This is a genomic window from Priestia sp. 3CA3 (assembly GCF_056836725.1).
In genome coordinates this window covers 340,708-396,273 of sequence record NZ_JBXENJ010000002.1, presented here as the reverse complement: position 1 = coordinate 396,273, position 55,566 = coordinate 340,708, and the positions used below count along the sequence as shown (strand labels likewise).

Here is a 55,566-nt window from a genome sequence, read left to right as displayed (position 1 = left end):
TTGACCGTTTTTTGTACAGCGCCATTCGTTTGTTTCTTCACAGGTTCTTGTTTCTTTTCTACTGCTGGTTTTTGCGCTTGAGCTGGTTTTGATACAGCTTCAGCAGATTTTTCTACTTCTTTTCCTGTGTCTGTGATGATATCAGAATTAAACATATCGCCTGTGATCACCATGTCTGCTAAAAATTTACCGTCTGTTGTATAAAGAGAAATTTTTAGACTTGCATTTTTTAATTCTTCTAAGTTGATTAAATCAGTAAGAGAAAGCGGTCTTTCATTTCCACCTTGTACAAGTGAAAATTTAGCGTCTAAATGGAAGATTGTTAGCATTTCTTTATAAATAGACATTAATTCAGCGATTTGATCAGCAGATAATTCTGTTGCTGTATCAAAATCTTCGAATGCCGCTAAGCGCTCGCCTAATTGATCTAAGCGGTTAAGCGTTGCTTCATTTGAAAGCTCATCTTCTAACGATGTAAAATGTGCTTCAATTCGATTTAACTCTTCTGAAGTTAAGCCTAATTCAGACTGCATAAATGATAGTAAGCCGCTTAAATCTTCTTCACTTAATTCATCATCGTAAGAAGTGTCTTCTTCGTCATATGACTCATCATCTTCATACCAGTCATCGCCTTCTAGATAGAAGCCGACATCATCGTATAAATCATCTAGGTACACATAGTCGTCTAAGCTTTGGCCGTTTTCTTTTAATAACGCATTTAAGCTTGTTTTGTCTAAGTCAAAATCTGCATACAAATCTTGCACGTTATGTAAGTCAGCTGCAATCGGTTCACCTAAAAAATCTTCTAAATCTGCGATTGTATCGTAGTTTTCAAGACTATCGTCATACAGTGAAAGTGAATATTCAACGTCGTCTTTGGTTACTTCAAAACCTCGCGTTTGGCTTACCGATTTTAAATATTTGTTGAAGTCTGCGTCAAATGTTGACGCGGCTGCGAATGAAGACGTTGGAAATACGCCAACAAACAGCAGAAATGATAATAAAATTGCCCCCAGTTTTTTCATCAATTTTCTCCTTTTTTTTACGTTTTCTACAAGATTATATAGTAAGAGTTATAAATTTACAATATATACTTATATTATATATACCTTGAATATAGTGGTAATTTAAGGTATTTATAGAACTATATATTTTGAGAATACCATATGGAAGGGAGCGGAAAGACCTAGGTAGAAAAAAGGGGAAAATAAAGAAAAAGGTTTATACTTTTTTTGACAAAGCAGAAATATAAAGAAACATCAAAAAAGAACAGCACTTAGAAGCTGTTCTTTTTGAAATGATATGTAAGCATTAGCATAGATAGTTGAAATTCGATACCGTTCCGCTTTAGAAAAAGGTGGCTACGAGTTATGATTTTAGTAAGGATAGTGAAGAAAAGTGAGAGCGCGGTTTTGTCAGCTCTATTTTAATTCCTTTTAGTCTTAAACGTTCTACAAACTGTTTGCGTTTTTTTCGCTTTTCATGCGGGGATTGATTCATATTCGCCTCATCCTCCATATTTAGTCAAGTAGCTAACATATCATTATCATAATCAAAAGATGACGGTTACACAATAAACATTCTCAAATATTCACAAAGATTTAAAATTTGTTACATTGATAGTGTACATGTACCCCATTCTCTTTTTTTATAACATCTCAATGTGCTGTTTTTAAATTGAAGTTTTATGAATTCCGTCGCAGAATAAAAAAACATGATCAAAATGAGCACGCAGACTTTTATATTTTGATTCATGGTGCTTAAAAGCTATACTAGTAGTGCGTATAGAAAAGACGAAAACGAGATTGGATATCTCATCTATTCGTATACAAAAAAGAAAGAGGGATCTTGATGAAAACAGAACAGCAGTATTTTGAAGAAGGAAAATCAATTCAAACATATATGAACGATATGAGTACATTAAAAGAGGAAAGTTTAGCTGTTTATGAACAATTTCAGCTTCCTAAAGATGGACTGGCTGACAAATTAAAAGCTCACAAGCTTCACTTCTTAGCGATTACGGAAGATTGGTGCGGAGATGCGATGATGATTAACCCAATCATTCGTAAAGTAGCTGAAGCTGCCGGTATCGATGTGCGTGTTGCACTGCGCGATGCGGACACCGAATTAATTGATCGTCACTTAACAAACGGCGGCCGTGCTATTCCGATTATTTTAATTTTTAATAATGAAGGAAATTTACTAGGTAAATGGGGTCCTCGTGCTCCTGAAGTTCAGCAAATCGTGGATGAGCTTCGCGCCGAACTTCCTTCAAAGGAAGATCCTTCGTTTGAAGAAAAGCAAAAAGAAGTCTTTTCTGCGTTACGAACAAGATATAAAGAAGAACCGGCTCTTTGGTCGTATGTTTATAATAGCTTCAAAGAAACAGTGTTAGCTGTTGTAAAATAATTTAAAAAAGCAGGGTAAAATGAACGCTTCATTTTACCCTGCTTTTTTTCTGGTTATTGCAGCAAAATCGTTTGTATATCACTTTAATGAAAAGACTGCTTTTATAAATGTTAGTGTTCGAAACGCGCACTTTTAATTGGTGAAACGCACAAAATTCTAAAAATAAAAATATTTTTTATTCAAAACGCGTACTTTTTTAACTTGATGATGATATAATAGCAAATAATAAATGAAGAAGGGGGACGGGTGAATGAATGTAAAAGCTTTTGGTTAGTACTTTTAAGCAGCATTTTTAGAGATCAAAATGAATTTTATTTTTTAAATTTAATGAAAGCGCTTAATAACTCACTTCTCAGAATATATAGAAGAAAGGTGTTAGATACATGAATAACTTACATAGAAAAATGGGAACGTTTTCTCTCATGATGGTCGGCCTTGGATCTATTATTGGATCAGGATGGCTGTTTGGGGCATGGAGAGCTGCTCAAATTGCAGGCCCTGCAGCAATTGCTTCTTGGATTATTGGAATGGTTGTTATTTTATTTATAGCTCTTTCTTACAGTGAACTAGGATCGATGTTTCCAGAAGCAGGAGGTATGGTTAAGTATACGCAGTACTCACACGGCTCATTTCTTGGCTTTATTGCGGCTTGGGCAAACTGGATTGCCATTGTATCCGTTATTCCTGTTGAAGCGGTTGCCTCTGTTCAGTACATGAGTTCATGGCCGTGGGAGTGGGCGAAATGGACAGGGAGTTTAGTAGAAAACGGGATTCTTACTGGAAAAGGCTTGGCTATTGCTACAGGGCTATTAATCATTTATTTTCTTTTAAATTATTGGACGGTAGGCTTATTTTCGAAAGCTAATTCACTTATTACCGTTTTTAAAATTGTGATTCCAGGGCTTACAATTGGTGCTCTTTTATTTGCAGGATTTCACGGCGGAAACTTTTCCTCTGCAGGAGGCGTTGCTCCAAATGGATGGGCAAGCGTGTTGACAGCTGTTGCTACGTCTGGGATTGTGTTTGCTTTTAACGGTTTTCAAAGCCCTATTAACATGGCGGGAGAAGCGAAAAATCCGGGACGTTCTATTCCAATTGCCGTGGTAGGATCCATTTTGATTGCAACCGTGATCTATGTATTGCTTCAAATTGCGTTTATTGGAGCGGTAAATCCTTCAGAAATCGTAAAAGGATGGAGTCATCTGAACTTTAATTCGCCGTTTGCCGATTTAGCGATTGCACTAAATATTAACTGGCTTGTTATTGTTTTATATGCCGATGCGTTTGTATCGCCATCAGGAACAGGTATTACGTATACAGCTACCACATCACGCATGATTTATGGTATGGAAAAAAATAAATACTTGCCGAATATACTAGGACGAGTTCATCCGCTTTACGGCGTTCCTCGTCAAGCCATGTTTTTTAATCTATTTGTCTCATTCATCTTTTTATTTTTATTTAGAGGCTGGGGAATTTTAGCCGAAATTATTTCTGTAGCTACGTTAATTTCATATCTTACTGGTCCTATCACAGCTATGACGTTAAGAAAAACGGGGATCGATCTTTATAGACCTTTACGTATAAAAGGGTTAAATGTAATAGCGCCTCTTGGCTTTATTTTTGCTTCACTTACTCTTTACTGGGCGAGATGGCCGTTAACTGGACAGGTATTATTTATTATTTTAATTGGTTTGCCAATTTATTTTTATTACCAAGCGAAATCAAAATGGAAAGGCTTTGGTCAAAACTTCCGAGCTGGCGTTTGGATGATTGTCTACTTATTATGTATGATGACAATCTCCTGGATAGGAAGTGAAAAATTCGGGGGACTCAATATTATTAAATACGGCTGGGATATGGGTCTTATTGCAATTGTTGCACTTTTCTTTTATGCTTGGGCACTTAAAAGCGGGTACAAAACAGAGTATTTAAAAGAAGCAATTCATGTTAATAATGAAATGAAAGAAGCGGAAGCACAGACTGCCTCGGCTAAAGAGCAAGTTATAGAAAAACAAATTAAATAAGTAGTAAAAATAAGGCTGGGACAAAAGTATTCCAGTTAAAGTCAAATGCGAACTATTAATTATTTTTTAATTGGTAGTTCGTGTTTTTTGTTGTTATGTTGAAGATAGATTTCATGTTTTCAATTGCTTCTAGCAGTTGATTGGAGGACAAGGAGAAGACTCCTGCGGGAAAAGCGGAACAGATGAGACCCCGCAGGAGCGTAAGCGACGAGGAGGCTCAGCGGCCGCCCGCGGAAAGCGAAGCCTTGCACGGAAATCAACAGCGGTGTAACAAGCAGCTCAGCTCATGTATACAATTTATTCGTCTTTAGATTAGATTGATTTAGTTATGTCCCATCCATTTTTTATGGATAAATTTTCTTTTTTTGAATACTAGATAGTAAAAAATGCTATAATGGTTGGCAAAATCATGCAGGGGGAGAACGGCTTATGAATATCGTATCAATCACTTCTTTTTTAGGTGTAGCCGCTTTGCTTACGGTTATGCCTGGTCCTGATAACTTATTTGTTTTAGCACAAAGCATATCAAACGGTAAATATGCAGGGATTTCGACTTCATTAGGTCTTTGCACGGGCTTGCTTGGTCATATAGCAGCGGCAACGTTGGGTCTGTCGGCTATTATTTATCAATCAGCTTTAGCATTTGCTATTGTCAAATACGCTGGGGCAGCTTATTTATTATATCTGGCTTATAAGACGTTTACAGCCAAAGATTCCGCTCTCGCTGTTGAAAATAAAGAAGCCATTGAGTACAAGGTGCTATATAAAAAAGGAGTGATTATGAACCTGCTAAATCCAAAAGTTTCGCTTTTTTTCTTGCTCTTTTACCTCAGTTTGTTAATCATTCAACCGGACACGCCACACAGCAAATGCTTGTTTATGGAGCTGTGTTTTTAGTTCAAGCGCTGATTATTTTTACGTTAATTAGTCTATTTGCAGGGAAAGTAGGGGAGTTTTTGCGAAAATCTCCGGCGCTGTCTAAGCGGCTTAATCTCGTGCAAGGCTCTATCTTTACGCTTATTGGCTTAAAAATTGCTTTTAGTGAGAAATAGCAAAAGATAAGATGGCGAACCTGCTTTTTATCTCTATTAAAAGGCGTGGACATAGGTTAGTTAAAGGGAGATCCGAACGATAAATCCAATTCGTTCGGATTTTTTATGTTTATGGTAAAATCCAGTTTTTTAAGTTATTGTTCTCTAACCTTTAAGAGGACGAACCCTTCTTGTCCACTTACATATATATATAGAATGAGAGATAAAACATCGGACAAAGCCGGTGTTAACCCCAAGTTCTTTCATATTATGGCTGAAAGGAAAGGTTCACATGAAAAAAGTATGGCTAGATGCAGGACACGGCGGTACAGATTCAGGCGCTTTAGGAAATAATTTGCGTGAAAAAGATATTACGCTGCAGCTTGTATTACACGCGCGGGCGTATTTAGAGCATAACTATTTAGTAGATGTTCAAGTAACTCGTTCAACCGATGTGTTCGTTTCATTATCAGATCGAGCGAACCGAGCTAATGCATGGGGAGCAGATATATTTGTTTCGATGCACATTAATGCCGGCGGAGGTACTGGATTTGAAACGTATCGCTATCCATCACAAGAGGGAAGTCAATCTTCTCTTTTACAAAAAGAGCTTCATGCAGAGATTTTACCAACCATGCGCAAATTTGGAACGATTGCAGATCGCGGTTTAAAAACAGCTAATTATGCTGTACTGCGTGAAACAAATATGCCTGCTGTTTTAACTGAAAACTTGTTTATCGATACAACAGCCGACGCTGAAAAATTAAAAAACGCGACGTTTCTTCGTGAAGTGGGAGAAGCACACGCGCGTGGAATTGCTGCGTATTTAAACTTACCTTCTACTAGCGTTACATTCTATACCATTCAATCTGGAGATACGTTTTATAGCATTGCAAAGAAGTATAATATCACCGTTCAGCAGCTGCAGGATGCAAATCCCGGCGTAGATCCTACCAAACTGCAAATTGGGCAGCAGATTGTTCTTCCTGTCACTACGTATACTGTACAAGCAGGAGATACGTTCTATAGCATTGCAAAGAAGTATAATATGACTGTTCAGCAGCTGCAGGACGCAAATCCCAGCGTAGATCCTACCAAACTGCAAATTGGGCAGCAAATTATCATTCCCGCTGTTTAATATCTGTAAATAAAAAAGATGACACGGCAGCGTGTCATCTTTTTTATTATTGAACTAATCTTACAAGCATATGGGCAAGGTGATGCTGCTGTTCTTTGTCTCCAACTTTCCACAGTTCGTGAAGCAGGTTTTCCTCTCGATTGCGAGGCTCTTCATGCTTAGCGAGGTAATCAGCTACTTTCTGAGCTGTTTTAGCCAGCTGTTCCTCATTCATCCCTAACTTTTCACCTTTTGAGACCTTGTCCCCTAGATAACTTTTAAATCCTTCGAAGCTAGAGAGAATATCCTCTTTTTTCTCCTCGCTCATAGAATTAATTGCTCCTTCAACTTTTGCTGAATGATTTGTTTCTACAGAATTACTCATAGCTTTTTTCTCCTCTCATGGTTATATTTGGGTGTTAGAAAGCATATTCCCTGAGGATTCAGTAAATAAACGTCCAAATGTGTTATTTTTACATGATGGCGTTTTACAAGGACTTAAAAAGGTGAGGTCAAACGAGATTTTATCAACCAATAATAAAATGACAAAAAAAGACTTTGAATAAAGAAATAAAAGTCTTTTCATGATTTTTATACTGAAGCATCATACTTCCGGCGTAGGAGTAGGCGTGGCATAGCCTTCCTTATATTTATGATCAATTTCTTGACGAATGTCTTCGATGCTTTTGCCTTTGCTGTAGTCTACTACAGCTTGAGCCGCTATTTCTAAGCAGACAGCGCATTTTGTTCCGTGATCATCCCACGTTACTGCGCCGTTTTCTTTGTTTTCAAAGATAAAACAGTCATAGTTGTTTTGATGATTAGCTTCTTCTCCACATCCGCAGTAGCAAGGAATGTTTTCTAGTAAGGTTTGATGCTTAGCAGCGGCTGCATAAATAAGTTGCATATCTTCGGGCTTGTCACTCAGAAAGGAAGGGAGAGTTTCACTATTTTTTGTTTCTTCTCGTTTATCCCCTAATGTGTGCGGCTGATGTTCTTCATGCTGTGTTGTTTCTGTATGTTTGTTAGCTGAACTTTCTTTACTTTCGTTTCCACAGCCGGACACCATGCCTGCTGCAAGGACAACTGGTATGACCTTTGATTTCATCATCAAAATGTTCATCCTTTCTTCAATTAAAGATAGAAAATAATATGTACATCCATCACGTTAAAAAGACATCATTCGTCTTTGAAGTCATTCATCAACTTTCTGCAAAATAATTTTCCGATACATACCTTTCAACATGACGCTTGAATTTTCCTTCAAGATAAGCTGATCCCGGCTTGCTTCAAGCATATGTTCAAAAGAGAGGCCAATATCTGTTCCTAGTAATTTTACGAAGAGGCGGAATATTTTTTTAGGAAAAGCCGCGGATTTCTTTTTGGTTTCAAATTTATCAAAAATCAGGATCGTTCCCTTGGGCTTTACTACTCTTGTCATTTCTTTTAAAGCTTGCTTTGCATCAGGTACTACGCTAAGAATCAAGCTTGCTACAACAACATCAAACGAAAAAGAGTCGAATGTTAGCTGCTGAGCGTCCATTTGGTGGAAAGTTATAGACGGGTTTTTGTATTTATCTTTTGCTTTTTGAAGCATTTCACTGGAATAGTCGATGGCTGTTACATTTACTTGATGAGGAATAAAAGCTAAATCGGCACCCGTTCCAACACCTACAAATAAAATGCGCTGCTCATACGAAAAGGGGACATCTTGAAAGACTTTTTTTCTGGCTCGATAAAACATCCCGTTATTAAAAAAGACATCATAAAAAGGGGCCCAGCACTTATAAATAAATTGGTTCCAGCGGTTATTCACGTAAACCCTCCTAAAAAATAAGCTTTCCAACGCATGCTGGAAAGCTTATAGATTCCATTTATTTTTTCATTTTGAGTAAGCGAAGGCTGTTTAAAATAACAAGTAGCGCTGCTCCTGTATCGCTTAAGACGGCAATCCACAGAGTAAGCCACCCTGGGAAGATAAAGGCTAAGGCAATGACTTTAACAATAATAGAAAACCAAATGTTTTGTTTGATAACAGCTAACGCTTTGCGACTTAGCTTCATTGTATGAGGAAGCTTTTCTAAATTGTCTGCCATCAGGACAATATCAGCTGTTTCCATGGCGGTATCAGTACCAGCACCGCCCATTGCAATGCCAAGATCAGCAGTAGCAAGGGCAGGGGCATCGTTAATTCCATCTCCAACCATAGCCGTTTGATACCCTTCATGTTGAAGCTGCTGTATGGCCTTTACTTTGTCTTCAGGCAGCAAATCAGCGAAATAGCGGTCTACCCGAGACTGAGAAGCAATCATTTTAGCTGTTCCTTGGTTATCACCGGTTAACATCACAATTTGCTGCATTCCGTTTTGCTTAAGGCTTTCTAAAGCAGATACGGTTGTATGTCTGATGGTATCAGCTACGCTAATAATGCCTAGAACACTTTTAGGTGTTCCGACAATAATAATCGTTTTACCTTCGTTTTGAAGCTTTTCAATCTGAGACCAGCAGTGTGTTAGAGGTGTTCCTAAATCTGAGAATAATTTTGCATTACCTGCGTAATAAACCGTGTCTTGAATTGTTGCTTGCACGCCTTTTCCCGTAAGGATTTTAAAATTTGATCCTTGTAAAGAAACGACTTTTTTCTCCGCAGTATAATCCACGATAGCGCGGGCAATAGGGTGATTCGAATAATCTTCAAGCGTTTTGGTTATCGCTAAAAGCTGATTTTCTTCAGCAGCAAGGGAAACAACTTCTGAAACGGCTGGTTTGCCTTCTGTTAGCGTTCCTGTTTTATCAAAAGCAATCGCATTGATTGCACCGGCTTTTTCTAAAAACGTCCCGCCTTTAATGAGCACACCATTTTTCGCCGCGTTTCCAATCGCAGATACAATGGCGACGGGAGTCGAAATGACTAGCGCGCATGGACAAGCGACAACTAATAATTCAAGCCCTTTGTAAAACCACTCGCTCCATGCACCATCAAACAGGGGAGGGATGACCATAATGAATAAAGCTAAAATAAAGACAATAGGTGTGTAAATGGTTGCAAATTTATCAACAAATGCTTGAGTCGGCGCTTTTTTCTCCTGTGCTTCTTCCACTAAATGAATGATTTTAGCAATGGTCGTATCTTCGACTAGCTTTGTTACTTTAATTTCTAACGATCCGCTTTCGTTAATCGTGCCGGCATAGACAGCATCGCCCATTACTTTATCAACGGGAATAGATTCACCTGTAATAGGAGCTTGGTTGATACTGGATTCCCCGTTTATAATTTCACCATCGAGCGGAATTCGGTCTCCTGGCTTTACGACAATCGTGCTGCCAATTGAAATATCTTCTGCAGCTTTTTTAATCAGCTGCCCGTTTTCCTTTACCCATGCTTCAGAAGGAGCTAAATCCATCAACCCTCGTATCGAGTTTCTTGTTTGTTCAATTGATCTTGTTTGCAGAGCTACACCTAAAGCAAATAGCCAGACGACCGTAGCGCCTTCAAGCCATTCACCAATAACAGCTGCTCCAAGTGCTGCAACGGTCATTAAAACATTCATGTCTAAAGAACGGCTTTTGATTCCGTAATAAGCACTTTTAGCTGGCTTATATCCGCTAACAATCATGGCAATAGCGTACAGTACAGTTGTCATATAAGAAGCAATTCCTGTATGAGAACCGATAAAACCTAATGCGATGAGAATACCTGAAAAAATAATCGGACCATTTTTGCCTTTATGGTGCCGAGATTCAGCGGGCTGCCTGCTGCTGGTCACTAAAGTAGCGGTATACCCAGCTTTAGATACTTCTTTAATAATGTCATCAGCTTCATTATCATGTTCAATTTGTGCTTTTCCCGTTGAAAAGTTAACGCGTACGTCTTTGACAGCAGGAACTGTTTTTAAATGATTCACAATCGTGTTTGCACAAGCTGCACAGTCCATTCCTTCAATCAAATACGTTTTCATTTTCTTATTTGATTGAATAGGCTCAATACTAAAGCCCAGTCTTTCTACTGAGTTTGGAATGAGTGACAGAGCTGATTCACTTGCCGCCGCCACTTGAAGCTTTCCTGTATTGTAGTTGATTGCTACGTGTTGAATATCGTTTAACGTTTTTAAACTTTTTTCAATCGTAGCAGCACAAGAAGGACAATCCATTCCATACACGCGGTATTCAGCCGTTTCTTCTATGTCACTGCCTGTTGCTATATCGTGATCGCTGCAGCACGAATGCTGGCTTTTATCGGTCGTTAACGCACTTGTATCTGAACAGCAGCTGTGACTGTGTGCGTGACTCTTTGTACTACAGGAAGAAGGTTCTTCAGTAGGTGCGGCTTCTGAAGAAGAGGCGCAGCAGGGGCTGTTCTCAATTTCTGATGAAGAAGGGCCGCTGCAGCAGCTTCCGGTATGGTGATGATGTTTTTTATCTTCGTGTTTCATTGTGTCCCACTCCCTATACGGTAAGAAAAACTTAAATGGTTACATCTTCTTTTTTAGCAAACATAATATCAATTACTTGTTTAATATGTGCATCCCTTAAAGAATAAAAAGCTAACTTTCCTTCTTTGCGATAATTGGCAATTCCTATATTTCGCAGCAGTCTTAAGTGATGAGAAGCAGTAGCAACCGTAGAGCCTACAATGTTGGCTACGTCACATACACATAATTCCTCACCTTTATAAAGGGCTAATACGATTTTCAGCCGCGTTTCATCTCCCAACGCTTTGAACATCGTAGAAATATCCTGAACAGCTTCAACATCGATAGAAGGCTTAATACGATTCACCTTTTCTTCGTTAAAACAATAAATATCACAGCGATCTTTTGGCATAGTTTCCTCCTTCATTCAAACATTCAAATGATTGTTTGTTTATAATATATGCCAATTTTAAAAAATGTTCAAACATTTATTGATTATTCGGACTTTTTTTCTGAGCAAAACATAAATATAGAAAGAATAAATATGAAAAGTATGCCTATTAGTGTATGTACTCTGGACTAAATGGTGCGGACAAAAAGAGAATGACTTTACGTGTAGAACAAAACAAAAAGCCACCCCTATAGGTAGCCTTTCGATGACTTTTAAAAATGAGAGAAATAACCGAATACAGCGCAAATTATGTTCATTTTGTTATCGTTTTAATCGATTAAATAATAAATCTGCTGCATTATTTAACACCTTGTCCGATTCTTTTAATCGCTTGTCTGAGTTTTCTAAATAGGATTGAGCAGATAATACAACATCTAATGGATCCTTGACATTTTTCTTTTCGGTGCATACTAAATGACCAACATTATTTTTCCAATGAATCGTGCATTTAAAATTCACAAATGTATCATCGCTCGTTCTCAAACGCAAATGCCTGATGATGGGGTTAGATGAAGAGTGCTGTGACAGCATCCACATTGCTTGTTTCCGGTCGTCTTTATGAATAATGCTCCACAGACTGGAGACTGAAGAAAAATAAGAATGTGCTTGACTAGAAAAATGCAGGATTTCACCTTCTTGATTTAATTGAAAGTAAGGAACGGGGATCCATTTAAGTATGTTACTTTCCATCATGCACCTCTCCCAACTTAAGTAATCTCTTTTACCATATCACAATTACCTAATATTTGTATGATTTTTATCATTTTTCCCACTCTTTTCTCCGTTTTAAGCTGTAAAAGCTACCGAATTATTCAGTTTAAAACACTTGAAAAAGGAACGTGTGTTCGGTAAACTAAAAATTAAAGGAGCGAATTCTATGGAACGGCTACTTCAAGAAAGCTACTCTTCAAAACGACCTGTTGAAATTATTTATATGGATGATAAAGGATGTTTGACACAGCGATTTATCATTGTGTATAAAATTGATCCTCAGAGCGTAAAAGCTTGGTGCTTACTAAGGAACGAGAAACGAACGTTTAAAATAGAGAATATCCTTTCATGCGGATTCAGCAATAAAAGGAAAAGCAGTTTTAGGCAGAAAGCTCACTCAATTTAAGAGGGGCTTTTTCATATCATTTCCTCTTATGGCGTGTGAGTTATTTTCATACACTATATCCACGAGAAAGGGGAATGAACATGACATTAAACCAAGGAAAGAAAACTAAACATATTGCTAAAGGGAGCACGGAAGAAGAAAATATGACAATGCAGGGTGAGAAAAAACAGCATGAAGCACAAAGTACCTCTTTGTCTCATAATAATTGTCGTGCAAACCTTGACGGAGATTAATCTATAAAAGGAAAGCTTTCGTCTCCGAGGCTTTCCTTTTTTGTGTATATTGCATTTTTAAGTTAACTCGTATTTTTCTGAGCCAATCACAATATAGTCTTTCGCTTCACGTGTTCATACTATCCTATCTCGCATCCTTCGTTTTTAGAATCATTTTTCTGACGTTCTTGCAACATTGGGTCTACTATATTACTCATAAGCGAACCTCAGCCTTAACGGGACAGAAAAGGGGAAATGAAGATAAAAATTCTGCGTTTCTTCATTATAATAAGAAAAAACGATCTGTTTACTAGTATTTAAATCTTTCGAAAAATCAAAATAAATAATGATTGATTTCGTCACTTTATTGTGGTTTCATAATAAAGTGTAAAAAGACCATTTTTCTTACAGAGAGAAATGAGATAGAGTACTTCTGTGTTGATTCTTTCTTTTGAATATAGTATACATACAGGGGTATAGAAATTAGTTGGGAGGAAAACATGGCGATATTATATATGAGCATAGGTATTTTACTTTTATTAATTTGTTACAGTTTTTATAAACGCTATGTGCCGGTGCAAGGAATAAAGAAAGTGACGACCGTCGACTGTGCTTCTACAACGATTTCGTATGTAGATGTTCGTCATTTTCATGAAATGAAACAAAACCCCTGTCAAAAAGCAATCCATATTCCGCTTCCTTATTTAGAGAGACAGCATGAGGAAATTCCATATAAAGAAGTGGTCGTAATTGTTCCTGACAGCATTTCCCGAAATTTAAGCATTCGGCAGCTCAAAAAACATGGATATCAGGTCAAAGGATACATGTGTGCGGAAAGATGTGTATAATAAAAAAACGGCAAATAAGCCTTAAACGACTTTGATATAGAAGGATATAATAGATAAGCTAAGCGATACTCATTTCAAAATGGGTATCTTTTTTTACTTTAAGGATTAAGAAGGGGAGTGGAGATCGGTTTCTTTTGGTTCAACAGCTACTGAGTCTTTTAGCGTATTTTTATGACAAAAGGTTTGAAAAATCCCTTTTGTGGTAAAAAAAAACGTAGTTCTCCTAGTGCATAGACAGAGGTTTAATAGGAAGTTATAATTTAGGCAATTACATAAAAGGGGAGTAAGCTAAGGAAGGTGAATAGATGTGCGAAAGATAAAGCGGTTGCTATTTCTGTTCATTTGTATAGCGGTTGTAATTGTTGCGTATGAGATGATTCGATATCCGATTGAAAACAATGCTGAAAGTGTGCAGCAGCATTTGCGAAATTGGGAGCATAAAGAAAGTATTGATGGTTCTGCAAGGATTACGCTGCAAGATTTTAAACGGGTTGATCACTCTAATACATACATAGCCTTATTCTCCATACCTGGTGATAAAGAAGGAATGGCCGTATTGAAGCAAGGATGGAACAAACGCCTGCGTATTGAAGTCAGTACCAAAATGAGCAATTTAGTGGATTATGATGATATCCATACAAATAAAGGTACATATGCGCTGTTTACAGGAACAAATAGAAGTAAACAAATTGAGCGCGTAAAGGCGGCTTTGGTGCGCGATACATATACAATTGATGCCGCGGTTCCAAAAAGTGATTATTTTGTGCTGTATGAAAAAATACCGAGTCATATTAAACATCCGTTTCCAGCAACGACAACGCTGCTAGATAAAGCAGGGGATGATATCACGGTTAAAGAATTTATGGATCAAGAGCTGCGTGAATAACACGCGGCTTTTTTCTATAATAAAAAGCTTTTTAAAAAAATTCACGTTTTGTTCATATTTTTGAAAGAAAGAATTTTAAGCAAAAAAATCAAATATTTGCTACAAAACAAAGGGGAATTAACGGGCAAAATAAGTTTCATACAGGGCGTCACATTTTCTTTGAAAATTTGTCACAAAATATTCAATTATGTCGATGTGTATTGATATATCAATGTTGAAGCAAACGTGCAAAGCTAATTTTGCAGTTATTCCTAAAGAAATAGTTAAGAAATGGGAGCTGAATCCTTTTATTTACATTTATTCACACCAAATTATGTGATAGAATATCGCAAGGTTGAAGCACTCTAACCCCATTGGTACAGTCACTATATTAGAATATTTTTAATATAAAAAAATAAAGCAAAAGGGACGAAAAAAATGTCATTTTGTATTACAATAGTAGTGGCCTACAAATAAGGGGGAAGAGAGTCTGTATAAAAATGTCGTTATCTAGCGAAAGATAGCGCATTTTGAATGTTCATCAATATAGGCTTCGCATCATGTGTTGTTAGAAAGGAGAGTTTTAAGTGAAACCAAAAAAAGGATTTTGGAAGCTAGTAGGTTTACTATCTGCGCTTTCACTAGTATTTTTGAGCGGTTGTTCAAAACTTGCTGTATTGAACCCGCAAGGTCCTGTTGCAAAAACGCAATCTGATTTAATCATTTGGTCTATGTGGATGATGTTGATCGTGGTTGTTGTCGTATTTGCTATTTTTATATTTGTTCTTGTCAAATATCGTGAAAAACCTGAAAACATGGACTATGAGCCACCTGAGCAAGAAGGTAACTTAAAGATGGAGGTTATTTGGACAGCATTCCCAATCATCATCTTAATTCTATTAGCAGTGCCAACTGTTAAAGCGATCTACTCTGCAGAAGAAGTACCGGCAGAATCAAAGGATAAAGATCCAATCGTGATTCACGTTACATCTGCAAACTGGAAATGGATTTTCAGTTATCCGGAACAAAATATCGAGACGGTTAACTACGTAAACATTCCAGCAGATACGCCAGTGAAATTTGAGTTAACGGCTCAAGGACCTATGAACTCATTCTGGGTACCAGAACTTGGCGGACAAAAATATTCGATGAACAATATGTCAATGCCATTATACTTAGAAGCTGATAAGCCTGGTTCTTATATGGGACGTAGTGCTAACTTCTCGGGTGAACATTTCACTCAAATGCAGTTCGAAGTTCAAGCTCAAACGGACAAAGACTTCAAAGAGTGGGTTAGTGACGTAAAAGGTACAGCTGGTAAATTGACTGAAAAGAAATATGATCAAATCCTAAGCCCAGGCGTTGTTGGTCGTCAAACTTACAACGGTACACATTTAAAATGGATTGACCATGCAAAAGATGTATACATTCCTGGCAAAGAGCTAGAACGTGGTACAGGACATGATCACAGCAAGATGAAAGAAGACGAAAAAACGAGTAATGAAGAAATGGAAAACATGGATCACTCAAATCATGAATAACATTCATTTATTACACTAAATAACGTAATGATTGGGGGAAGACATAATGAAGCTAGATGAATTTTTCGTCACTGGCGAACCTATGATTTACGCTGCTGACGCAGCAATCGCTATGACGGTCATCGGTATCGTTTTTGTCTTAACATATTTCAAGAAATGGAAATGGTTATGGACAGAATGGTTAACAACAGTTGACCATAAAAGACTCGGTGTCATGTACATCCTTTCAGCTGTATTAATGCTTTTCCGCGGCGGAATTGATGGAATCATGATGCGTATGCAGCTTGCATTCCCGGGTATGAACATTTTAGATGAACATCACTACAACGGAGTCTTCACGGCTCACGGTGTTATCATGATCTTATTCATGGCAATGCCATTTATTATCGGACTAATGAACGTAATCGTTCCATTACAAATTGGTGCGCGTGACGTAGCATATCCGTTCTTAAACGCAATCAGTTTCTGGACATTCTTTATGGGAGCAATGCTATTTAACCTTTCTTTCGTAATCGGAGGAGCTCCTGATGCAGGTTGGACAAGTTACTTCCCGCTTGCAGGTAAAGAATTCAGTGAGGGTATCGGAAATAACTTCTATGCCGTTTCACTACAGATTGCTGGTGCTGGTACATTAATGACTGGTATCAACTTCTTTGTAACAATTTTAAAAATGCGTGCCCCTGGCATGACAATGATGAAAATGCCAATGTTTACTTGGTCAATCTTCATCACATCAATTATTATCATTTTCGCGTTCCCTGTATTAACAGTAGCGCTTGCACTTATGACACTTGACCGTGTATTCGGAACAGCCTTCTTTACAATGGCTAACGGCGGTCTTCCAATGATGTGGGCTAACTTATTCTGGATTTGGGGTCACCCTGAAGTATATATCGTTATTTTACCGGTATTCGGTGTCTTCTCAGAAGTTATCAGTACACATTCTCGTAAGAACTTATTCGGTTATAAAGCAATGGTAGTATCAATGGTCGGTATCGCATTCTTAAGTTACCTTGTATGGGTGCATCACTTCTTTACAATGGGTAACTCACCGTCAGTTAACTCGTTCTTCTCAATCACAACGATGTTAATTGCAGTACCAACCGGCGTTAAAATCTTTAACTGGCTCTTTACAATGTATAAAGGCCGTATCAAATTTACGACTGCGATGCTTTGGTCATTAGCGTTTATTCCAAACTTCGTAATCGGTGGGGTAACAGGGGTTATGCTTGCGATGGCATCAGCCGATTATCAATATCATAACAGTTACTTCCTAATCGCTCACTTCCACTATGTATTAATCTCTGGTACAGTGTTTGGCTGTTTCGCAGGTTTATACTTCTGGTATCCGAAAATTTTCGGTCACACGTTGAACGAAAAATTAGGAAAAATTTCATTCTGGATTTTTGTTGTTGGATTTAACGTATGTTTCTTCCCACAATTCTTCCTAGGTTTAGACGGTATGACTCGTCGTATGCAAACTTATGCAGACAACCTTGGCTGGAACGGATTAAACTTAGTTTCAACAATCGGTGCATTCTTAATGGGTCTTGGCTTCTTCGTATTAGTAGTTAACTTATTATACAGTGCATGGAAAAACAAACGCGACACTGCAAACGATCCTTGGGATGGTCGTACACTTGAGTGGTGGACTAAATCACCAGTTCAAGCTTACAACTTTGCAGTAATTCCTCATGTGAAAGAAATGGATGCATTCTGGCACATGAAAAAACGTAATGAAACAGAAATTAAAGCAGAAGACTTAAAACCAATTCACTTACCAAGCAACTCTGGTGTGCCGTTTATCTCAGGTATTTTCTGGTTTATCGGTGGATTTGGCTTAGTATTTGAATGGATTCCAATGGCAATCGTTGGATTAGCAGGTATTTTTGCTTGTATGCTTGCTCGTTCATTTGATTATGATCCGGGCTTCTATGTAAAAGTAGATGAAATCAAGAAGGTTGAAGGAATTACAGGGGGTGACAAATAATGGCAGGACATTTAGATAAATCATTGCCGTTAGAATACCAAGAAGAACAAAGTCGCCTGAATATCCTTGGATTCTGGATTTTCTTAGGTGCCGAGATCGCGTTGTTCTCTACGCTGTTCGTAACGTACTTAACGTACCATACGCGTACAGCGGGTGGCCCTACTGCAGAAGAACTGTTCGTTGTTAAAGATTTTATGATCGAAACGCTGTTACTACTATTCAGTAGTTTCACGATGGGAATTGCCATCTTTAAAATGCGTAATAATGATTTAAAAGGACTTTTAGTTTGGTTTGTTATTACACTTGTTCTTGGTGGAGGATTCCTTTTCTACGAAATTCGTGAGTTTTACATGTACGCAGTTCACGAAGGTGCAACAATGCAAACAAGTGCCTTCTTATCAGGGTTCTTTACACTACTTGGAACGCACGGTCTTCACGTAACAGTCGGTGTATTCTGGGCAATCAGTATTATTATTCAATTAGTAAGACGAGGATTAACACCAGTTACTGCTCGTAAAGTATTTATTATCGGTTTATACTGGCATTTCCTTGATGTTGTATGGATCTTCATCTTCACGCTTGTATACTTGAACGGATTGGTGGGATAAGACATGGAAAATAAACAAGGCCAAAAAGCAGGTTTTCCGCTTAGTCATGTATTTGGGCTTATCCTTTCACTAGCCTTAACATTCGCAGCGCTTGGTTTAGTAGTGCTAGCTGATCTATCAAGAAGCATTACGATGACTCTTATCATGATCCTAGCGTTATTACAAGCAGCAATGCAGCTAGTAATGTTCATGCACATGACTGAAAGTGAAAATGGTAAAGTACAGGTTGCAAATATTCTTTACAGTTTCTTTATTGCACTTTGTATCGTTGTTGGTACACTGTGGATTCTTGCAGCTCACTTTAACCATTAAAAATAAAACCACTTACTTCGGTAAGTGGTTTATTTTTTTTCATTCAGTTTATATTTCAACGTTTGATATTCTCCCGTGGGAACTTTTTTTACTACTTTTCCTTTATCATCGCTATAAATATTTACTTGTTCGTATACTTCAATTCGGTATCCGCCTCTTTTTTCTGTTTTAACATGAACTTCTTTGACTGACATATTTAATTGTTCCGCAGCGTCTTCATCAGCAGAGGTTTCAACAGCTCCTCCATCAAGTGAAAGGTGAGCTAAGCTGTCAAACGACTGCTGGGAATTGTTATCAACATAGCTTGTCACGACTAAAATGCCGGCAAAAAACAATACTAAAAAAAGCGTCCGGACTTTCATCTTCATTTTAAAACACCCCCGTAAACTGACAAACCAGCACGACTGCACCCAATATCCAAACGTAAATTGCAAACGTTTTTAATGAATGATGCTTTAAATAATTGATCATCCATTTTACCGCTACATAACCGAATAAAGCAGATGAAAGGGTGGCGACGAATAAAAAGAAAACGGAAAGCTGCTCGACTTCACCTGTGACTACATCTTTTAATTGAAGTAACACCGCTCCGCAAATGGCCGGAGTCGACAATAAAAAGGAAAAGTAAGCGGCTGTTTCACGGTCTAATTTTCGCATTAACGCAGCTACCATCGTTAAGCCTGACCTGGATACAGCAGGGAATATCGCAGCTGCTTGAAACGAGCCGATAAAAAAAGCATCTCCGTATGAAATATGATCCATTTTTTTATAGCCATTTTTTACGGAATCACCAAACCATAACAGCAGTCCCGTCGCAAGAAATTCCCAGCCGATCGTTAGGCCAGATTTAGAAATGCTGTCAAAATAGTCTTTAAACAAAAGACCAATTGCAACTGCAGGGATCGTTCCTATCACTAAAAGCCCTGTAAGCTTGCTAAAGGGATGCCGAATAATATGCCATAGCTCACGCTTATAAAAGACAAACACAGCAAGCAGAGTGCCCATGTGCAGCATCGTATCTAAATACAATCCCGCATCGTCTAAGCCAAATAAGTGGCGCCCTAAATACAAATGCCCCGTGCTGCTTATCGGTAAAAACTCTGTAAGCCCCTGAATGATTCCCAAAATAAATGCTTCAAACCACGACATCTTATCACCTCATACAGCGTGTCCTTATTAGTAGTGTATAGAGGAAGTTCTGAGAACATGACAAAAACATGGAAGTATAGGCATTCATTTAGTGAAATAAATACGTAAAAATAGGTCATAGTATAAGAAGAGACGACCATTCTTATCTCCATCTCATCCACTATGGAAAGAGGTGCTTAAAATGATACGAAAATGGGTTGCTGTATGCGTCGTATTCGCTGCTTTTATTTTTCCGCAAGCAGTAAGTGCTGAACAGCCAAAAGTAGAGGTGTTTCAAATTGAAACGGGCAGAGTCGTTCGTTCAACGCCCAAACCTCCAAATGTTCAAAAAGAAGCCCAAAAAAGTATTGCGTCCATTACTGGTTTATATAAAAAGGCAAGTCCGCTTCCTAAAAAAGGCTATCTTGTTAAAGTACCTCTTGATCCAGCCGTGAAAATTGAAAATAGTGGGGTCAACACGCTGGCAAGTGAAGTTATTTTTGTTCTTGAACCGAATCAAAAACCAATCATGATGGTATTTGACAATGAAAATAGAACCTATTTTTTTGAATTTACTCATGATTTAACTCTTCTCAGAAAAGCATTACAGCTATAAGTCATCGAAATGATGGCTTTTTTTTACATAGACAGTTGACAGTTTATTATGATAAATGTAATATATTTAGAAAAGTCAGAAATAATAAGGGGGAGAATTATGTGATAGCTCTACGACCGTTCTCCAAAAAAGACTTTAAACAGCTAATGGATTGGATTCCCTCCGAGTCATTTATGGTGCAATGGAGCGGCTCTAGCTTTTCTTTTCCGCTTACTCCTAGACAGTTAAAACACTACATTCGATATGCAAATGAAGATGGTGCCTCTACCTATGCTTTTTCTGTCATAGATGACAATGAACAGCTTATTGGGCATATTTCCCTGGCTCATATTGATTATTATCATAAAACAGGAAGAATTGGCCGAGTGCTGCTTGGTGAAAAGTATAGAGGAAAAGGGTTTTGCGCGCACATGTTTGAAAAAGTGTTAGCTTTCGGTTTTGAAGAACTGGGCCTTCACCGAATTTCGCTCGGCGTCTTTGATTTTAACGAGCGGGCGATTCAGTCTTATGAACGAATTGGCTTTACACGCGAAGGTCTTCTTCGAGATGTCCGGCTTGTAGATGGACAGTACTGGAGCTTAATTGAAATGAGTATGCTAGAAAGTGAATGGGCACAGCGTGATGTGCATCAAAAATCAAGCTAACATCTACTAGTGAAAAGCCAGCTTCCCAACAAGCGGGCTTTTTTGACGTGTGCTTAAATTTCCTCAAGAAGGTATAAATTTCCATTCATTAAGGCATATAGAGAGTAAGTGATGTGTAAAGGAGGCCGTATGAATGAAAAAATACAAAGTAGGCATCTTAGCGGCATGTATGTTGCTTTTAGGAACCGCTGGGTTGGGAATTGTCTATCAGCATCAAACATCTGCTAAAGAGCAGCCTCATTCGTTTAATGTACTCGTTATGGGCGTAGATGAAAGGCCAGGCGATACGGGCCGCTCAGATGTATTAATGGTGGTCAATTTAGATAAAAGCCATAATAAAGCAAAGGTTATGCCGATCCCTAGAGATACGCGCGTGCACATTGATGGAAAAGGGACGGATGAGAAAATTAACCATGCTTATCGATACGGAGGCATTCCTTTAACCGTGCGCACGGTTGAGAATTTTTTAAATATTGACGTTGACTACTATGTGAAAGTAAATATGGAGGGGTTCAAAGATGTAGTCGATGAACTTGGCGGCGTGAACGTGAATAACCCGTTTCCTTTTGTCTTTGATTCATTTATCTTTCCTGAAGGAGAAAATGCGTTGAACGGTGAAAAAGCTCTTGCCTATGTACGGATGAGACATGAAGACCCAAAAGGTGATTTAGGAAGAAACAATCGCCAGCGTCAAGTGGTGGAAGCTCTATTAGATAAAGGAATGAACATGTCAACGGTGAAAAATATCCCAAGTCTTCTCACGCTCGCAAAAAAGCATATCCAAACGAATATTGATGTCAGCGATGCATTTACGATGTATAACGTCATTAAGAATGGACGGCCTGATTTCGAAACGGTAACGGTAAAAGGAGAAGGACAAATGGTAGATGGTACATGGTATTATGTTGTAAAACCATCTGAAAAAAAGCAGCTGAGCGCTATGTTTCAACAAACCCATTAATAAAAAAGAGGGCTGAATTTTTTCAGCCCTCTTTTTATTCACCAATTTCTTCTTGACGCTGCAAGCAAGAAATTTGTTTTTTCTCTGGATGGACACCAAATGTATAGCCCCACGTTTGCAATTTATCTAGAATGATTTCGTCTTTTTTAAAGCCAAAGATCATCACTACATCTTGGTTTTCATCTAAAAGCAAATACTTTTCATCTTTGCGCCACATCGTTAAGTTTGACGCATAGAAAAGATTCCAGCCGTTATTCATGCGATGGCCGGTTGCTTGGTTTTTATAGTTGACAATCATATTTCTTCCTCCATTAGTGAATCTTTCTAAAAGTAAAACTTCAAAGAATATTATAAACGTTCTCTTCCTAGAAATCTATTATTTATCCTATTGAGGGGACCTCGCCGCGATGTTTATAAAATACATGTGATAAAAGATTTAGTATATAAGGATATATCTGTATAAAACAACAGTCAATAAGTAAGAAAACGGAGAAAAAAAAGGGTCTAAAAGCGTATATAATTGAAAAAAATATAAGTTATCTAGCTTTAAAGACTTAAAAACACGCTTTTCAGACCATGGACATGCTTTTTCGAATTTCTACCTACAAGAAAGAAGGCAGAGGTGCGAAATGTGTAGGTGAATCTAAATGAGTTTACGGTAAACATGGAGCCCCAAAACGTGGTACACGCTAGAAAAGGGGGAAATTCAACGATGTCCAAAAAAGCGCTATGGATTAAAAATGCTTCGCAAGTTGTAACGGCCAAAGAAAATAAAGGTCCTTTAGCTGGAAAAGAAATGAGAAACTTGACGGTGATTGAAAATGGCTCAGTCTGGATAGAAGGAGATCAAATTGTGACCGTAGGTACAACAAAAGAGCTAGAACAAAAATATGAAAGGGAAAGGAATGACGCAACCATTATTGATGCTTCTCATAAAATTGTGACTCCGGGTCTGATTGATCCTCATACACACGCTGTGTACGCTGGCTCTCGTGAAGAAGAATTTTATAGGCGATTTGAAAGACCAACTTCTTACTTGGATTTATTAGAAGAAGGTGGAGGTATTCACTCCACTGTCGTTCAAACACAGGAAGAATATGCGTACCGGATTTATCAGCAGAGCTATGAGCGTCTTACGTCTTTTCTAGCTCACGGAGTCACGACTGTAGAAGTCAAAAGCGGGTACGGCTTAGAACTAGAAACAGAACTGAAGCAGCTGCAAATCGCTAAAATGCTGAATGATACACACCCAGTTGATGTCATAAGCACCTTCTTAGGAGCACACGTCGTACCTTTAGCATATAAAAGAGATACGCAGAAATACGTCAATTTACTTATTCACGAAATGATTCCTCAAATTTCTTCTTATAAGCTCGCAGCATTTAATGATGCTGTATGTCTTCCAAATGCTTTTTCATTCCAACAATGTCAAGAAATACTCGAAGCCGGGAAAAGCCATGGCATGCTTCCTAAAATACATGCCGACCCCTTTGAATACTGCAGAGGAGCAGAGCTCGCAGCAGAGGTAGGAGCGATATCAGCAGATTATCTTTTGTATGCTTCTGATGAAGGGTTAAAGAAACTGGCTGAAAAACGGATCGTAGCCACACTTTTACCGGGGAATTCCTTATTTGTTGGAATGAAATGGCCAGATGCTAGAAAAATGATCGATTTAGGCGTTCCAGTTACTCTTTCTACAGACTGCAATCCAGGTTCATCTCCAACGACTTCACAGCAATTTGTGATGAATCTGGCATGTATGAATATGAATATGAACATGAGTCCTGAAGAAGTGCTTGTAGCCACAACTATTAACGCAGCTCATGCTATTAATCAAGGAGATAAGATTGGGAGTATTGAAGCCGGAAAACAAGCTGACTTAGCGATTTTTAATGTCTCTAGTTATCGAACCCTTCAATATCAGTATGGCTTGAATCATATTGATAGCGTAGTGAAAAAAGGAGAAGTAGTTGTAGAAAACGGTAAAGTTTTGTAAAACAAGTTTATAGAAAAAGAGAAAAGGGTAAAGAATAGAGAATTTGTCACACATGCAAAGGCAGGGAATTTAGATATGATTACAAAACAAAATGTTATTCCATTACTAAAAGAAGCTTGCCCATCTTTTGAGCCAAGCGAAGAAATCAACTTCAACGATAAAGAAGAGCTGCAGCATGAATTAAGCCGAGTAGCGGGTCATTTGATCTCTCTTGAATATAACGGCCAGCTCGAACGTGAACCGGATGTGTTTGAAGCGATTGAACAGCTGTATATAGAAGGTGAATCTGATGTGAAAGAAGCTGTTACAACGGGACTCTTTCAAGCAATGCATGAAATGATTATAGATCAGCAAATTAGTCCAGAAGAAATTGGAATGCTATTAAAACCTCACTCACTGAAGTGGTGGAAAACGATTGACCACTTTAGCGAAAATAGTGCGGAACAGTAAGGAAAAAGAACGTCATGGAAACATGATGTCCGTGACGTTCTTTTCTTTTACTGTTCTTTTTTCAGCTGGCGCTCTAAAATAAAAGGACCAAACGGAATAACCGACATAAGAAATGCAAATAAAGAGCGGCCGATTGACCATTTATGAGCGAATTTTACATGAACGACTGCAAGAGCATACAGCACAAAAAGTGCACCGTGTGCTGCGCCTACAACTGATACAGCTTCGGGTATGCCCGCTGCATATTTTAGCGGCATAGCAATGCCCAGCAGCAGTAAAAATGAAATTCCTTCTAAAATTCCTACTAAGCGCAGGCGACCGATTGGTGATGTAAGAACCATGTTTTCTCCTCCCGTAACGACGGAATAAATTTCTGTATCGATGACAAAAATGTACCATAGCAAGCTCTTCATATACAAGCATCATTTGTATCTGTCACAAAAAAGTCGAAAACGCTTTAATTTGCGCTATAGAAGTGTTGTGTTTAAAAAACTGACATACTCTTGTGATGCAATGTATAAAGAAGCACACTACGTGTTGACAAGTTATTTTAATTATTTTATATGTATAGTATCGAAAACGTATGAGAGGATTTTTATCATGACAAACCGAAAACAGCAGCGGGAGAAAATTTTAGATGCTGCTTTTGAAGTGTTCGGATCCAAAGGTTACTATGAAGCAAAAATGATTGATATTGCTAAACTAGCGGGTGTATCTAAAGGAACGCTTTACTTGTACTTTTCGTCTAAAGAGTCGCTTTATATCGCTGTTAATAATCGTTCGTTTGATGAGTTTTTGTATCATGCAAAGCGAAGAACAGATAAATGTCAAACGTTTCACGAAAAGCTCTATTCAGTTGCGAAACATCACCTGCTCTTTTTTTACGAAACTAAAAAATATCCGGACTCTTTTTGGCAAGCCCCTCACCAAATGCCAGAAATGATGGGTCGTCTTCATCAATTTTTTGAAGATTATCACGGGCTTGTTGCTAAATTGATTGAAGAGCAAAAAATAAAAAACGCTTTTTTACACTCAAAAGCGTTTTGCAGCATGTTAAATGGGTATAGGATGGATATCGTTTCCGATGATGATATAACAGAAGAAGATATCATGAACTATGCGGAGTTCATTGTGAACTTATACATTGAAGGTTGCTATTTTGAGACCCAAAAATGACTCGTCGGTACTGGTTGATAATGGAGGGATATGATGAATAACAGCAGCACAGTAATTAATTTTTCATATTTTCAAGAACAAACCGTTACCAAGGTAAACACAGACAACACCCTGCCGTTTTCTCTTGGATTTAGTAAAGGCGGACTTGTGGCAGAATGTCCATGGAGACTAAAAAACAAACGCAGCATCTTGCTTGGTCAAGCAGACTGGAAATCGCTACATTCCGCTGAGCAGCGTCAGCAAGTCGAAGCGCTGCTGCTTGGCCAGCGCATTCTCTCTATACAGTGGTATGAAGATATCGGTATACTTCGAATTGCGTTTTCTAACGGGTATGCGCTAGATATGTTTCATGACAGCTCGTTTTTTGAAGGCTGGGATTTATATGGTCAAGACGGCTTTTCCTTTATCTCGCTTCCAGGGGGAGCGTGCGACCATCAAATTTCAGTTTGTATAGACAGTTCATCAGCACATGAAAGGAGGTGAGTTTTTTTTACGAAAAACTGACCCATGGGTACTCTAAAATTGTTTAAAAAAATAAAACGGGTCTGCAGCTATTAAAGGATGAAGGCTTCTCAAATAACTTAGTTACGTAACGGAGGAAAAAGATGAATTTTTTGACGAGATTTAGTTTAAAAAATGCGGTAGCTGTGTTTATCGTTTCATTTTTACTTATTTTAGCGGGGCTATATTCATTTTCAAAACTAAAAATTGATTTACTGCCGAATATCGAATTTCCGCAGCTGTCCATTGAAGCAACGTATCCTGGGGCTTCTCCTGATGACGTAAATGAAAGTGTCACGTCGAAAATCGAAGACCAAGTAAAAGGAATTGAAGGCGTTAAAAGCGTACAAAGCGTATCATATGAAAACGTCGGTATTATTAATTTAGAATTCCCGTTTAATACGGATTTAGATAAAGTTGAACAACAAATTAACTCGTCGATAAAAGAATTAGATTTGCCAGAGTCATCAAATGTAGACGTAAACCGTTTTTCATTTGGTTCCTTCCCTATTTTCAACATTTCACTGTTTGCAAAAGATGATGCAAATCTTGAAAAAGTATTAAACGATGAAGTGATTCCTGAATTGAATAAAATTCAAGGTATTAACTCCGTCTCAGTTGGCGGTGTGAAAGAGGACCTTTTACAAATTACGGTCGATAAAGAAAAAGCAGCTCAAGCTGGTTTAACGCTTGATGGGATGAAAGAACAAATTAATCAAAAAGCCGTTTCCTTCCCAGCAGGAACATTAAACGGAAAAGAGCTTCAAATTCCAGTGCGAGTAGAAGAAAAAGTTGCCACGATCGATGCATTAAAGAAAATCCAGCTGAAATCCACGATGAACCCTGAAGCACAGCCTGTGAAACTTGGCGAAATTGCCAAAGTCGAAGCCGTAACAGAACAAGGCGAATATACACGCTATGACGGAAAAGATGCGCTGTCGATGGCCATCACAAAAAAGCAAGATGCTAATACGGTTGAAGTGGCCAACGAAACGATGAAGATTTTGAAAAAATATGACGATCAGTTAGACTACGCAATTGGCTTTGACTCAGCTGATGGCATTGAAAAGTCTGTTGAAACATTAGTACGCGAAGGATTGCTCGGGGCATTATTTGCGTCACTCGCCGTGCTGATTTTCTTGCGTAACTTCCGTGCGACAATCATTGCGATTATATCGATTCCATTATCGCTGTTAGTATCAGCTATTTTCTTAAACCAGCTTGATATTTCGCTTAATATTATGACACTAGGTGGAATGGCTGTAGCCGTTGGGCGCGTAGTAGATGACAGTATTGTTGTGATTGAGAACATTTTCAGACGCGTTCGCCGTTCAGAAGAAGGCATGAGCAATGAGCTTGTCGAATCGTCCACAAAAGAGATTTTAAAAGCGATTACCTCGTCTACGATTACAACGGTTGTCGTATTCTTGCCAATCGGCTTTGTAGGAGGAATTACAGGAGAGTTCTTCTTGCCGTTTGCCTTAACAGTTGTTTTTTCACTGTTAGCATCTCTTCTTGTAGCGATTACAATCGTGCCGATTCTCGCAAAGTTTGCATTTAAAAAAGTACCGCCTGAAGAAAAAGAAGGAAAGCTGCAGCGCGGGTATGCAAAAGCGATTGCATGGTCGCTTAATCATAAAATCAAAATTTTGATTTTATCCTTTATTTTACTGTTTGGATCATTTGCGCTTGTTCCTTCACTTGGCTTTACGTTTATTCCAAATGAAGAACAAAAAATGCTTCAAGCCAACGTTCAATTACCGGCATCTACGTCCCTTGAAAAAACAAACGATGTATCCTTAAAAATTGAAAAGATGTTTGCGGACCAAAACGAAATTTCAGACGTGACAACGGAAGTTGGATCACGTGACTTTTCAACAGGTGTAAAACGTCCGAACCAAGTTGGCTATTTCTTGAATGTAAAAGAAGGCGTGAATGTCGATACGTTTATTGATAAAGTTCAAAAGAAAATGGAAAGCATCACGAAAGAAGAATCACCGAAAGCAACAGTTAATGTGCAAGAAGCATCAACAGGAGGGCCGCCTACAAATAATAACGTGACGGTTGATTTATATTCTTCTAATTTAGATGACTTGCAAAAGGCAGCTAAGCAAGTGGAAAACCACTTAAACAAAGACAAACGTCTTAAATATGTAACAAATAACTTCTCAGATAAGCAAAAGCAGCTTGTAGTAGAAGTAGATCCTGATAAAGCCGCAGAGTACGGGGTATCTGGATTTCAGCTGCTCGGTACAATCTCTGATCAAACCAAACCGGTATCGGTTGGAGACTTAAAATTGGATAATACAAAACGAGCGGTTCAGCTTTCGTACGATAAAGACCTTGCCTCAGTAAAAGAAATTAAAGACCTGCAAGTGTTTACAGAGAGAGAGCCTGTGTTAGTAAAAGATATCGCTGACGTTCGTACAATTGATACGTTCACTTCTATTCAAAAGCTCGACGGTAAAGTATTTGCGCGAGTAGAAGCAGACATCAAAGGCGATGATGTTCAAGCTGTGACCAAAGATGTTGTAGATGGAGTGAAAAAGCTAGACTTGCCGAAAGATGTGAGCTTGGATGGAGGAGGCGGAAGCGACGAGACAGTAGAAGTCTTCCAATCTCTAGGTCTAGCCATTTTAACAGCAATCGGCCTTGTGTATTTAACAATGCTCGTTACGTTTGGAAAAGCGCGTATTCCATTTATCATTTTATCGTCACTCATTTTTGTGCCAATCGGTTCGTTAGTTGGTCTTGTCATTGCAAAAGAACCGCTGTCTGTCAGCGTCATGATTGGATTCTTAATGCTGATTGGAATCGTTACAACAAACGCGATTGTGCTTGTAGATCGAATTACCCAAAATCGTGAACAAAAAGGCATGACAATCCGCGAAGCCCTTATTGAAGCTGGGAAAACGCGATTGCGTCCAATTTTAATGACGGCGTTTGCTACCATTGCTGCTTTAATCCCGCTGGCGCTTACTACGTCAAGCGGAACGCTGATTTCAAAAGGCTTAGCCATCACGGTAATTGGAGGACTTACGTCATCTACTCTTCTTACTTTAATTATTATTCCAGTTGTATACGAACTCTTCTTCGCAAGACAAGTAAAAAGAGAAAAACAGCTGGAAAAAGAAACGACATAAGAACTATTTTCTAATAGAGGAAAATATGACCATAGACTATATGTTATAATAAAAGTACGTTTTAACCCCTTATATTATAGAAAAAGAAGCGGCGCTTTCGAGCGCCGCTTCTTTTTTATGTAAAATCATTATTTACAAAAAATGATTAAATGTCTTGTATGGAGGGAAAGAGTGTTAACAGGAAGCTTTACTATATCATCGTAGAGTTATTTAAAAACCATACAAAGTACAGGAGTGTCGTTTTCGTGAGTTCAACAAAGAAAGTTGTATTTATCAGTTCCATTATTTTAAATGTCCTTTTCATAGGTGTTTTTGCTTTTTATGCAACAAGCAGCAGCGCGATGAAAAATCCGCTGTCATCTAAGGGTTCGTCTAAGCAAAGCTATAGAGACAATCCTTATTACATTGAACGGACTACTTTGTTCAAGCAATTAAGTATTCCTAAAGAGTCCATCGTATTTCTCGGTGATAGCATTACCCAGCGCTCTGAGTGGAGCGAACTTTTTCATAATAAGCAGATTGTCAATCGAGGCGTAGCCGATGATACAACTGAAGGGGTATTGCATCGTTTAAAAAGCATTACAGATGCTAAACCAAAAAAGATTTTCTTAATGATCGGCATTAACGATTTAAATGAGCAAAAATCTGTAAAAAAAACCAAAGCCAATTACGCTGAAATTCTTGAGCGTATTCATAAAGAATCACCGGATACAAAAGTCTATATTCAAAGTGTACTGCCCGTCAACAATAAAAAATGCGGCGACGCAGTGGACAATAAAGATGTGATAGCGTTAAATAACTATTTAGAGCGTCTCGCTAAGAAACATAATGATTCTTACATTGACCTGTATTCGAAAGTATCTACACATAATCAGTTAAAAAGTAGTTTCACGGTGGATGGTCTTCATTTAAAAGGCCAAGGCTATGCTGTTTGGAAACAAGAAGTTCAGTCATACGTAAACCAATAAAAAAAGCGCTCCGGAAGGAGCGCTTTTTTTAGATAAGCTCTGGTAAATGTTTTTTAGCATCGTATTCGACAAGAGCATCATCGTTTTTAATACGCTGTAAATAATCAGGATTTGAAATTAGCGGGCGGCCAATAGCAGCTACGTCGATCCAGCCGGCTTGAAGCGCTTTTTCAGCTGATTCAGGCGTTAAATCACCCACGCCGATAATTGGTCCATCCCAGTACTTACGCGTGATTTCATAAAGGTTTTGGCCGTTTTGGACATCTTCGTAAAAATCAAGCATAGACGGGTGAATAATCTCAATGCCTGTTTCTTTAAAAGCTTCTGTATACGTTTGAATGGCTTTTTCGGTATCATCCCAGCGATAGTCTGGTTTATCAAGCTTATGAGGAGAGAAGCGAATCACAACGCGTTCTTTTCCGATAGCGTCAATAACAGCAGAAATCACTTCTTTCATAAACGTTAATCGCTGTGCAAGGTCGCCTCCGTATTCATCCGTGCGTTTGTTAGACCAGTCTGAATTAAATTGATCAATTAAATAGCCGTGAGCACCGTGAATTTCAACGCCGTCAAAGCCTGCTTCAATGGCATTTTTAGCTGCTTGAGCGTACTGTCCTACAACTTCTTTAATATCTTCTTTTGACATTTCTTCAGGCTCTTCGTACGGCTTGCGGAAACGAGGCACTTGACCTTGTGCTGCAATAGCAGAAGGTGCCTGAGGTTTATGTCCATTGATTAACTCAGGATGACTCAAGCGGCCAACGTGCCAAATTTGAGCAATAATCGTGCCGCCTTCTTCATGAACAGCTTCTGTTACAGGCTTCCATGAATCAATTTGTTCCTGTGTATAGATACCGGGAACGCCAGGATTTCCTTTTGCGCGTTCGCTGATAACAATTCCTTCACTAATAATTAAGCCAATACCATCCTTTGCGCGGCGGCGGTAGTAGTCTACAACGTCTTGACCGACTACGCCTGTCTCTGGATCAGCAAAGCATCGTGTCATCGGTGCCATTGCTGTACGAGTGTGTAAATCAAATGCTTCAATGTTTGTTGGTTGGAATAATTTTTCAAATTTACTCATTTTATATTCAGCTCCTTAAGAGGAAAGTATAGCTGCGAACGTTTTTGCAGCGGGTTCAGTTTATTGTAACAGGGGATTTGTTTTACCTTCAAACATTTCGACTTCCGAAAAATGATCACAAAAAAAGCCGGCTGTTTTGACAGCCAGCTTTTACAATATTAATGCTGTTTGTTAGGAAGTTTTTTCTCCGGGTGGCCAGTAGCTTGACCCTGCTTATTTTTACGCTGCTTTTCTTGATTGTCGTTCAGCTTTTGAACAAATTGATTTGTGTTTTCCATTATCCATACCTCCTTTATGAGCTTTCCCTGTTACTATAACCCATTGCACTCAAAAACATGACGCCAATCCGCTAAAAGCAGCTCCGTATATACACCGGTATATAGAAATTAACAGGAAAATCGTGTATACTGTTGTAAAAATAACGTTAATGTTTCGTGAGTTTATAATTTCTTATTCATTCATGAACAAGAAAAGGTGTTACGCAATGAGTGATTTTTTTAGCGGGAAAGAAATGTCGTTTATTTTAATTTTGACATTCAGCGTGTACATATTTGTCTGGAATGTGCCCCTTCAGGCGACCAATGCCATGATGATTTACTTTATCCTGCTGTTTTTGTATACAGTCAGTAAGCTGCTTTTTTCTCCTCAGTTCCGACAATTTCCGCTTGTTAAGGTGCTATTGGCCATTTTATTTGTTCTTATGCTGGCTGAAATAATCGTTGCTTACAGCACTCATAGCATAAAGATTACAGATTTACATCATATTTTCGATTATTTCAGTCATATGGATTTGTATTCATAGTATGTACAGCAAAAAAATGATTTACGACGAAATCTTCTCTGAGTTCTGGCTGTGCTTTTTTATATTTTTTACACACTGCTTGCACAAGGAAAGAGAAAGAGTACGTTCTTTGACCAAAAGATCAGGGGAATGCCAAATTTCTTTGAATAGCTCTGTTAAGATGCTTTCGCAAGCATGTGGATCTTTTACTGCTGAATAGACAAGACGATACAAAAGCGTTTCATATCGATTGTAAAGCTGATGAAGTGCTTCTTTCTTTCGGTTTTTTATCTCTTGAATGAGTAAAAGATCATTGTTCATAAACGAGCCCCTTCGAAAATCAATTATAGTTCATTGTACCCTTGTTAAAATGAGCATAAACACCTAAAAAGGAGAGGCTTATGAGCTATGTAGTATCAAAAAAACAAAGCAAAATACTCAACGAGATATCAAAGAAGAGAACTTGGGGAAGTGAGAGACAACCTGCACGCTTTGCTCGTTACGTATCCAAATGAGCTGATAAACTTATTGTAGCTGGATGTGCATTGATTTTCCTTACAGTCGTCAGTTTACTAATCATCGGCATATATACAGTTTGTACATGGCTGTTTTTATAAAGAAAAGGTGCACATCAGTGCACCTTTTCTTTATGAATGTTGCTTCACTACGTAATTGACAATTTGTTCGGCTGCAGCGGCAGGGCCAGATGCCTGCTGGAAACTTGCGTTGATTTCTTTAATTCCTTTTTTATAGGAATCGTCGCGGACAACTTCGTCAACGGCACTTCTTAAAAGAGAGGCATTTACCGTTTCTTTTGCTAAGCGATAACCAGCGTTTAGTTCCACGAGCCTTTGAGCAACGATCGGCTGATCTTTGCCATGAGGTAAAACGACTAACGGTACGTTAAAATGAATAGCTTCGTTTACGCTGTTCATGCCTCCGTGCGTGATAAAAACGTCCGCTTCTTTTAACACGTCAAGCTGAGGAACATAGGGCAAAATAATAAAATGCTCTGGCGCTTTTTTAATTCTTTTAAAATCGGCCCGGTCTCCTGCTGCAATCACAACTTTTCCATCAAAATCGCTAAATGCGTCGATGCAAAGGTTGAAAAAGCCTTCTACGTCATGAAGTACCGTTCCCATTGAAATATAAAGAACTTTTTCGTCTTTCAGCTTTTCTAACGGAAAATCATGAGAGCGGTGACGCTTTGGAAAGCTTGGCCCAATAAATAAACACGAGTCATCAAAATGTTCATGAAGCGGCTGGAAAAAGCGGCTTGTGTACACGACCGTTAATTCGCCTTCATTGTTCATAAATTGAAGCAGATTTTTAGGCTCTATGCCAAACTGATTTTTCAGCAGGCTGAGCCCGTACTGAGCTTGTTCATCCGGCTGAAATGGAACGTCTGAATCCGGATGGAGAGGCATCATTCTTAAACGGTCTTTCGGCATTAAAAAAGAAGCAGATGATACAATGCCAGGGATCCGCAAATAATCACGCACTAATTCGCCTGCTCCAAACTTGTCGTAAAACACAAAATCAAATTCAATTTTTTTTGATAATATATGAACAAGCTTCAGCGTATCTAAAGACGTTTGGATGTGGATGTTTAAAAAAGCGTTGATTCCTTGAGGAGTTTCAGGCTTGATGGATACACCGCTTAATAAGTCTGGGTGAATGTGTACGATAGCCCCGGCGTTTTCAAGGCGCTCTTTAAAACGCTCGGCCGTAATATAATGAACTGTATCACCTCGGTCTGAAAAAGCTTTTACCATTCCAAGCGTTGGGTTTACGTGACCTTCAGCGGGAAAGTTGATCATTAAAATGTTTGCCATTTTTTCACTTCACTTTCGGTAAGATTTCTTCAAGCGTAATCAAATATAAGGAAGTTGACAACTAATTTGGTTAGCGCATTGATTTTTTGAAGCCCTGCCTTTGTGTATAAAATGTGAAAAAATATAACTTTTTTCCTAAAAAATAACATAATTAAACTGAGTTTATGATAGAATTTTGAGAGCACTAGAGAGAAAGAATCATTTTTGGAGGTTGCTATTTTGAGTACGTTATCAACAAATTCAGAACCGGTTTTAAAGCCTAAAAAGAAAAAAGAGTTTACTTACTTCACATTGCTTCTATTTATCGTGTTGGGCTTTGGACTGCAAATCATAGCCGGAATTGGAGTAGCTATTTACGATGAAGTTATGGGTTCAAATATGACAGGAATTTTATTAGAAGGCCCATATGCTCTGCTTGTAGACGCGGCATTTTTTCTAGGGGTTGCGGTGCTTTATAGACCTGTGCGCAGATTTTTAAAACCTATGTGGAACGTCTCGGTATTAAAAGAAGGGAAAACGTATGTATATATTGTGGTAGGCTTTTTAATTGTAGCCGCGGTGCAGTACGTGATGCTTTCATTTTTAAACGTAGAAAGCGCAGATCAGCAGCAAAAAGATTTAAATCAAGGCAGTTTTAATCAAACGCTGCTTTCAAGCTGGATATTTTTTATAAGTGTAGCAGTTATCACGCCTATTAAAGAAGAGCTGCTTTATAGAGGTGTTTTATGTGGTTTCTTAACCAAACGCCATCACGTGCTTGTGGGCATTTTCGTTTCCGCTCTTGTATTCGGTCTTTTACATATTGGCTTTCCGATTACAGCTACCGTCATGGGACTTGTTTTCGCCATTATTTATTATCGAACAAAATCTATTTTCCCCTCTATGATTTTACATATGCTGTGGAATGGATTAGTGAGTATAACCGTGTTCTTTTAAAAGAGGGTAAAACAAAGTAGTTTCGTTGAGGGAAAATCCGAACAATTCATCGTTCGGATTTTTTTATTGGTAGGATGAATCTAAGTTTCATGCATGTAGCTTCCTTCTAGCTGTTGATTGGATGGATTTCGTTATGTCTCAATTTCTTTTTATTTCGATAAAGACGCCGAATGCTTTACGCGAATTTTCCCAACTATTAATAACCCAAGAGGGTAAAATAGTCCAAATAACAGACTGTACGGAATCCACGTATCTCTGTCCCACGTTTGTTCATAGGGAATGCTTGGATACACGATAAGTGAAAATGTAACGGCAATAATGCCTAGCGGAAGAGTTAAAATTCGGTAGTTTTTTAATTCAAGAATTTGAGTGAGTCCGGAAACGGTCGCATAATAGTAGAGAGACGTTTTGAAATAAAGAGATAAAAACCACATAATGGCCATGATTACTTCAATATTTTTCAGGAAATCGGCAACTTCGATACGCCTTGCAAGCTCATAGCTTGGATATAAAGCAATACGTGTATACGTATTTCCAAGTACAAGAATGCCAAGTAATAAAATAATAATCATAATGCCTCCGCCGATTAAGCTTCCTGTAAAAAAAGCGCGGTTTCGCTGATCAGGTTCCCCTACGTGAGCAGGGAAAACGGTCAGCAATACAATAAAAGTGAGAGACGTAATACTTGTAAAGACCAGAATAGATCTAATAATAGGCTTAACGCCTACCTCTAACAAAGGCTGCAAATTCTCATAATGAATTTGAGGGAAGATCGAAAAAACTAAGATTAAAAACGGAATAACAAACCAAGGAAAGAGAATTTCAGCACAGCGGGCAATCGTTTCAATGCCAAGACGAACGCCGACAATCACAATTCCCATAAACAAAATATGAACAGCAAGCATAGGCGTTTGAATAATAATGCGAGTTGTTAGAAATGAGCCCACGTAAAACAAAACTTGACTGCAAAAAAGAAGAGTAGAAGCGACAAATAAAAGAGAGACAAACTTTCCTAGCCACTTGCCTAAAATGGCTTCGTTTAGTTCTACAAGGGTTTTATTCGGATAAAGGCTAGAAAGTTTGATATACATCCATACAAGAAAAACGCCTACACCTACGCCTAAAATGGCTGGAATCCATGCCTCTTGTTTAGAATCAGCCGTTAAGCTTCCAGGTACGACTAAAATAGTGTCGCCTAAACTATAAAAAATCACGAGTATTCGAAACTGTGCTGCGGATAATTTTATCTGACTATGCACGTTGTTCACTTCCTTTTACTTCAACAGACTGAACAAAAAATCACTAAAAGGTTTTAATAAAAAAGCAATGCCGTCTCCAGGGTTAGGGATTTCCACACCGCCATATTTTAAACTAACAATTAAAATACTTACTGTGAACAAACTCCAAAAAATTCGCTTTTCTCTTTGACTGTTCACTTTTTTTAAATAAGGTATTTCTACTAAACAAACAGCTGCACAAAGTAAAAAAATCCCTAAAAATATAAGCATGTATCAACCTCAATTAGTAACCCTTCAAAAATAATGAAGGGATGTTAAAGACGCCTGTGTTTCAAAAATAGTATCACCCAAAATGGAGTCATTTATGAAAAGTAAGACTAAAGGCAGTGCAAAACCGTGTTATAATGACCAAGTTGAGCGTTATAATAGAGAAAAAACAGCATGATTACAAACAAGTAGATACATAACAAGGTAAGGATGGGAGAGAGATAGATGGCAGACGAATTCAAAAAAATGCTAGATGACAAAGAAAAGGTACAGCTTATGATCGCCGCCGTTGTCATGCTCGGAGGCCTGGTCGTTTTGTTAAAAAGCGTTGCAACGGGTCAGGCAATGGGCCAAAAATGGCTAGAAAGTAAAGGGAATGTAGACACAGATCTGTATGTTGAAACGGTAAAAAGCTACATACACCTGTATCAAATTGTGGGTGGCGTGATGTTTGGAGGAGGCCTTCTCACGTTACTTCGTGCTAAGCTAAAGAAATAAAGCGGCAGCAAAATAAAAGATCATAGTCCAAAAGAAGTGTCATATCTTTTTAATAACTTAAAAAATAGTGAAAAGGAGTTATGTATGAATAATGAAGAAAATACACCGGCTTATCATCTGTTTATGATGATAGGAGCGCTTGCTATGCTGATTTTTGGTGTTGTCGGTTTCTTTATTCAGTATCCTGCTACGTTAAGTTTTGTGATGTGCATTGGCGGAAGCATCATATTTTTGCTGCATTTATTTGAATATATGAAACCTAAAAATGAACTATAGCATCTTCAAACGAGGAAATCTAGAAGCAAAGGAAGATGAGAAATGCAGAAACATCGTACGTACGAAACGCTAGTTGATCTTTATCAAAAAAGCGCAAAAATTCATTATGAAATCGATTATCGAGATAAACAATCTGTAAAAAAAGGAAACCGAGCTGCAGAAGATATGAAAAAAATTGCCCAGCTCATTCATTTATACTATCCAGGCATGCTCTTTGAATTTTCAACACTGCTAACGAATCCTACTTATCGAATTGACCTATGGGCTGCACATCATATTTTAGAAATTATGAGCTATTCACCAATGCTTGAGGACAACGCGCTTTCCGTCATTGAACGCTACGCCGACGAAAATGATTTTACGGCTTTAGGAAATCGCATGTGGTTGGGTCAGTGGAGAGAAAAACAGCGCTAAAACCCATATAGGCAAACAAGAATAACTAAAAGGAAGATAGATATATGAGTTTACGTACATTAAAGAATGGTATAGGCGTCACCATTCGAGAAGCAGAATCAAAAGACGCAGAGAAAATGATTGCTTTTTACAATCGAGTGGGAGGAGAAAGTGATTTTCTTTCATTTGGAGAAGGCGAGTTTCTTAGACCAGTTTCAGAGTATGAAGTGTTTTTAGCTTCTGTAAAACAAGAGCAAAACTCTCTTATAGTCGTGACTGAAAAAGAAGAAGAAATCATTAGTATTGCATCCATCACCTCGTCTCAAAACCCGCGTAATAAGCATGTGGGTACCCTTGGTATCGTGGTAGAGGATGCTTATAGCGGGCTAGGGCTAGGAAGACAGCTAATGATTGAGCTGATTGAATGGGCACGTATGAATAAACAAACAAAAAAAATCGAACTTGTGACGCGAGAAGATAATCAAAGAGCTATTTCTTTATACAAACAGCTAGGGTTTCAAACAGAAGGATTAAAAGAAAAAGACACCTATATAAATGGCGTCTACTATAATACAATGCTTATGGGTCTTCACTTATAAAAAGAGGCTGAGACAAAAGTATGTTAAGTGAATGAAAATCCGAGCGATGAATCGTTCGGATTTTTTCATTGTGGTGATGAACGTAGGCTTCATATAATTGATGTAGTTATATCTCAATCTCTTTTGATTTATTGTTTTTTAGCATCAGCAAATGTACTCATCGCCTCGTTCATGAATTTCGCTAATCCTTTTCCGTAGCGATCGATGTTGGCTGTAAACCGCTCATCTTGTACATACATCTCTCCAAGACCTTTAAAGGCTTCTAACGAATACGTTCCAAAGTTCTCATTTAAAAATTGATACCATTGCTCAATGGCTTTTTGAGCTTCTGTAGAGGATGGTGACAGATCACGCAGAGAAGCTAAGTGAGTGTAGATACTTTCCCATTCGTTTGACATGCGCTGCTGTTCTTCATGTGAAAAGCTTTGTACTTTTTCATTCGCTTCATCTACTCGCTGATTTCCCCAGCGCTTCCGGGCTTCTTCTTCGTATGGGTTATGCGAAAAATCCAGCCCTTTAAACCGCTCTTTTTCGTTCATTTCAATCGCTCCTTTTTCATATTGAATCGTTTTATTAATGGTTGCAATCATTTGATCGAGCCGACTGCGTTTTTCAATCAGCATGTTTTTTTGCAGTATCAACGCTTCTGTGCGATTAAATGTTGGGTCTGTTATAATCTCCTGAATTTGTTTTAAAGGGAAGCCAAGTTCTTTAAAAAATAATATTTGCTGAAGCATATCAAGATTAGCCGGTGAATAAAGCCGGTAGCCGGATTCACTGACAGCATCAGGTTTTAATAGCCCGATTTCATCATAGTGATGCAGCGTGCGGACGCTGATTCCTACTAAGTCAGCCACTTCTTTTACTTTTCTGTTCATTCTTTCATCTCCCTTCTGAAATCTACTATAAAATATAACGCAGCGTAAGGGTCAATACTAAAAAAAGAAATAATTGACTTTTAGTTTATATGCATTTATATTTAATTAGCATTAACTATTTATAACATGAAATAAATAAGCAAGCCTGGAGGAATAGATGTGACAAAAAGCAATCAGTATCTTGGGGAGATTCGTTCATCGCTTCAAGTGCTATTTGAAAAAATGCAGCCCGAAATGATGGAGAGCCTTAATGAGCATGAGATGACTCCTACGCAACTATTTGTTCTTTCTTATTTAAAGAAAGTAGGGAGCAGTAAGGTTTCTCAAATTGCAGAGCTAATGGATGTAAAACCGAGCGCCGTGACTCTTTTAGTGGATCGTCTTGAACAGCACAATTTTGTTGTAAGAGAACACAATAAAGAAGACAGAAGAGTTGTTGACATTACCTTAACGGAGTTTGGGCATCGCAAACTTGAAGAGGTGCTAAATGGTCGAAAAGCCATTATGGACCGCTACCTTTTGCATCTAACAGAAGAAGAGCTTTCCATGATGGCTTCTATTACGAAAAAGCTTGCAACATCAGCTGTTTCTTATAAAGATAAGCAGCAGTAACAAAAAAGAGGAGAGACACACGATGGAAAATCAAAAAAATTCAAAGCGCACGCTTTTATTAATTGGGTTAATTATTGCGATGTTCTTTTCTGCACTTGATGGAACCATTGTCGGAACAGCTATGCCAAGAATCGTAGGAGATCTTGGTGGTTTAAGCATGATGACATGGCTGACAACAGCCTATTTATTAACGTCAACAACGGTTGTTCCGATTGCAGGAAAGCTCGCTGATTTAGTAGGACGCAGAGTAATTTATGTTACAGGACTTATTATTTTTATGGTGGCTTCTGCTTTATGCGGAATGGCAAATAATATGACAGAGCTTATTTTATTCCGTGCATTACAAGGAATTGGCGGCGGCGTTATGATGCCGATGGCAATGATTGTAATCGGTGATTTATTTACAGGAAAAGCACGAGCAAAGTTTCAAGGAGTATTCGGAGGAATTTATGGTCTTGCTTCTGTCATCGGTCCGCAAATTGGCGGATGGATTGTTGATTCATTGAACTGGAAATGGGTGTTTTACATTAACTTGCCGGTAGGGATACTCGCTACCGTTTTTATTGCGCTCGGACTTCAAGGAAAAAAACATACAGGACCTGTTAAATTCGATGTAGCTGGTATGTTCACAATGGTTATCGGAGTAGTAAGCTTGCTTCTGGCCCTGAGCTTTGGAGGAAAAGACTACGACTGGAACTCTTGGCAGATTATTAGTTTGTTTGCACTTGCTGTTGCTGGGATCATAAGCTTTATTATTGTGGAAACGAAAGCGAAAGAACCGATTCTTCCGATGTATTTATTTAAAAACCGAACGTTTACGCTTTTAAATATCATTGGCTTTTTTATGAGCATTGGTATGTTCGGAGCTATTACATTTGTTCCGTTCTTTATGCAAGGAATCGTTGGAGTCAGCGCCTCAGAATCAGGTACCATTATGACACCAATGATGATTTCAATGATTGTAACGAGTATTATTGGAGGTCAGCTTGTTTATAAAGTTGGTATCAAGCCTCAAATCGTTACGGGTATGCTCATTATGGCAGGAGGGTTCTTCTTGTTAACAACATTAGACCTTCATACTAGCAAGCTTGTTGCTACTTCTTATATGGCCATAATCGGTTTAGGAATGGGGCTTGTGATGCCAATTTTAACGCTTGCTCTTCAAGAAAGCTTTTCAAAAGAAGAGCTCGGTGTTGTTACATCATCAAGTCAATTTTTCCGTTCAATTGGAGGAACGTTTGGTATTACCATTTTAGGAGCGATAATGAACGCCAAATCAGGTACGCTTCTTACTGACAAACTCGTTCCATATTTAAACTCATTGCCTGCTCAAGCAAGCGCTTTTGCCGACGGGTTCAAAAAAGCGATTGATACGAATCCTGAAAGTGTGCTGCAGATGCTGTTTAGTCCTGAGGCGCTAAAGAGTATTCCAGCTGCGCTTTCAGACAGCATTGTGCCTATTTTGAAGACCTCGCTAATGAGCGCATTGCACAGCGTCTTTTTCATGGGCTTAGCTTTTATTATTTTAGGAGCGGTATGCACATTGTTCTTAAGACAGATCAAGCTTTCAAATAAAAAAGCCGAAGAAAAACCAGAAGAAGGCATTGCTGAAGTAGAGCCATCACATTAAAAAAAGCGCACAAATTTGTGCGCTTTTTTTCTATATTATTAGCTAGTTGTTTCATTAGGCTTGCGAAGAAAAGGGGATTGTTTAGACGTGTCATACGAAATTTGATCAAGCAAATACGATAAATATAAGTTCAGTTCAAACCGATCTTCCGTCACAAAATCTGTAAGCGCTTGCTTATTATCTTTCCACATAGTAATTCCTCCTTAATTTTACATACTAATGAATGGATTTAATATCAGAAAGCAAAAGGGAAACAACGGCTTCATTTTCGTCTTTTACGGATAGAATTTGCTGATGGAGATTTAAGTTGTGCACGCGGCCTTTGCACGTTTGCAACGTTCCATCTTTATAGTAAGAAACAGTTATCGTCCCACTTTTCGTTAATTCTCGTAAAAACATTCAAGAAGCCTCCTTAAAAAAGATTACCTGATTTAAAAGCCAGTCCTTTCATTTGAGATGAGCAAAAGGGAATGGTATGTACTGCAAGCTTCCCTTTATATTCTTCACCGTGTATGAATAGATAAAAGGTTGCTAGCTCACCTATAAACTGTCCTAAATTTCAGAATATACTGTCTTTTGCGTATAGTGTTTTTTAAAAGGATTAATGTTACATTTATTATGTAACATTCTGATGAGAAAGAAAACCGTTTCTACAAAACTTCTCTAAAAATTACAAAATATTCATATTCGTGTGAAGGATGTAGAATGAGCAGATATGGAAGTAACTGCATTTATAAAAAACGTAACGACAGCTTCAATTATTAATGATCTTAATACTAGTTATCAATTATATGTATTTTACTAATTTATTCTTCTCCGATAAAATGCAGGTAGACGAATTTGATAAGAATTTTCTAATGATTTATATAATTAAATTTGATATAATCTATAGGAATAATAATGTATGAAGGGAAACATCATTGATTAATTAGACACAGGTATTACATGTTGTTGAAGATGATTCGTAAAAGCATACATATTTAAATTATATATTTTTGTGAGGTGGACAGTGTTGCAACTTAAGGTAGTAAACAGCCCTTTTAATCAAGAACAAGCAGATTTGCTTAATCGCCTTCTGCCGACATTAACAGAAGCACAAAAAATGTGGTTGAGTGGTTATTTAACAGCATCTCAATCTACGTCTGCCGAAGGAACGCCAGACGTTTCTACAGCAGCGCCTGCTCAAGCGGAGCAGACGATTTCAAAAGACGTAACGATTCTTTACGGATCACAGACAGGAAATGCTCAAGGTCTTGCTGAAAATACAGGCAAAACGCTTGAAGCAAAAGGTTTTAATGTAACTGTATCTTCTATGAATGATTTCAAGCCAAATAATTTAAAGAAACTTGAAAATTTATTAATTGTTGTAAGTACACATGGAGAAGGAGAGCCGCCTGATAACGCGCTATCTTTCCACGAATTTCTTCACGGCCGTCGAGCGCCAAAGCTTGAGAATTTCCGTTTTTCTGTCTTGTCGCTTGGAGACAGCTCATACGAATTTTTCTGTCAAACAGGGAAAGAATTTGATGTGCGCTTAGCAGAACTTGGCGGTGAAAGACTGTATCCGCGCGTTGACTGTGATTTAGATTTTGAAGAGCCCGCAAATAAATGGCTTAAAGGTGTTATTGACGGATTAAGCGAAGCGAAAGGACATAGCGCTTCGGCAGCTGTTCCGGCGGAAGCTCCTGCAGGAACTTCGCCGTACTCAAGAACAAATCCTTTTAAAGCAGAAGTGCTTGAGAACTTAAACTTGAACGGCCGCGGATCAAATAAAGAAACGCGACACTTAGAACTATCTCTAGAAGGTTCAGGTTTGACGTATGAACCAGGAGACAGTTTAGGTATTTATCCTGAAAATGATCCTGAGCTTGTTGATCTTCTTCTTAACGAATTCAAGTGGGATGCAAGTGAAAGTGTAACGGTTAATAAAGAAGGAGAAACGCGTCCTCTTAGAGAAGCGCTACTCTCTAATTTTGAAATTACCGTGTTAACAAAGCCGCTTTTAAAGCAAGCAGCTGAGCTTACTGGAAATGATAAATTAAAAGCGCTTGTAGAAAATCGCGAGGAATTAAAAACATACACACAAGGCCGTGATGTAATTGACTTAGTTCGTGACTTCGGCCCATGGAACGTATCAGCACAAGAGTTTGTAGCTATTTTACGCAAAATGCCAGCGCGCCTTTATTCAATTGCAAGCAGCTTGTCAGCAAATCCTGACGAAGTTCATCTAACAATTGGAGCGGTACGTTACGAAGCGCATGGACGCGAGCGTAAAGGTGTTTGTTCAGTCCTATGTTCAGAACGTTTGCAGCCAGGTGATACGATTCCTGTATACCTTCAAAGCAATAAAAACTTTAAGCTTCCTCAAAACCAAGAAACGCCGATTATTATGGTAGGACCTGGTACAGGTGTGGCTCCGTTCCGCTCATTTATGCAAGAGCGTGAAGAAACAGGAGCAAAAGGTAAGTCATGGATGTTCTTTGGAGATCAGCACTTTGTAACAGACTTCCTTTACCAAACAGAGTGGCAAAAGTGGTTAAAAGACGGCGTGCTAACGAAAATGGACGTGGCGTTTTCACGCGATACTGAAGAAAAAGTATACGTGCAAAACCGTATGCTTGAACATAGTAAAGAATTATTCCAGTGGTTAGAAGAAGGCGCATCTTTTTATGTGTGCGGAGATAAAACAAATATGGCACGCGACGTGCACAACACGCTAGTTGAAATTGTTGAAACAGAAGGCAAGATGAGCCGCGAAGAGGCGGAAGCTTACCTTGCTGAAATGAAGAAACAAAAACGTTATCAGCGTGATGTATACTGAGGATTGAAAGGAGATTTTCAACATGGTAAACAAAATTTTAAAAGCGCCCGAAGGTCCTCCAAGTGACGTTGAGCGCATAAAAGATGAAAGTAATTATTTACGCGGTACATTAGGAGAAACAATGCTAGACCGCATCAGCTCAGGTATTTCTGAAGACGATAATCGTTTGATGAAGTTCCACGGAAGCTACTTACAAGATGATCGAGATCTTCGTAATGAACGTCAAAAACAAAAGCTAGAGCCAGCTTACCAATTCATGCTTCGCGTTCGTACGCCAGGCGGTGTTTCAACACCAGAACAGTGGCTAGTGATGGATGATTTAGCACAAAAATACGGAAATGGAACGTTAAAGCTGACAACTCGTCAGGCGTTCCAAATGCACGGAATTTTAAAGTGGAACATGAAGAAAACGATTCAAGAAATTCATGCTTCTTTATTAGACACAATTGCAGCTTGCGGAGATGTAAACCGTAACGTAATGTGCAATCCGAATCCATATCAGTCAGAAGTTCACGCTGAAGTATTCGAATGGTCAAAAAAATTAAGTGATTATTTATTGCCTCGTACAAGAGCGTACCACGAACTTTGGCTAGATGAAGAGAAAGTAATTAGCACACCGGAAGTGGAAGAAGAAGTGGAACCAATGTATGGTCCGCTCTATTTGCCAAGAAAGTTCAAAATTGGCGTAGCTGTGCCACCTTCTAACGATATTGACGTGTATTCACAAGACCTTGGTTTTATTGCCATTTTAGAAGACGAGAAGCTTGTTGGATTTAACGTAGCAATCGGCGGCGGTATGGGTATGACGCACGGGGATAAAACAACTTACCCTCAGCTTGCAAAAGTGATTGGCTTCTGCCGACCTGACCAAATTCTAGAAGTAGCGGAAAAAGTCATTACGATTCAACGTGATTATGGAAACCGCTCTGTGCGTAAAAACGCGCGTTTTAAATACACGGTTGATCGTCTTGGATTAGAAACGGTAAAAGAAGAGCTTGAAAACCGTCTGGGCTGGAGCTTAGACGAAGCAAAATCTTATCACTTTGATCATAACGGAGACCGCTACGGCTGGGAAAAAGGTGTGAAAGGAAAATGGCACTTTACTCTTTTTGTTCAAGGTGGACGTATTGCTGACTTTGAAGACTATAAGCTTATGACGGGTCTTCGTGAAATTGCAAAAGTTCATAGCGGTGATTTCCGTTTAACGGCCAATCAAAATTTAATTATCGCGAACGTATCCACTCAAAAGAAAAAGCAAATTAGTGACTTGATTGAACAGTATGGATTAACAGACGGCAAGCATTATTCGGCTCTTCGCCGCAGCTCATTAGCTTGCGTATCGCTTCCCACTTGCGGGCTTGCGATGGCAGAAGCTGAGCGTTATCTTCCAGTTCTTCTTGAGAAAATTGAAGCAATTGTAGATGAAAACGGTCTTCGTGATAAAGAAATCACGATTCGTATGACGGGCTGTCCTAACGGCTGTGCACGTCCTGCCTTAGGTGAAATTGCTTTTATTGGTAAAGCGCCGGGTAAATACAATATGTATCTTGGAGCAGCATTTGACGGCAGCCGTTTAAGCAAAATGTACCGTGAAAATATCAGTGAAGAAGAAATTTTAAATGAACTGCGCGTCTTACTTCCTCGCTATGCAAAAGAAAGAGAAGAAGGCGAGCACTTTGGTGACTTTGTCATCCGCGCTGGAGTAATTGAAGCTGTAACAGACGGCACGAATTTCCACGCATAATACGTATGAAGGGACTTTTCTAACTTACAGAAAAGTCCCTTTTTCTATTTTAATATTCTCTAACAAATACAGCTACTCCAAATACCCCTAATCTTTCAGCAGTAATTTGTTCAAAGCCGTTGTCAAGTAAACAATGAGCTGCAGTGCGGTAGCGCTGACCTTGAGCTAACAAACGTCCGCAAGGATTTGCGCGGCCAATTACCGTTGCTTCTACGATGGTACGAGGAGCTTGTCTATCCAAAGGATTTCGCTCCCACAGAATTGTCACCACATCCGGAGGACGCGGAATAGATACATTACCTGTGTGTTCATGCATAGCCATCACCTCCTTACCCTATAGTAAATGCAAAAAACGCCAAACTGCTTGTACACATGCTGATTTTTATTAAAAAAGGCGTTCAACTATGCCCCAGTTAACCACTTTTATGGAAATGAAGGAATCAATAGAAACAGCTGATAGAAAAAAGAATGCTATAATGTAAAAGAAAGGAATTTTCACCAAGGAGGGAGAAACATGCAGCAAAAACGAGTAGCGGTTATTACAGGGGGAGCAAGCGGGATTGGCAAAGAAACTGCCTTAAAGTTCGCGCAAAAAGGAGACGCAGTGGTCATTGCTGATTATGATGAAGAAAAAGGAAAAGAGACTCTTCAAAAAATTGAAGAAGCTGGAGGCCACGCTTTATTTGTGCAAACGGACGTCACCAAGTTTGAAGAAGTGGAAGCACTGATTGAGAAAACGGTGAATACATTTGGACGAATTGATGTGATGTTTAACAATGCAGGGATTGGACGTCCTACATCTATTTTAGATCAAGACTTAGAAGAATATCACCGTATTATTAATGTGAATCAGCACGGCGTTACATACGGGATTATGGCAGCAGGCAGGAAAATGAGAGAGTTAGGTATTAAAGGCGTCATTATCAATACGGCCTCTATTTTTAGCTTCTTAGCCTCACCCGGAACGTATGCTTATCATGCAACAAAAGGAGCTGTTGTGATGATGACAAAATCAGCTGCGCTAGATCTCGCTAAATACGGTATTCGCGTCGTCGCCGTTGCGCCAGGATTTGTTGATACGCCTATTATTCAAGGCTATAAAGACAACGGTATGATTGAAGGAATGAAAGCAAAAACGATGAGCAGAAAGCTCACTAATCCAAAACAAATTGCAGATATGGTTTATTTGCTGTCCTTAGAAGAAGCGGGAGCTGTAAACGGCAGTGTCATCATGGCTGATGATGGGTATGCGGCGTTTAAATAAAACGAAAAAGGATTCTTTTCTTAAAAAGAATCCTTTTTTTATTATGTAGGAGGCAGGGAGCTATAAACAAACGTATCGTGAGCTTTTCCGTTTTGATACATATAGTTTTTTAACACTCCCTCTTGTTGAAACCCGAGCTTTTCAAGCACGTGCTGAGATGCTTTGTTTTCAAAAAACACAACAGCTCCAATCCGCACTAGCTGAAGGGTAGCAAATCCATAAGCCATAACAGCCGAAGCAGCTTCCGAAGCATAGCCGTGCCCCCAGTGCTGAGGGTGTAGCTCGTAGCCAATTTCCGCCCGCTTATGCTTTTGGTTCCACTGATTCAATCCAACTGTCCCGATTAGTTCCCCCGTATCGAGCCGTTCGATTCCCCAGCGCAAACCTTTTTGATTTCTGTAGTTTTCAGCAAAAATATGAATCAGCACCAAAGCTTCTTGGAAAGTTGTGAATTTTTCTTGCCCGTAATATTTGATAACTTCTTCCTGAGAAAAGCAGTCGAAAATAGTATCTGCATCCGCTTCTGTTATTTCACGCAGCGTAGTGCGAGGTGTACGAAGAATAGGAAACATACGTTTCTCCTTTCTATTTTATATAGAAAGTTTTCGGCAGCCCGGAGAAAATTCCTTTTATTTTTTGTCATAAGGTAAGTAGAAATATGAGCTAAAAGACTGAGAAGAAGAGAGGAAGAGCTTCTAAACAACCCAAACAATTTTTATGTAAGGGTAGCAAAAACAGTATACTAAAAAAACAAATAGGACTAGCTGCACGTTTAGCAGCTAGCTTTCCCATTTGCAAGAACCTATTTTTTCGTTAACTGATTGCGATCTTCAATTTGAGGAGGCTCTTCAAGCCATCCGTTTTGAATCATAATTTTTCCACCTTCTTTTGCAAAAAAGTAAATGTCTTTAGCCAGCTGCAGCATTTTGAGCGGCAAATCACTTCTTAAGCTAAAAGCACCCCCTAAAGCATTGCTTCCTAGGCCAAAGGTGCTTAGAAGACTGGTGTTGTACATCATTAATTTATCTGAAAAAGGAGAAACAGTTGAGCTTGTTGCTTTTCCGGCATGGGTAGCAGGAGGCTCTATATAGCTATGACGTAAAATATCTCCGAGTTCTGTTTCAATTTTTTTTGATAGCTTCATCCCGCTGACAAAATGCTGCTGTGCCTCTTTGTTGCCAGCTGCTTGAGCAAAGCCAATCATCAGCTGCATTCCGACAAGATTTGTATCAACGGCATGTTGAATAAGCGACACTTCAATTGTATTAAGAGATCTTTTTTCACTAAGCCAACTTAGCCCGCCGATATAATTTTGTTCGTGGACAAACCGAACTTCTTTTGGCATCGAAACGTAAGGAGGCTTTGCAATGACGCCGGTTTCTAATAATATCTGAGTGGATTGATTGTATATGTTCTGCGATTCTGATGTTGCATTCACAAAAAAACTCCGTATATCTTCCCGGTAGGACATCGTTGAATGCAAAGCAAATAGGCCTGTTTCAATCTGAGACATTAAGCGTACGTACATGATTTCAAACATGGAGTCGAACAGTTTCGGCACTCCTAGGTTTACATCATGTTTAGTAAATCCTAAAGGAATAACCGCCCCTTCGTTCTCTAAAATTTCTTTGATTTGCTCTGTAATATTTAATGAGCGGCTATAATACAGCTCAAAAAGCTCTTTATGATCTTCTTTACCTTCAAGACAATATTCTAAAAACCTCGAAATCATCGTTTTTTCTTGATAAGTCATCCATAAGTTAGCGAGCTCCGAGGACGTGAGCGGCGGAAGTTTTGATGTGCTCATTGTACACATTCCTCCTGAAAATAGTGATATGTAAATATGTATAGCTTCATTAGTATTTCTTTTATTTATAGGAATATTCTTCTTTTTACTTTACTGAAAAGATTCATTAGCTGTTATTATAGTAAGATAGTTGAAGGAAATAAAACTTACCAACAAGTCAGTTGTATGATAACTGATATGAATAAAACTAAGTTTTTCTATTACTTTAAATAATTTGACAATTGGTGTTATTCTTACTATTATGGAAACATAAGTTTTACATATATTGCTAGAGTTCAGCAACACATTCTAGCAGCACTATAAGTAAGGAGCTTACGATGAAGCACATTGTCCAAGCAACAGATCATCCTAGAACGAAAGAGACGTTAAAAGAAGATTTACGCAGGTTAGGCATCACACAAGGGATGACTATCATGGTTCATTCTTCACTATCTTCATTAGGATGGGTAAACGGAGGTTCAGTAGCCGTTGTTCAAGCTTTAATGGAGACAGTGACAGAGGAAGGAACGATCGTTATGCCGTCACAGTCGGTCGATCTTTCGGATCCATCAGAATGGGGCAATCCGGCTGTGCCAAAAGAGTGGTGGGAAACTATTCGGGAAACGATGCCTGCATATGATCCAGCCCACACGCCAACAAGCGGGATGGGACAAATTGTGGAAACTTTTCGAACATATCCTGGCGTAAGAAGAAGCAGCCATCCAATGTATTCATTCGCCGCTTGGGGAAAGGACAGCGAAGACATCTTAAGAGATCATCCCCTTGAATTTAGTTTAGGCGAAAATTCTCCTCTTGAAAGGCTTTACAAAAAACATGCCTTTGTTTTATTATTAGGTGTCGGGTTTGGGAATAATACTTCTTTTCATCTAGCAGAATATCGGATTCCATATCGAAACGTGATTCAAAAAGGATCTCCAGTTATAGATTCAGGAAAGCGAGTATGGAAGACGTATAAAGAATTAGAGTTTCGAGAAGGGCTGTTTGAAGAGATAGGTGAAGCGTTTATTGAAGCAAAAGGAATAAAAGCTGAAAAAATTGGTTCAGCACGTGCATACTTCTTTTCAATGCCTAAAGCCGTCGATTTTGCTGAAACGTATTTGAAAGCGCTATAGTGAGCGGTTGTATGTTTTCTAAGTTGTCTGTATATCAGACAACTTGAAGTGAGACAAACAAGAGTTTCCGACACGTCTAGACTTTATATTAACAAAGCGCAGCAGTGGTTTAAGCAAGATAGTTTACTTTTTATGTTTCTTGTTTCATAATGGCACTTGTCTGTGAATTTATTCAGTCAGGTTGTCTTACAATTATGGAGATAAAAAGCAAGTGTTAAATAAATTCATTAAAAAATTTAAATGTATAGAAAAAAAGGAGAGAATACAATTATGTCACTACGTGATCAAGCACTACATATGCATCAAGAAAAACAAGGTAAGTTAGAAGTTAAATCAAAAGTTGAAGTTCAAAACGCTCAAGATTTAAGCTTAGCTTACTCTCCGGGAGTAGCAGAACCTTGTAAAGAAATTCATGAACATCCAGAAACGGTGTATGATTACACAATGAAAGGAAACATGGTCGGCGTTGTGACAAATGGTACTGCTGTTCTTGGTCTTGGAAACATCGGACCTGCGGCTTCACTTCCCGTTATGGAAGGAAAAGCAATTTTATTTAAAAGCTTTGCAGGCGTAGATGCATTCCCAATTACACTTGATACAACAGATACAGATAAAATTGTTGAAACTGTGAAATTAATGGCTCATACATTCGGAGGCATTAACTTAGAAGATATCGCAGCTCCACAGTGCTTTGAAATTGAAGAGCGCCTGAAAAAAGAAGTAGATATTCCTGTGTTCCATGATGATCAGCACGGTACAGCGATCGTAACGGTAGCAGGACTTGTAAATGCACTAAAAATTGTCAATAAATCAATGGAAGATTTAAAAATCGTCTTAAACGGAGCAGGAGCTGCCGGCATTGCTATTACAAAACTTCTTTATTCTTACGGTGTACGTGACATGATTATGTGTGATACAAGAGGTGCTATTTATGAAGGACGCCCTCAAGGTATGAACAAAGTAAAAGCGGAAGTGGCTTCTTATACAAACGTAAACAAAGAAAGCGGTACGCTAAGCGATGTAATTAAAGGCGCAGATGTATTTATCGGCGTATCTGCAGCAGATGCATTATCTCAAGAGATGGTTAAATCAATGAATGAAGATGCAATTATCTTTGCGATGGCAAATCCTAATCCCGAAATCAAGCCAGACGCTGCAAAAGAAGCAGGAGCGGCTGTTATTGGAACAGGTCGTTCAGACTTCCCTAACCAAGTAAATAACGTTCTTGCATTCCCTGGAATTTTCCGCGGTGCGTTAGACGTTCGCGCTACTCATATTAACGAAGAAATGAAAAAAGCTGCTGTTGAAGCAATTGCAGCCCTTATTACAGAAGAAGAGCTAAACGCAGATTACGTGATCCCTGGACCATTTGATCCTCGCGTAGCGCCAGCTGTAGCAGAGTCTGTAGCAAAAGCAGCAATGGATTCAGGCGTTGCCCGTATTACAATTGATCCAGCACGTGTAAAAACACATACAGAACAATTAACAAAAATCGAAAACTAATAACGGATAAAAAAGCCCTTTGAAACGCTGTTTCAAAGGGCTTTTAGGTTAAAAACCTGCTGTAACCCCAGTGAAATCTAAACGTAACACCATTTCATCTCCTATATGATGTACAATAAAGAGAAAAGAACCCAGGTTTTGTATCATAAAGGGAGGAACCAAGATGTACACCGTATTTTCAACATTTAATGTACCGGATGAAAAAGCTGAAGAAGTGATTGGAATTTATAAAAATCGTTCAAAATCAGTCGACGAGGCTCCAGGATTTGTAGACTTTCTACTTCTTCAAAACGATAAGCGAGCAGGGGAGCTCACCGTTCAGCTTACATTTGATACGAAAGAGAATTATTTAAGCTGGGTACGAAGCGAAGATTTCAAGCGTATTCATGATTTAGAGAAAAAGTACCCTGATCAAGAACTGGCAGCCGTCATCCCAAAAGTTTCTCAGTACAAAGTGGTGGCACGATGAGTTCACTTCCCGTTAATAAGATCGTCGAAAGAGTAACGGAGAAAATCTACGAGTTAGAACCTTCTTTGCTCGAAAAATTCGGAGAGCGCGGCAAAGAAAGATGCCATGAAGATAATCATTATCATATGAAGTATCTTGAGACAACATATAAGTTAGACAATCTGCAAATTTTTACGGACTATGCCTTATGGTTAAACAATTTACTTACAAGCCGAGGCATGAAAACACAGCATATTATTGATAATTTTAATTTTATACAAGAAGCGCTGTTTGAACTAGATAATTACGGTGATAAACAAGTACAGGCGTATGTGACTTACTTAGAAGAAGCGAATCATATATTGAAGCAACAGCAGCTTTAAAAAGAATCTAGGACCAAAGTGTTTTAGTTGAAAGAAAATCCGAACGGGTTTGATTCTTAATAAAGAATTCAACCCGTTCGGATTTTTTCATTGGTAGGGTGAACGTAGGTTTCCTGGATGTCGTTATGTTTCATTTTTTGTTTTACATATGTATAAAGGTGGAAAGAAAAAAGAAAAAGGAGAATACATATGCAAAAACAGCTAACAAAAGGAATCCTGTCCTTAGTCACTCTCTGTATGATTGGAAGTGCGGCAGCCTGTTCAGGTGAACCAGCTAACAAGACAAAATCAGACAATCATAAAGCAGAGGAAAAACCAATTGAAGATCGTCAAGAATTGACAAAGCTACAGCAGTATTCGAGCGACCCAGATATTAAAAAGGGGAAAGAAGAAGATTTTGACTTGATTGGTACGTTAAAAAAAGACGCTGAAAAAGAAATGACGCTGAGTATTGATGATCAACTTGTTAAAGTACCAAAGAGCTCTGGGATGGAAGTGGAAGGCTCACAGCTAAAAGATATGCTTAATAAAGAAGTAGAAGCTGAGATTGACGCAGCTACACAAGAAGCAATTAGTATTGAATTAACTCCAAAAGCAAAAGCAGATAAAGATGGCGTGTACGAACAAGATGGAAACGAACGTAAAGTTGTGGGTATTTTTATAGAAGAAAGTAACAAACATATAACGGTAAAAGTTCCAAACGGCAAAAAAACGTATCAAAAAAGCACTGACTTTGAAAAAGAAGAAAAAGGCAGTTTAAAAGAAAAGACGGTATACCTTGAAATCAACTCAGCTAACGAAGTAGAAAGTATAGAAAAAGAAGACCGTGAATAAATAAAGCTACAGTTCTTCTTTCCTTCCTTGCTCTCTTGACTTTTTGAACTGTGTCACTTAACGTTACAGTAGAGAAAGAAAAAAGGTGGTTTATGGAAGATGAACAGTGAATTTACCATTGCCGTGCACAGCTTAGTGTTCCTAGCAAATTTACCAGATCACCGAGCAAGCAGTGAATCGATTGCTTATAATATCTGTACCAATCCTGCACGGGTTCGGAAAACAATGAGTACACTCAGAAAAAACAACTTGGTTCGGACAAAAGAAGGGCTAGGCGGCGGTTATACTTTAGGCTGCAGCCCTGCTGAAATAAGTCTTGGGCTGATTTACCGAGTTATATCGACAGGAACGTTGAAGCCTCACTGGTGCAGCGGCGACCCTGACGCTGACTGTATTGTGAAATCAAACATTCAAACAGTGATGGACGACATTTTTACAGAGAGTGAGCAAAGCGTAATCAGGCATCTAGATCAAATTACGATCGAAGACGTGCTGAAAAAAGTTAGAACTGCTCACTAAGAAGCACCTTGCTTATGCAAGGTGCTTTTGTTATGACTCTTTGGAAGCTGCTGTTTCATTCACTGCTGCTTTTAAGTCATCATTTACTTTTCTTCCATTCTCTAAATACTCTGTTTTGCAGCCGCTTTTTAAAGCCCATGTGTAGAAGAGAAGAGAAACAACAACAATAATCCCCATATCCCATCCATATTTAATAACATTAAGACCGCCAAACTTTTCGCTTCCAAGCCATGAAATAGTCATCATACAAAGTAAGTATACAACCATCCATACGCCGCCTTTGAAGTTCTGTCGAAAGCCTTTCCATTTAGCCTTTGCTTGATAATAAAAATAAATAGGAAGGCCGATTAAAATAATAAACAAAACTTGTCCAGTTAGCGGCCAGCGCGCCCAATATAGCGTTAAAGAAGCAAAAATAAAACCAAGCGGCGCAATGATGCTTAACCCCTTTAAACGAAGGGGACGATATAAATCGCTGCCAGTTCGTCTTAGCGTCATAACCGTAACAGGACCTGTAATGTAAGAGATAAGCGTAGCGACTGAAATAATTTCAGCAAGCACGCCCCAGCCCCGAAATAAAAACAAAAAGACAAGAGCAACAGCTAAGTTAAAAAACATGGCTTGACGCGGAACACCATAAATCGGATGAAGGCGTCCTAGGACACTTGGCAAATATTTATTTTGTTCCATACCATAAATCATTCGAGCAGTAGTAGCTGTATACGTAATACCTGTTCCAGATGGTGAAACAAACGCATCTGCATACAAGACAATGACAAGCCAGTTAATGTTAAGGGCAATGGCTAAATCTGCAAACGGAGAGTTAAAGTTTAAATGACTCCATCCCTTCGCAATATCAGAAGGATTTACTGCCCCGATAAATGCAATTTGTAGAAGCAAATAAATGACTGTAGCAACTAAAATTGAGCCTACTACCGCAATCGGAATAGAGCGGCCCGGATTTTTCGCTTCTCCCGCCATATTAATAGGGCTTTGAAAACCGTTAAAAGCAAACACAATCCCAGACGTAGCAACTGCTGTAAGCACGCTAGCCCAGCCGTTTGGTGCGATGCTGCTTCCAGAAGTGAAGTTCTCGCCGTGAAAGCCTACAAATAAAAGTGCTCCGATTGTAAGTCCTGGTATAACAATTTTAAAAATAGTAATTAACGAGTTGGCTTTGGAAAATAGTCCAACTGTCCAATAATTCAGTAAAAAGTAAATAATCAATAGCACAGTAGCGATAGCTAATCCTTCGCCAGTTAACGTTCCTTTTTCTACGAGGTGGCTTGTCCACTGTGCCCACTTCCAAGGCCACGAACTCATATACTGTACAGAAGCTACTGCTTCGACTGGAATAACGGATACAATCGCAATCCAGTTTGCCCAAGCAGCAATAAAACCAATAAACGAACCGTGTGAGTACTGCGTATACTTGACCATCCCGCCGGCTTCGGGAAACATGGATCCTAATTCACTGTAAGAAAGTGCAATAAATAAAATAACGACCATTCCAATGACCCATGATAAAATAGCAGCCGGCCCTGCAATTTGAGCTGCTCGCCACGCTCCAAATAACCAGCC

62 protein-coding genes and 2 pseudogenes (2 of these 64 cut by a window edge) are annotated in these 55,566 nt (G+C 38.7%); 39 read left to right on the top strand and 25 right to left on the bottom strand.

What is annotated here, in order from left to right; translation table 11 throughout:
• Nucleotides 1–1,025 carry the 5' portion of a processed acidic surface protein gene (locus AC1VNJ_RS06925; protein ID WP_155007957.1) on the bottom strand. The gene continues 109 nt to the left of window position 1, outside the view, so 1,025 of the gene's 1,134 nt are visible here — the first part of the coding sequence; its start codon is at nt 1,023–1,025; its stop codon lies off the left edge, out of view.
• Nucleotides 1,026–1,368: 343 nt separating this feature from the next.
• Nucleotides 1,369–1,500 (bottom strand): hypothetical protein, encoded by a 132-nt coding sequence (locus AC1VNJ_RS06920; protein WP_013057845.1) that lies wholly within the window; start codon nt 1,498–1,500, stop codon nt 1,369–1,371.
• 351 nt (nt 1,501–1,851) lie between these two features.
• Between AC1VNJ_RS06920 and AC1VNJ_RS06915 the strand changes: the two genes are divergently transcribed.
• From AC1VNJ_RS06915 to AC1VNJ_RS06895, 5 genes and pseudogenes are all read left to right on the top strand, one after another.
• On the top strand, nt 1,852–2,409 hold the full coding sequence (locus tag AC1VNJ_RS06915) for a thioredoxin family protein (RefSeq protein ID WP_028414434.1): 558 nt from the start codon (nt 1,852–1,854) through the stop codon (nt 2,407–2,409).
• A gap of 383 nt (nt 2,410–2,792) precedes the next feature.
• The gene (locus AC1VNJ_RS06910; protein WP_482640495.1) at nt 2,793–4,436 is read left to right on the top strand and encodes an APC family permease; all 1,644 of its coding nucleotides are present in this window, start codon (nt 2,793–2,795) and stop codon (nt 4,434–4,436) included.
• Nucleotides 4,437–4,572: 136 nt separating this feature from the next.
• Nucleotides 4,573–4,707, top strand: coding sequence for a hypothetical protein (locus tag AC1VNJ_RS06905; RefSeq protein WP_255219779.1), 135 nt, complete (start codon nt 4,573–4,575; stop codon nt 4,705–4,707).
• A gap of 158 nt (nt 4,708–4,865) precedes the next feature.
• Nucleotides 4,866–5,488, top strand: a pseudogene (locus AC1VNJ_RS06900) (LysE family translocator).
• A 271-nt stretch (nt 5,489–5,759) separates the two neighbouring features.
• Complete coding sequence (locus AC1VNJ_RS06895; RefSeq protein ID WP_033580557.1) at nt 5,760–6,605, top strand: N-acetylmuramoyl-L-alanine amidase; 846 nt, start codon at nt 5,760–5,762, stop codon at nt 6,603–6,605.
• Between the two features lie 46 nt (nt 6,606–6,651).
• On the opposite strand, the gene AC1VNJ_RS06890 is transcribed toward AC1VNJ_RS06895, so the two are convergent.
• From AC1VNJ_RS06890 to AC1VNJ_RS06865, 6 genes are all read right to left on the bottom strand, one after another.
• Nucleotides 6,652–6,969 (bottom strand): DUF3243 domain-containing protein, encoded by a 318-nt coding sequence (locus tag AC1VNJ_RS06890; RefSeq protein ID WP_013083905.1) that lies wholly within the window; start codon nt 6,967–6,969, stop codon nt 6,652–6,654.
• A 219-nt stretch (nt 6,970–7,188) separates the two neighbouring features.
• Nucleotides 7,189–7,695, bottom strand: a complete 507-nt coding sequence (locus AC1VNJ_RS06885; RefSeq protein ID WP_482640494.1) for a PCYCGC motif-containing (lipo)protein — start codon at nt 7,693–7,695, stop codon at nt 7,189–7,191.
• 84 nt (nt 7,696–7,779) lie between these two features.
• Entirely contained in the window at nt 7,780–8,400 is a 621-nt protein-coding gene (locus AC1VNJ_RS06880) for a class I SAM-dependent methyltransferase (protein WP_482640493.1), read from the bottom strand.
• A gap of 58 nt (nt 8,401–8,458) precedes the next feature.
• Nucleotides 8,459–11,017 (bottom strand): heavy metal translocating P-type ATPase, encoded by a 2,559-nt coding sequence (locus AC1VNJ_RS06875; protein ID WP_482640492.1) that lies wholly within the window; start codon nt 11,015–11,017, stop codon nt 8,459–8,461.
• Nucleotides 11,018–11,048: 31 nt separating this feature from the next.
• A complete protein-coding gene (locus AC1VNJ_RS06870; RefSeq protein WP_028414427.1) occupies nt 11,049–11,408 on the bottom strand; it encodes an ArsR/SmtB family transcription factor in 360 nt (119 codons plus the stop codon).
• A gap of 300 nt (nt 11,409–11,708) precedes the next feature.
• Nucleotides 11,709–12,137, bottom strand: coding sequence for a PAS domain-containing protein (locus AC1VNJ_RS06865; RefSeq protein ID WP_230624700.1), 429 nt, complete (start codon nt 12,135–12,137; stop codon nt 11,709–11,711).
• A gap of 187 nt (nt 12,138–12,324) precedes the next feature.
• Between AC1VNJ_RS06865 and AC1VNJ_RS06860 the strand changes: the two genes are divergently transcribed.
• The 8 genes from AC1VNJ_RS06860 to qoxD all read left to right on the top strand — a co-directional run bounded on the left by AC1VNJ_RS06860 (nt 12,325) and on the right by qoxD (nt 18,940).
• Nucleotides 12,325–12,564 (top strand): hypothetical protein, encoded by a 240-nt coding sequence (locus AC1VNJ_RS06860; protein WP_033580560.1) that lies wholly within the window; start codon nt 12,325–12,327, stop codon nt 12,562–12,564.
• Nucleotides 12,565–12,644: 80 nt separating this feature from the next.
• Entirely contained in the window at nt 12,645–12,797 is a 153-nt protein-coding gene (locus AC1VNJ_RS06855) for a hypothetical protein (protein ID WP_168761006.1), read from the top strand.
• 479 nt (nt 12,798–13,276) lie between these two features.
• Nucleotides 13,277–13,624, top strand: a complete 348-nt coding sequence (locus AC1VNJ_RS06850; protein WP_033580561.1) for a rhodanese-like domain-containing protein — start codon at nt 13,277–13,279, stop codon at nt 13,622–13,624.
• Nucleotides 13,625–13,931: 307 nt separating this feature from the next.
• Nucleotides 13,932–14,510 (top strand): hypothetical protein, encoded by a 579-nt coding sequence (locus tag AC1VNJ_RS06845; protein WP_482640491.1) that lies wholly within the window; start codon nt 13,932–13,934, stop codon nt 14,508–14,510.
• A 566-nt stretch (nt 14,511–15,076) separates the two neighbouring features.
• Complete coding sequence (gene qoxA / locus AC1VNJ_RS06840; protein ID WP_013057827.1) at nt 15,077–16,030, top strand: cytochrome aa3 quinol oxidase subunit II; 954 nt, start codon at nt 15,077–15,079, stop codon at nt 16,028–16,030.
• Between the two features lie 46 nt (nt 16,031–16,076).
• Nucleotides 16,077–18,020 (top strand): cytochrome aa3 quinol oxidase subunit I, encoded by a 1,944-nt coding sequence (qoxB, locus tag AC1VNJ_RS06835; RefSeq protein WP_013083896.1) that lies wholly within the window; start codon nt 16,077–16,079, stop codon nt 18,018–18,020.
• Nucleotides 18,020–18,628 (top strand): cytochrome aa3 quinol oxidase subunit III, encoded by a 609-nt coding sequence (qoxC, locus tag AC1VNJ_RS06830; RefSeq protein ID WP_013057825.1) that lies wholly within the window; start codon nt 18,020–18,022, stop codon nt 18,626–18,628. Before qoxB ends, qoxC begins: the two co-directional genes overlap by 1 nt.
• 3 nt (nt 18,629–18,631) lie before the next feature.
• On the top strand, nt 18,632–18,940 hold the full coding sequence (qoxD, locus tag AC1VNJ_RS06825; protein WP_013057824.1) for a cytochrome aa3 quinol oxidase subunit IV: 309 nt from the start codon (nt 18,632–18,634) through the stop codon (nt 18,938–18,940).
• Between the two features lie 29 nt (nt 18,941–18,969).
• Here the strand turns inward: qoxD and AC1VNJ_RS06820 are convergent, their stop codons facing one another.
• Both AC1VNJ_RS06820 and AC1VNJ_RS06815 read right to left on the bottom strand, forming a co-directional pair.
• Nucleotides 18,970–19,308 carry a hypothetical protein gene (locus AC1VNJ_RS06820; RefSeq protein WP_482640490.1) on the bottom strand — a complete coding sequence of 113 codons (339 nt, stop codon included), beginning with the start codon at nt 19,306–19,308 and terminating at the stop codon, nt 18,970–18,972.
• A gap of 1 nt (nt 19,309) precedes the next feature.
• Nucleotides 19,310–20,089 (bottom strand): undecaprenyl-diphosphate phosphatase, encoded by a 780-nt coding sequence (locus AC1VNJ_RS06815; RefSeq protein ID WP_025751115.1) that lies wholly within the window; start codon nt 20,087–20,089, stop codon nt 19,310–19,312.
• A 181-nt stretch (nt 20,090–20,270) separates the two neighbouring features.
• Between AC1VNJ_RS06815 and AC1VNJ_RS06810 the strand changes: the two genes are divergently transcribed.
• The 3 genes from AC1VNJ_RS06810 to AC1VNJ_RS06800 all read left to right on the top strand — a co-directional run bounded on the left by AC1VNJ_RS06810 (nt 20,271) and on the right by AC1VNJ_RS06800 (nt 22,289).
• Nucleotides 20,271–20,684: a hypothetical protein gene (locus AC1VNJ_RS06810; RefSeq protein WP_482640489.1), complete on the top strand. Its 414-nt coding sequence runs from the start codon at nt 20,271–20,273 to the stop codon at nt 20,682–20,684.
• Between the two features lie 101 nt (nt 20,685–20,785).
• Complete coding sequence (locus AC1VNJ_RS06805; protein ID WP_028414422.1) at nt 20,786–21,328, top strand: GNAT family N-acetyltransferase; 543 nt, start codon at nt 20,786–20,788, stop codon at nt 21,326–21,328.
• A 133-nt stretch (nt 21,329–21,461) separates the two neighbouring features.
• Nucleotides 21,462–22,289 (top strand): LCP family protein, encoded by an 828-nt coding sequence (locus tag AC1VNJ_RS06800; RefSeq protein WP_047750510.1) that lies wholly within the window; start codon nt 21,462–21,464, stop codon nt 22,287–22,289.
• 34 nt (nt 22,290–22,323) lie between these two features.
• Here the strand turns inward: AC1VNJ_RS06800 and AC1VNJ_RS06795 are convergent, their stop codons facing one another.
• The gene (locus tag AC1VNJ_RS06795) at nt 22,324–22,587 is read right to left on the bottom strand and encodes a hypothetical protein (RefSeq protein WP_013057818.1); all 264 of its coding nucleotides are present in this window, start codon (nt 22,585–22,587) and stop codon (nt 22,324–22,326) included.
• A gap of 414 nt (nt 22,588–23,001) precedes the next feature.
• Here AC1VNJ_RS06795 and hutI point away from each other — a divergent pair, with 414 nt between their 5' ends.
• A complete protein-coding gene (gene hutI, locus AC1VNJ_RS06790; protein ID WP_482640488.1) occupies nt 23,002–24,285 on the top strand; it encodes an imidazolonepropionase in 1,284 nt (427 codons plus the stop codon).
• Between the two features lie 75 nt (nt 24,286–24,360).
• A complete protein-coding gene (locus tag AC1VNJ_RS06785; protein WP_028414419.1) occupies nt 24,361–24,735 on the top strand; it encodes a DUF7674 family protein in 375 nt (124 codons plus the stop codon).
• Between the two features lie 47 nt (nt 24,736–24,782).
• Here AC1VNJ_RS06785 and AC1VNJ_RS06780 read toward each other — a convergent pair whose 3' ends face one another.
• Nucleotides 24,783–25,076: a DUF3817 domain-containing protein gene (locus tag AC1VNJ_RS06780; protein ID WP_013083888.1), complete on the bottom strand. Its 294-nt coding sequence runs from the start codon at nt 25,074–25,076 to the stop codon at nt 24,783–24,785.
• Nucleotides 25,077–25,335: 259 nt separating this feature from the next.
• Between AC1VNJ_RS06780 and AC1VNJ_RS06775 the strand changes: the two genes are divergently transcribed.
• From AC1VNJ_RS06775 to AC1VNJ_RS06760, 4 genes are all read left to right on the top strand, one after another.
• The gene (locus AC1VNJ_RS06775; RefSeq protein WP_028414418.1) at nt 25,336–25,911 is read left to right on the top strand and encodes a TetR/AcrR family transcriptional regulator; all 576 of its coding nucleotides are present in this window, start codon (nt 25,336–25,338) and stop codon (nt 25,909–25,911) included.
• A gap of 33 nt (nt 25,912–25,944) precedes the next feature.
• Nucleotides 25,945–26,394, top strand: coding sequence for a DUF6188 family protein (locus tag AC1VNJ_RS06770; protein WP_028414417.1), 450 nt, complete (start codon nt 25,945–25,947; stop codon nt 26,392–26,394).
• Between the two features lie 122 nt (nt 26,395–26,516).
• Nucleotides 26,517–29,555: an efflux RND transporter permease subunit gene (locus AC1VNJ_RS06765; protein WP_482640487.1), complete on the top strand. Its 3,039-nt coding sequence runs from the start codon at nt 26,517–26,519 to the stop codon at nt 29,553–29,555.
• Nucleotides 29,556–29,800: 245 nt separating this feature from the next.
• Nucleotides 29,801–30,523: a GDSL-type esterase/lipase family protein gene (locus AC1VNJ_RS06760; RefSeq protein ID WP_482640486.1), complete on the top strand. Its 723-nt coding sequence runs from the start codon at nt 29,801–29,803 to the stop codon at nt 30,521–30,523.
• A gap of 28 nt (nt 30,524–30,551) precedes the next feature.
• On the opposite strand, the pseudogene AC1VNJ_RS06755 reads toward AC1VNJ_RS06760, so the two are convergent.
• Nucleotides 30,552–31,592: pseudogene (locus tag AC1VNJ_RS06755) on the bottom strand (alkene reductase); the annotation flags it as partial.
• 173 nt (nt 31,593–31,765) lie between these two features.
• Nucleotides 31,766–31,885, bottom strand: coding sequence for a DUF4023 domain-containing protein (locus AC1VNJ_RS06750; RefSeq protein ID WP_080754499.1), 120 nt, complete (start codon nt 31,883–31,885; stop codon nt 31,766–31,768).
• 206 nt (nt 31,886–32,091) lie between these two features.
• Here AC1VNJ_RS06750 and AC1VNJ_RS06745 point away from each other — a divergent pair, with 206 nt between their 5' ends.
• Complete coding sequence (locus AC1VNJ_RS06745; protein ID WP_028414413.1) at nt 32,092–32,409, top strand: hypothetical protein; 318 nt, start codon at nt 32,092–32,094, stop codon at nt 32,407–32,409.
• Between the two features lie 21 nt (nt 32,410–32,430).
• Here AC1VNJ_RS06745 and AC1VNJ_RS06740 read toward each other — a convergent pair whose 3' ends face one another.
• Nucleotides 32,431–32,709: an RNA polymerase sigma factor gene (locus AC1VNJ_RS06740; protein ID WP_028414412.1), complete on the bottom strand. Its 279-nt coding sequence runs from the start codon at nt 32,707–32,709 to the stop codon at nt 32,431–32,433.
• A gap of 326 nt (nt 32,710–33,035) precedes the next feature.
• Nucleotides 33,036–34,223 (bottom strand): macrolide family glycosyltransferase, encoded by a 1,188-nt coding sequence (locus AC1VNJ_RS06735; RefSeq protein WP_482640485.1) that lies wholly within the window; start codon nt 34,221–34,223, stop codon nt 33,036–33,038.
• Between the two features lie 219 nt (nt 34,224–34,442).
• On the opposite strand from AC1VNJ_RS06735, the gene AC1VNJ_RS06730 reads away from it, so the two are divergent.
• Complete coding sequence (locus AC1VNJ_RS06730; protein ID WP_047750514.1) at nt 34,443–35,159, top strand: CPBP family intramembrane glutamic endopeptidase; 717 nt, start codon at nt 34,443–34,445, stop codon at nt 35,157–35,159.
• Nucleotides 35,160–35,308: 149 nt separating this feature from the next.
• On the opposite strand, the gene AC1VNJ_RS06725 is transcribed toward AC1VNJ_RS06730, so the two are convergent.
• Both AC1VNJ_RS06725 and AC1VNJ_RS06720 read right to left on the bottom strand, forming a co-directional pair.
• Nucleotides 35,309–36,418, bottom strand: a complete 1,110-nt coding sequence (locus AC1VNJ_RS06725; RefSeq protein WP_482640484.1) for a GerAB/ArcD/ProY family transporter — start codon at nt 36,416–36,418, stop codon at nt 35,309–35,311.
• Nucleotides 36,419–36,433: 15 nt separating this feature from the next.
• Nucleotides 36,434–36,667, bottom strand: coding sequence for a hypothetical protein (locus AC1VNJ_RS06720; protein WP_028414408.1), 234 nt, complete (start codon nt 36,665–36,667; stop codon nt 36,434–36,436).
• 222 nt (nt 36,668–36,889) lie between these two features.
• On the opposite strand from AC1VNJ_RS06720, the gene AC1VNJ_RS06715 reads away from it, so the two are divergent.
• From AC1VNJ_RS06715 to AC1VNJ_RS06700, 4 genes are all read left to right on the top strand, one after another.
• Nucleotides 36,890–37,162, top strand: a complete 273-nt coding sequence (locus AC1VNJ_RS06715; protein ID WP_028414407.1) for a hypothetical protein — start codon at nt 36,890–36,892, stop codon at nt 37,160–37,162.
• 84 nt (nt 37,163–37,246) lie between these two features.
• Nucleotides 37,247–37,438, top strand: coding sequence for a hypothetical protein (locus AC1VNJ_RS06710; RefSeq protein WP_014459359.1), 192 nt, complete (start codon nt 37,247–37,249; stop codon nt 37,436–37,438).
• A 42-nt stretch (nt 37,439–37,480) separates the two neighbouring features.
• Nucleotides 37,481–37,852, top strand: a complete 372-nt coding sequence (locus AC1VNJ_RS06705) for a hypothetical protein (RefSeq protein WP_028414406.1) — start codon at nt 37,481–37,483, stop codon at nt 37,850–37,852.
• Nucleotides 37,853–37,896: 44 nt separating this feature from the next.
• Entirely contained in the window at nt 37,897–38,430 is a 534-nt protein-coding gene (locus AC1VNJ_RS06700; protein WP_155007963.1) for a GNAT family N-acetyltransferase, read from the top strand.
• 128 nt (nt 38,431–38,558) lie between these two features.
• On the opposite strand, the gene AC1VNJ_RS06695 is transcribed toward AC1VNJ_RS06700, so the two are convergent.
• Complete coding sequence (locus AC1VNJ_RS06695; protein WP_482640483.1) at nt 38,559–39,308, bottom strand: MerR family transcriptional regulator; 750 nt, start codon at nt 39,306–39,308, stop codon at nt 38,559–38,561.
• A 159-nt stretch (nt 39,309–39,467) separates the two neighbouring features.
• On the opposite strand from AC1VNJ_RS06695, the gene AC1VNJ_RS06690 reads away from it, so the two are divergent.
• Both AC1VNJ_RS06690 and AC1VNJ_RS06685 read left to right on the top strand, forming a co-directional pair.
• Nucleotides 39,468–39,920 carry a MarR family winged helix-turn-helix transcriptional regulator gene (locus AC1VNJ_RS06690; RefSeq protein WP_482640482.1) on the top strand — a complete coding sequence of 151 codons (453 nt, stop codon included), beginning with the start codon at nt 39,468–39,470 and terminating at the stop codon, nt 39,918–39,920.
• Nucleotides 39,921–39,942: 22 nt separating this feature from the next.
• Nucleotides 39,943–41,550 carry an MDR family MFS transporter gene (locus tag AC1VNJ_RS06685; protein ID WP_155010020.1) on the top strand — a complete coding sequence of 536 codons (1,608 nt, stop codon included), beginning with the start codon at nt 39,943–39,945 and terminating at the stop codon, nt 41,548–41,550.
• Between the two features lie 38 nt (nt 41,551–41,588).
• Here AC1VNJ_RS06685 and AC1VNJ_RS06680 read toward each other — a convergent pair whose 3' ends face one another.
• Complete coding sequence (locus AC1VNJ_RS06680) at nt 41,589–41,741, bottom strand: hypothetical protein (RefSeq protein WP_165573525.1); 153 nt, start codon at nt 41,739–41,741, stop codon at nt 41,589–41,591.
• A gap of 25 nt (nt 41,742–41,766) precedes the next feature.
• Nucleotides 41,767–41,949, bottom strand: coding sequence for a YolD-like family protein (locus AC1VNJ_RS06675; RefSeq protein ID WP_013083869.1), 183 nt, complete (start codon nt 41,947–41,949; stop codon nt 41,767–41,769).
• A gap of 613 nt (nt 41,950–42,562) precedes the next feature.
• Here AC1VNJ_RS06675 and AC1VNJ_RS06670 point away from each other — a divergent pair.
• Nucleotides 42,563–44,371: an assimilatory sulfite reductase (NADPH) flavoprotein subunit gene (locus AC1VNJ_RS06670; RefSeq protein WP_482640481.1), complete on the top strand. Its 1,809-nt coding sequence runs from the start codon at nt 42,563–42,565 to the stop codon at nt 44,369–44,371.
• 22 nt (nt 44,372–44,393) lie between these two features.
• Nucleotides 44,394–46,115 (top strand): assimilatory sulfite reductase (NADPH) hemoprotein subunit, encoded by a 1,722-nt coding sequence (gene cysI, locus AC1VNJ_RS06665; protein WP_047750522.1) that lies wholly within the window; start codon nt 44,394–44,396, stop codon nt 46,113–46,115.
• Between the two features lie 49 nt (nt 46,116–46,164).
• Here cysI and AC1VNJ_RS06660 read toward each other — a convergent pair whose 3' ends face one another.
• Entirely contained in the window at nt 46,165–46,431 is a 267-nt protein-coding gene (locus AC1VNJ_RS06660) for a hypothetical protein (protein WP_033580575.1), read from the bottom strand.
• Between the two features lie 198 nt (nt 46,432–46,629).
• Between AC1VNJ_RS06660 and AC1VNJ_RS06655 the strand changes: the two genes are divergently transcribed.
• The gene (locus AC1VNJ_RS06655) at nt 46,630–47,379 is read left to right on the top strand and encodes an SDR family NAD(P)-dependent oxidoreductase (RefSeq protein WP_482640480.1); all 750 of its coding nucleotides are present in this window, start codon (nt 46,630–46,632) and stop codon (nt 47,377–47,379) included.
• Nucleotides 47,380–47,420: 41 nt separating this feature from the next.
• Here AC1VNJ_RS06655 and AC1VNJ_RS06650 read toward each other — a convergent pair whose 3' ends face one another.
• Both AC1VNJ_RS06650 and AC1VNJ_RS06645 read right to left on the bottom strand, forming a co-directional pair.
• The gene (locus AC1VNJ_RS06650) at nt 47,421–47,951 is read right to left on the bottom strand and encodes a GNAT family N-acetyltransferase (protein ID WP_482640479.1); all 531 of its coding nucleotides are present in this window, start codon (nt 47,949–47,951) and stop codon (nt 47,421–47,423) included.
• Nucleotides 47,952–48,181: 230 nt separating this feature from the next.
• The gene (locus AC1VNJ_RS06645) at nt 48,182–49,186 is read right to left on the bottom strand and encodes a DUF3231 family protein (RefSeq protein ID WP_034270240.1); all 1,005 of its coding nucleotides are present in this window, start codon (nt 49,184–49,186) and stop codon (nt 48,182–48,184) included.
• Between the two features lie 317 nt (nt 49,187–49,503).
• Here AC1VNJ_RS06645 and AC1VNJ_RS06640 point away from each other — a divergent pair, with 317 nt between their 5' ends.
• From AC1VNJ_RS06640 to AC1VNJ_RS06615, 6 genes are all read left to right on the top strand, one after another.
• The gene (locus AC1VNJ_RS06640; protein WP_033580579.1) at nt 49,504–50,298 is read left to right on the top strand and encodes an AAC(3) family N-acetyltransferase; all 795 of its coding nucleotides are present in this window, start codon (nt 49,504–49,506) and stop codon (nt 50,296–50,298) included.
• Nucleotides 50,299–50,568: 270 nt separating this feature from the next.
• Complete coding sequence (gene ystJ, locus AC1VNJ_RS06635) at nt 50,569–51,801, top strand: NADP-dependent malic enzyme (protein WP_033580580.1); 1,233 nt, start codon at nt 50,569–50,571, stop codon at nt 51,799–51,801.
• Nucleotides 51,802–51,964: 163 nt separating this feature from the next.
• Nucleotides 51,965–52,270 (top strand): antibiotic biosynthesis monooxygenase family protein, encoded by a 306-nt coding sequence (locus AC1VNJ_RS06630; protein WP_013057785.1) that lies wholly within the window; start codon nt 51,965–51,967, stop codon nt 52,268–52,270.
• Nucleotides 52,267–52,632 carry a hypothetical protein gene (locus AC1VNJ_RS06625; protein ID WP_025751140.1) on the top strand — a complete coding sequence of 122 codons (366 nt, stop codon included), beginning with the start codon at nt 52,267–52,269 and terminating at the stop codon, nt 52,630–52,632. Before AC1VNJ_RS06630 ends, AC1VNJ_RS06625 begins: the two co-directional genes overlap by 4 nt.
• Before the next feature lie 189 nt (nt 52,633–52,821).
• Nucleotides 52,822–53,466 carry a hypothetical protein gene (locus tag AC1VNJ_RS06620; RefSeq protein WP_154990306.1) on the top strand — a complete coding sequence of 215 codons (645 nt, stop codon included), beginning with the start codon at nt 52,822–52,824 and terminating at the stop codon, nt 53,464–53,466.
• Nucleotides 53,467–53,565: 99 nt separating this feature from the next.
• A complete protein-coding gene (locus AC1VNJ_RS06615) occupies nt 53,566–53,985 on the top strand; it encodes an Rrf2 family transcriptional regulator (protein WP_028414393.1) in 420 nt (139 codons plus the stop codon).
• Between the two features lie 30 nt (nt 53,986–54,015).
• Here AC1VNJ_RS06615 and AC1VNJ_RS06610 read toward each other — a convergent pair whose 3' ends face one another.
• Nucleotides 54,016–55,566 carry the 3' portion of an APC family permease gene (locus tag AC1VNJ_RS06610; protein WP_482640478.1) on the bottom strand. The gene runs 72 nt beyond the window's last position, so 1,551 of the gene's 1,623 nt are visible here — the last part of the coding sequence; the start codon falls outside the window, past its right edge; it ends in the stop codon at nt 54,016–54,018.

What these genes read in the sequence shown, in the direction of transcription:
- AC1VNJ_RS06920 (WP_013057845.1), bottom strand. Translation starts at nt 1,500, where the DNA reads ATGAATCAATCCCCGCATGAAAAGCGAAAAAAACGCAAACAGTTTGTA.
- AC1VNJ_RS06915 (WP_028414434.1), top strand. Translation starts at nt 1,852, where the DNA reads ATGAAAACAGAACAGCAGTATTTTGAAGAAGGAAAATCAATTCAAACA.
- AC1VNJ_RS06910 (WP_482640495.1), top strand. Translation starts at nt 2,793, where the DNA reads ATGAATAACTTACATAGAAAAATGGGAACGTTTTCTCTCATGATGGTC.
- AC1VNJ_RS06895 (WP_033580557.1), top strand. Translation starts at nt 5,760, where the DNA reads ATGAAAAAAGTATGGCTAGATGCAGGACACGGCGGTACAGATTCAGGC.
- AC1VNJ_RS06890 (WP_013083905.1), bottom strand. Translation starts at nt 6,969, where the DNA reads ATGAGTAATTCTGTAGAAACAAATCATTCAGCAAAAGTTGAAGGAGCA.
- AC1VNJ_RS06885 (WP_482640494.1), bottom strand. Translation starts at nt 7,695, where the DNA reads ATGATGAAATCAAAGGTCATACCAGTTGTCCTTGCAGCAGGCATGGTG.
- AC1VNJ_RS06875 (WP_482640492.1), bottom strand. Translation starts at nt 11,017, where the DNA reads ATGAAACACGAAGATAAAAAACATCATCACCATACCGGAAGCTGCTGC.
- AC1VNJ_RS06870 (WP_028414427.1), bottom strand. Translation starts at nt 11,408, where the DNA reads ATGCCAAAAGATCGCTGTGATATTTATTGTTTTAACGAAGAAAAGGTG.
- AC1VNJ_RS06865 (WP_230624700.1), bottom strand. Translation starts at nt 12,137, where the DNA reads ATGGAAAGTAACATACTTAAATGGATCCCCGTTCCTTACTTTCAATTA.
- AC1VNJ_RS06860 (WP_033580560.1), top strand. Translation starts at nt 12,325, where the DNA reads ATGGAACGGCTACTTCAAGAAAGCTACTCTTCAAAACGACCTGTTGAA.
- AC1VNJ_RS06855 (WP_168761006.1), top strand. Translation starts at nt 12,645, where the DNA reads ATGACATTAAACCAAGGAAAGAAAACTAAACATATTGCTAAAGGGAGC.
- AC1VNJ_RS06850 (WP_033580561.1), top strand. Translation starts at nt 13,277, where the DNA reads ATGGCGATATTATATATGAGCATAGGTATTTTACTTTTATTAATTTGT.
- qoxB (WP_013083896.1), top strand. Translation starts at nt 16,077, where the DNA reads ATGAAGCTAGATGAATTTTTCGTCACTGGCGAACCTATGATTTACGCT.
- qoxC (WP_013057825.1), top strand. Translation starts at nt 18,020, where the DNA reads ATGGCAGGACATTTAGATAAATCATTGCCGTTAGAATACCAAGAAGAA.
- qoxD (WP_013057824.1), top strand. Translation starts at nt 18,632, where the DNA reads ATGGAAAATAAACAAGGCCAAAAAGCAGGTTTTCCGCTTAGTCATGTA.
- AC1VNJ_RS06820 (WP_482640490.1), bottom strand. Translation starts at nt 19,308, where the DNA reads ATGAAGATGAAAGTCCGGACGCTTTTTTTAGTATTGTTTTTTGCCGGC.
- AC1VNJ_RS06815 (WP_025751115.1), bottom strand. Translation starts at nt 20,089, where the DNA reads ATGTCGTGGTTTGAAGCATTTATTTTGGGAATCATTCAGGGGCTTACA.
- AC1VNJ_RS06810 (WP_482640489.1), top strand. Translation starts at nt 20,271, where the DNA reads ATGATACGAAAATGGGTTGCTGTATGCGTCGTATTCGCTGCTTTTATT.
- AC1VNJ_RS06800 (WP_047750510.1), top strand. Translation starts at nt 21,462, where the DNA reads ATGAAAAAATACAAAGTAGGCATCTTAGCGGCATGTATGTTGCTTTTA.
- AC1VNJ_RS06795 (WP_013057818.1), bottom strand. Translation starts at nt 22,587, where the DNA reads ATGATTGTCAACTATAAAAACCAAGCAACCGGCCATCGCATGAATAAC.
- hutI (WP_482640488.1), top strand. Translation starts at nt 23,002, where the DNA reads ATGTCCAAAAAAGCGCTATGGATTAAAAATGCTTCGCAAGTTGTAACG.
- AC1VNJ_RS06785 (WP_028414419.1), top strand. Translation starts at nt 24,361, where the DNA reads ATGATTACAAAACAAAATGTTATTCCATTACTAAAAGAAGCTTGCCCA.
- AC1VNJ_RS06780 (WP_013083888.1), bottom strand. Translation starts at nt 25,076, where the DNA reads ATGGTTCTTACATCACCAATCGGTCGCCTGCGCTTAGTAGGAATTTTA.
- AC1VNJ_RS06775 (WP_028414418.1), top strand. Translation starts at nt 25,336, where the DNA reads ATGACAAACCGAAAACAGCAGCGGGAGAAAATTTTAGATGCTGCTTTT.
- AC1VNJ_RS06770 (WP_028414417.1), top strand. Translation starts at nt 25,945, where the DNA reads ATGAATAACAGCAGCACAGTAATTAATTTTTCATATTTTCAAGAACAA.
- AC1VNJ_RS06765 (WP_482640487.1), top strand. Translation starts at nt 26,517, where the DNA reads ATGAATTTTTTGACGAGATTTAGTTTAAAAAATGCGGTAGCTGTGTTT.
- AC1VNJ_RS06750 (WP_080754499.1), bottom strand. Translation starts at nt 31,885, where the DNA reads ATGGAAAACACAAATCAATTTGTTCAAAAGCTGAACGACAATCAAGAA.
- AC1VNJ_RS06745 (WP_028414413.1), top strand. Translation starts at nt 32,092, where the DNA reads ATGAGTGATTTTTTTAGCGGGAAAGAAATGTCGTTTATTTTAATTTTG.
- AC1VNJ_RS06740 (WP_028414412.1), bottom strand. Translation starts at nt 32,709, where the DNA reads ATGAACAATGATCTTTTACTCATTCAAGAGATAAAAAACCGAAAGAAA.
- AC1VNJ_RS06735 (WP_482640485.1), bottom strand. Translation starts at nt 34,223, where the DNA reads ATGGCAAACATTTTAATGATCAACTTTCCCGCTGAAGGTCACGTAAAC.
- AC1VNJ_RS06720 (WP_028414408.1), bottom strand. Translation starts at nt 36,667, where the DNA reads ATGCTTATATTTTTAGGGATTTTTTTACTTTGTGCAGCTGTTTGTTTA.
- AC1VNJ_RS06715 (WP_028414407.1), top strand. Translation starts at nt 36,890, where the DNA reads ATGGCAGACGAATTCAAAAAAATGCTAGATGACAAAGAAAAGGTACAG.
- AC1VNJ_RS06710 (WP_014459359.1), top strand. Translation starts at nt 37,247, where the DNA reads ATGAATAATGAAGAAAATACACCGGCTTATCATCTGTTTATGATGATA.
- AC1VNJ_RS06705 (WP_028414406.1), top strand. Translation starts at nt 37,481, where the DNA reads ATGCAGAAACATCGTACGTACGAAACGCTAGTTGATCTTTATCAAAAA.
- AC1VNJ_RS06700 (WP_155007963.1), top strand. Translation starts at nt 37,897, where the DNA reads ATGAGTTTACGTACATTAAAGAATGGTATAGGCGTCACCATTCGAGAA.
- AC1VNJ_RS06695 (WP_482640483.1), bottom strand. Translation starts at nt 39,308, where the DNA reads ATGAACAGAAAAGTAAAAGAAGTGGCTGACTTAGTAGGAATCAGCGTC.
- AC1VNJ_RS06685 (WP_155010020.1), top strand. Translation starts at nt 39,943, where the DNA reads ATGGAAAATCAAAAAAATTCAAAGCGCACGCTTTTATTAATTGGGTTA.
- AC1VNJ_RS06680 (WP_165573525.1), bottom strand. Translation starts at nt 41,741, where the DNA reads ATGTGGAAAGATAATAAGCAAGCGCTTACAGATTTTGTGACGGAAGAT.
- AC1VNJ_RS06675 (WP_013083869.1), bottom strand. Translation starts at nt 41,949, where the DNA reads ATGTTTTTACGAGAATTAACGAAAAGTGGGACGATAACTGTTTCTTAC.
- cysI (WP_047750522.1), top strand. Translation starts at nt 44,394, where the DNA reads ATGGTAAACAAAATTTTAAAAGCGCCCGAAGGTCCTCCAAGTGACGTT.
- AC1VNJ_RS06660 (WP_033580575.1), bottom strand. Translation starts at nt 46,431, where the DNA reads ATGCATGAACACACAGGTAATGTATCTATTCCGCGTCCTCCGGATGTG.
- AC1VNJ_RS06655 (WP_482640480.1), top strand. Translation starts at nt 46,630, where the DNA reads ATGCAGCAAAAACGAGTAGCGGTTATTACAGGGGGAGCAAGCGGGATT.
- AC1VNJ_RS06650 (WP_482640479.1), bottom strand. Translation starts at nt 47,951, where the DNA reads ATGTTTCCTATTCTTCGTACACCTCGCACTACGCTGCGTGAAATAACA.
- AC1VNJ_RS06645 (WP_034270240.1), bottom strand. Translation starts at nt 49,186, where the DNA reads ATGAGCACATCAAAACTTCCGCCGCTCACGTCCTCGGAGCTCGCTAAC.
- AC1VNJ_RS06640 (WP_033580579.1), top strand. Translation starts at nt 49,504, where the DNA reads ATGAAGCACATTGTCCAAGCAACAGATCATCCTAGAACGAAAGAGACG.
- ystJ (WP_033580580.1), top strand. Translation starts at nt 50,569, where the DNA reads ATGTCACTACGTGATCAAGCACTACATATGCATCAAGAAAAACAAGGT.
- AC1VNJ_RS06630 (WP_013057785.1), top strand. Translation starts at nt 51,965, where the DNA reads ATGTACACCGTATTTTCAACATTTAATGTACCGGATGAAAAAGCTGAA.
- AC1VNJ_RS06625 (WP_025751140.1), top strand. Translation starts at nt 52,267, where the DNA reads ATGAGTTCACTTCCCGTTAATAAGATCGTCGAAAGAGTAACGGAGAAA.
- AC1VNJ_RS06620 (WP_154990306.1), top strand. Translation starts at nt 52,822, where the DNA reads ATGCAAAAACAGCTAACAAAAGGAATCCTGTCCTTAGTCACTCTCTGT.
- AC1VNJ_RS06615 (WP_028414393.1), top strand. Translation starts at nt 53,566, where the DNA reads ATGAACAGTGAATTTACCATTGCCGTGCACAGCTTAGTGTTCCTAGCA.